The 55,897-nt window shown below is 69.4% G+C and carries 54 protein-coding genes (2 of these 54 only partly in view); 29 read left to right on the top strand and 25 right to left on the bottom strand.

Annotated features, from left to right (window positions below):
* The 4 genes in view from J4H85_RS11245 to J4H85_RS11230 are tightly spaced (each overlapping or abutting the next) and all read right to left on the bottom strand, a layout consistent with a single transcriptional unit that may run on beyond the window.
* Positions 1-1,058 carry the 5' portion of a glycosyltransferase family 2 protein gene (locus J4H85_RS11245; protein ID WP_208239667.1) on the bottom strand. 430 nt of this gene lie to the left of the window's left edge, so 1,058 of the gene's 1,488 nt are visible here — the first part of the coding sequence; the start codon lies at positions 1,056-1,058; the stop codon falls past the left edge of the window.
* A complete protein-coding gene (locus tag J4H85_RS11240) occupies positions 1,055-1,774 on the bottom strand; it encodes a PHP domain-containing protein (protein ID WP_208239666.1) in 720 nt (239 codons plus the stop codon). Before J4H85_RS11240 ends, J4H85_RS11245 begins: the two co-directional genes overlap by 4 nt.
* The gene (locus J4H85_RS11235; RefSeq protein ID WP_208239665.1) at positions 1,771-2,760 is read right to left on the bottom strand and encodes an ATP-grasp domain-containing protein; all 990 of its coding nucleotides are present in this window, start codon (positions 2,758-2,760) and stop codon (positions 1,771-1,773) included. Before J4H85_RS11235 ends, J4H85_RS11240 begins: the two co-directional genes overlap by 4 nt.
* Positions 2,760-3,803 carry a PIG-L deacetylase family protein gene (locus J4H85_RS11230; RefSeq protein ID WP_208239663.1) on the bottom strand — a complete coding sequence of 348 codons (1,044 nt, stop codon included), beginning with the start codon at positions 3,801-3,803 and terminating at the stop codon, positions 2,760-2,762. Before J4H85_RS11230 ends, J4H85_RS11235 begins: the two co-directional genes overlap by 1 nt.
* Before the next feature lie 159 nt (positions 3,804-3,962).
* Here J4H85_RS11230 and J4H85_RS11225 point away from each other — a divergent pair, with 159 nt between their 5' ends.
* The 4 genes from J4H85_RS11225 to J4H85_RS11210 are packed head-to-tail and all read left to right on the top strand — an operon-like array spanning position 3,963 to position 6,619.
* Positions 3,963-4,712: an OBAP family protein gene (locus J4H85_RS11225; protein WP_208239661.1), complete on the top strand. Its 750-nt coding sequence runs from the start codon at positions 3,963-3,965 to the stop codon at positions 4,710-4,712.
* Positions 4,713-4,731: 19 nt separating this feature from the next.
* Complete coding sequence (locus J4H85_RS11220; protein WP_208239659.1) at positions 4,732-5,823, top strand: hypothetical protein; 1,092 nt, start codon at positions 4,732-4,734, stop codon at positions 5,821-5,823.
* Positions 5,824-5,859: 36 nt separating this feature from the next.
* Positions 5,860-6,120, top strand: coding sequence for a hypothetical protein (locus J4H85_RS11215; protein WP_208239656.1), 261 nt, complete (start codon positions 5,860-5,862; stop codon positions 6,118-6,120).
* Positions 6,121-6,124: 4 nt separating this feature from the next.
* A complete protein-coding gene (locus J4H85_RS11210; RefSeq protein WP_208239654.1) occupies positions 6,125-6,619 on the top strand; it encodes a hypothetical protein in 495 nt (164 codons plus the stop codon).
* Positions 6,620-6,634: 15 nt separating this feature from the next.
* On the opposite strand, the gene J4H85_RS11205 is transcribed toward J4H85_RS11210, so the two are convergent.
* Complete coding sequence (locus J4H85_RS11205) at positions 6,635-7,300, bottom strand: FadR/GntR family transcriptional regulator (protein ID WP_208239652.1); 666 nt, start codon at positions 7,298-7,300, stop codon at positions 6,635-6,637.
* A gap of 163 nt (positions 7,301-7,463) precedes the next feature.
* Between J4H85_RS11205 and J4H85_RS11200 the strand changes: the two genes are divergently transcribed.
* Positions 7,464-8,513, top strand: a complete 1,050-nt coding sequence (locus J4H85_RS11200) for an asparaginase domain-containing protein (RefSeq protein WP_208239650.1) — start codon at positions 7,464-7,466, stop codon at positions 8,511-8,513.
* A 24-nt stretch (positions 8,514-8,537) separates the two neighbouring features.
* Here J4H85_RS11200 and ptsP read toward each other — a convergent pair whose 3' ends face one another.
* The 5 genes from ptsP to J4H85_RS11175 form a co-directional block, all read right to left on the bottom strand.
* On the bottom strand, positions 8,538-10,259 hold the full coding sequence (ptsP, locus tag J4H85_RS11195) for a phosphoenolpyruvate--protein phosphotransferase (RefSeq protein WP_307863633.1): 1,722 nt from the start codon (positions 10,257-10,259) through the stop codon (positions 8,538-8,540).
* The gene (locus J4H85_RS11190; RefSeq protein ID WP_208239648.1) at positions 10,256-10,525 is read right to left on the bottom strand and encodes an HPr family phosphocarrier protein; all 270 of its coding nucleotides are present in this window, start codon (positions 10,523-10,525) and stop codon (positions 10,256-10,258) included. Before J4H85_RS11190 ends, ptsP begins: the two co-directional genes overlap by 4 nt.
* Before the next feature lie 75 nt (positions 10,526-10,600).
* On the bottom strand, positions 10,601-12,679 hold the full coding sequence (locus tag J4H85_RS11185) for a PTS fructose transporter subunit IIABC (RefSeq protein ID WP_208239646.1): 2,079 nt from the start codon (positions 12,677-12,679) through the stop codon (positions 10,601-10,603).
* A 48-nt stretch (positions 12,680-12,727) separates the two neighbouring features.
* Entirely contained in the window at positions 12,728-13,675 is a 948-nt protein-coding gene (gene pfkB, locus J4H85_RS11180) for a 1-phosphofructokinase (protein WP_208239644.1), read from the bottom strand.
* Entirely contained in the window at positions 13,672-14,433 is a 762-nt protein-coding gene (locus tag J4H85_RS11175) for a DeoR/GlpR family DNA-binding transcription regulator (protein WP_208239642.1), read from the bottom strand. Before J4H85_RS11175 ends, pfkB begins: the two co-directional genes overlap by 4 nt.
* A gap of 148 nt (positions 14,434-14,581) precedes the next feature.
* On the opposite strand from J4H85_RS11175, the gene J4H85_RS11170 reads away from it, so the two are divergent.
* The 4 genes from J4H85_RS11170 (at position 14,582) to J4H85_RS11155 (ending at position 18,784) form a co-directional block, all read left to right on the top strand.
* Positions 14,582-15,397 carry a DUF1684 domain-containing protein gene (locus J4H85_RS11170; protein ID WP_208239639.1) on the top strand — a complete coding sequence of 272 codons (816 nt, stop codon included), beginning with the start codon at positions 14,582-14,584 and terminating at the stop codon, positions 15,395-15,397.
* A 73-nt stretch (positions 15,398-15,470) separates the two neighbouring features.
* Positions 15,471-16,247 (top strand): ABC transporter ATP-binding protein, encoded by a 777-nt coding sequence (locus J4H85_RS11165; protein WP_208239637.1) that lies wholly within the window; start codon positions 15,471-15,473, stop codon positions 16,245-16,247.
* Positions 16,229-17,821 carry a hypothetical protein gene (locus tag J4H85_RS11160; protein WP_208239635.1) on the top strand — a complete coding sequence of 531 codons (1,593 nt, stop codon included), beginning with the start codon at positions 16,229-16,231 and terminating at the stop codon, positions 17,819-17,821. The genes J4H85_RS11165 and J4H85_RS11160 overlap by 19 nt, the downstream gene beginning before the upstream one ends.
* Positions 17,822-17,887: 66 nt before the next feature.
* A complete protein-coding gene (locus tag J4H85_RS11155) occupies positions 17,888-18,784 on the top strand; it encodes an Lrp/AsnC family transcriptional regulator (RefSeq protein WP_208239633.1) in 897 nt (298 codons plus the stop codon).
* A gap of 6 nt (positions 18,785-18,790) precedes the next feature.
* Here the strand turns inward: J4H85_RS11155 and J4H85_RS11150 are convergent, their stop codons facing one another.
* The 3 genes from J4H85_RS11150 to J4H85_RS11140 are packed head-to-tail and all read right to left on the bottom strand — an operon-like array spanning position 18,791 to position 22,774.
* Positions 18,791-19,783, bottom strand: coding sequence for a C-terminal binding protein (locus J4H85_RS11150; protein ID WP_208239631.1), 993 nt, complete (start codon positions 19,781-19,783; stop codon positions 18,791-18,793).
* On the bottom strand, positions 19,780-21,402 hold the full coding sequence (locus J4H85_RS11145) for a thiamine pyrophosphate-binding protein (RefSeq protein ID WP_208239628.1): 1,623 nt from the start codon (positions 21,400-21,402) through the stop codon (positions 19,780-19,782). Before J4H85_RS11145 ends, J4H85_RS11150 begins: the two co-directional genes overlap by 4 nt.
* Before the next feature lie 13 nt (positions 21,403-21,415).
* On the bottom strand, positions 21,416-22,774 hold the full coding sequence (locus J4H85_RS11140) for an MFS transporter (RefSeq protein ID WP_208239626.1): 1,359 nt from the start codon (positions 22,772-22,774) through the stop codon (positions 21,416-21,418).
* Between the two features lie 299 nt (positions 22,775-23,073).
* Here J4H85_RS11140 and J4H85_RS11135 point away from each other — a divergent pair, with 299 nt between their 5' ends.
* Together J4H85_RS11135 and J4H85_RS11130 are read left to right on the top strand one after the other, a co-directional pair.
* The gene (locus J4H85_RS11135; RefSeq protein WP_208239624.1) at positions 23,074-24,564 is read left to right on the top strand and encodes an AlkA N-terminal domain-containing protein; all 1,491 of its coding nucleotides are present in this window, start codon (positions 23,074-23,076) and stop codon (positions 24,562-24,564) included.
* Entirely contained in the window at positions 24,561-25,070 is a 510-nt protein-coding gene (locus tag J4H85_RS11130; RefSeq protein ID WP_208239622.1) for a methylated-DNA--[protein]-cysteine S-methyltransferase, read from the top strand. Before J4H85_RS11135 ends, J4H85_RS11130 begins: the two co-directional genes overlap by 4 nt.
* Before the next feature lie 19 nt (positions 25,071-25,089).
* On the opposite strand, the gene J4H85_RS11125 is transcribed toward J4H85_RS11130, so the two are convergent.
* Both J4H85_RS11125 and J4H85_RS11120 read right to left on the bottom strand, forming a co-directional pair.
* On the bottom strand, positions 25,090-26,349 hold the full coding sequence (locus tag J4H85_RS11125; protein WP_208239620.1) for a ferrochelatase: 1,260 nt from the start codon (positions 26,347-26,349) through the stop codon (positions 25,090-25,092).
* A 125-nt stretch (positions 26,350-26,474) separates the two neighbouring features.
* The gene (locus J4H85_RS11120; protein WP_208239618.1) at positions 26,475-27,503 is read right to left on the bottom strand and encodes a GTP-binding protein; all 1,029 of its coding nucleotides are present in this window, start codon (positions 27,501-27,503) and stop codon (positions 26,475-26,477) included.
* 70 nt (positions 27,504-27,573) lie between these two features.
* Between J4H85_RS11120 and ykgO the strand changes: the two genes are divergently transcribed.
* Complete coding sequence (gene ykgO / locus J4H85_RS11115; protein WP_053388021.1) at positions 27,574-27,696, top strand: type B 50S ribosomal protein L36; 123 nt, start codon at positions 27,574-27,576, stop codon at positions 27,694-27,696.
* Between the two features lie 33 nt (positions 27,697-27,729).
* Positions 27,730-28,326 (top strand): YdeI/OmpD-associated family protein, encoded by a 597-nt coding sequence (locus J4H85_RS11110; RefSeq protein ID WP_208239616.1) that lies wholly within the window; start codon positions 27,730-27,732, stop codon positions 28,324-28,326.
* Between the two features lie 30 nt (positions 28,327-28,356).
* On the opposite strand, the gene zapE is transcribed toward J4H85_RS11110, so the two are convergent.
* The 4 genes from zapE to J4H85_RS11090 are packed head-to-tail and all read right to left on the bottom strand — an operon-like array spanning position 28,357 to position 33,007.
* Complete coding sequence (gene zapE, locus J4H85_RS11105; RefSeq protein WP_208239613.1) at positions 28,357-29,334, bottom strand: cell division protein ZapE; 978 nt, start codon at positions 29,332-29,334, stop codon at positions 28,357-28,359.
* Positions 29,331-30,119 carry a DeoR/GlpR family DNA-binding transcription regulator gene (locus tag J4H85_RS11100; RefSeq protein WP_307863630.1) on the bottom strand — a complete coding sequence of 263 codons (789 nt, stop codon included), beginning with the start codon at positions 30,117-30,119 and terminating at the stop codon, positions 29,331-29,333. The genes zapE and J4H85_RS11100 overlap by 4 nt, the downstream gene beginning before the upstream one ends.
* A 31-nt stretch (positions 30,120-30,150) precedes the next feature.
* Complete coding sequence (locus J4H85_RS11095) at positions 30,151-31,593, bottom strand: GntP family permease (RefSeq protein WP_208239605.1); 1,443 nt, start codon at positions 31,591-31,593, stop codon at positions 30,151-30,153.
* Positions 31,594-31,636: 43 nt separating this feature from the next.
* A complete protein-coding gene (locus tag J4H85_RS11090; protein WP_208239603.1) occupies positions 31,637-33,007 on the bottom strand; it encodes a homoserine dehydrogenase in 1,371 nt (456 codons plus the stop codon).
* 159 nt (positions 33,008-33,166) lie between these two features.
* Here J4H85_RS11090 and otnK point away from each other — a divergent pair, with 159 nt between their 5' ends.
* The 6 genes from otnK to J4H85_RS11060 all read left to right on the top strand — a co-directional run bounded on the left by otnK (position 33,167) and on the right by J4H85_RS11060 (position 39,151).
* Positions 33,167-34,402 carry a 3-oxo-tetronate kinase gene (otnK, locus tag J4H85_RS11085; RefSeq protein ID WP_208239600.1) on the top strand — a complete coding sequence of 412 codons (1,236 nt, stop codon included), beginning with the start codon at positions 33,167-33,169 and terminating at the stop codon, positions 34,400-34,402.
* Entirely contained in the window at positions 34,399-35,067 is a 669-nt protein-coding gene (locus tag J4H85_RS11080) for a class II aldolase/adducin family protein (protein ID WP_208239598.1), read from the top strand. The genes otnK and J4H85_RS11080 overlap by 4 nt, the downstream gene beginning before the upstream one ends.
* 20 nt (positions 35,068-35,087) lie before the next feature.
* Positions 35,088-36,407, top strand: coding sequence for a glutaminase A (gene glsA, locus J4H85_RS11075; protein ID WP_208239596.1), 1,320 nt, complete (start codon positions 35,088-35,090; stop codon positions 36,405-36,407).
* A 37-nt stretch (positions 36,408-36,444) separates the two neighbouring features.
* Entirely contained in the window at positions 36,445-36,804 is a 360-nt protein-coding gene (locus tag J4H85_RS11070; RefSeq protein ID WP_208239594.1) for a VOC family protein, read from the top strand.
* A gap of 83 nt (positions 36,805-36,887) precedes the next feature.
* The gene (locus J4H85_RS11065; protein ID WP_208239592.1) at positions 36,888-37,670 is read left to right on the top strand and encodes an endo alpha-1,4 polygalactosaminidase; all 783 of its coding nucleotides are present in this window, start codon (positions 36,888-36,890) and stop codon (positions 37,668-37,670) included.
* A 59-nt stretch (positions 37,671-37,729) separates the two neighbouring features.
* Complete coding sequence (locus J4H85_RS11060; protein ID WP_208239590.1) at positions 37,730-39,151, top strand: dihydrolipoyl dehydrogenase family protein; 1,422 nt, start codon at positions 37,730-37,732, stop codon at positions 39,149-39,151.
* Between the two features lie 22 nt (positions 39,152-39,173).
* On the opposite strand, the gene J4H85_RS11055 is transcribed toward J4H85_RS11060, so the two are convergent.
* The gene (locus J4H85_RS11055; RefSeq protein ID WP_208239588.1) at positions 39,174-40,424 is read right to left on the bottom strand and encodes an MFS transporter; all 1,251 of its coding nucleotides are present in this window, start codon (positions 40,422-40,424) and stop codon (positions 39,174-39,176) included.
* A gap of 231 nt (positions 40,425-40,655) precedes the next feature.
* On the opposite strand from J4H85_RS11055, the gene J4H85_RS11050 reads away from it, so the two are divergent.
* Genes J4H85_RS11050 through J4H85_RS11040 form a run of 3 tightly spaced genes read left to right on the top strand, consistent with a single transcriptional unit; the run spans position 40,656 to position 43,074 of the window.
* Positions 40,656-40,907, top strand: a complete 252-nt coding sequence (locus J4H85_RS11050) for a BatC protein (protein WP_208239586.1) — start codon at positions 40,656-40,658, stop codon at positions 40,905-40,907.
* The gene (locus J4H85_RS11045) at positions 40,904-42,130 is read left to right on the top strand and encodes a cupin domain-containing protein (RefSeq protein ID WP_208239584.1); all 1,227 of its coding nucleotides are present in this window, start codon (positions 40,904-40,906) and stop codon (positions 42,128-42,130) included. Before J4H85_RS11050 ends, J4H85_RS11045 begins: the two co-directional genes overlap by 4 nt.
* A gap of 8 nt (positions 42,131-42,138) precedes the next feature.
* A complete protein-coding gene (locus tag J4H85_RS11040; protein ID WP_208239582.1) occupies positions 42,139-43,074 on the top strand; it encodes a sucrase ferredoxin in 936 nt (311 codons plus the stop codon).
* On the opposite strand, the gene J4H85_RS11035 is transcribed toward J4H85_RS11040, so the two are convergent.
* Positions 43,071-43,541 (bottom strand): SRPBCC family protein, encoded by a 471-nt coding sequence (locus J4H85_RS11035; protein ID WP_208239580.1) that lies wholly within the window; start codon positions 43,539-43,541, stop codon positions 43,071-43,073. The genes J4H85_RS11040 and J4H85_RS11035 overlap by 4 nt on opposite strands.
* 88 nt (positions 43,542-43,629) lie before the next feature.
* Here J4H85_RS11035 and J4H85_RS11030 point away from each other — a divergent pair, with 88 nt between their 5' ends.
* The gene (locus J4H85_RS11030; RefSeq protein ID WP_208239573.1) at positions 43,630-44,481 is read left to right on the top strand and encodes an SDR family NAD(P)-dependent oxidoreductase; all 852 of its coding nucleotides are present in this window, start codon (positions 43,630-43,632) and stop codon (positions 44,479-44,481) included.
* A gap of 84 nt (positions 44,482-44,565) precedes the next feature.
* Positions 44,566-45,267 carry an HAD family hydrolase gene (locus tag J4H85_RS11025; RefSeq protein WP_208239568.1) on the top strand — a complete coding sequence of 234 codons (702 nt, stop codon included), beginning with the start codon at positions 44,566-44,568 and terminating at the stop codon, positions 45,265-45,267.
* 38 nt (positions 45,268-45,305) lie between these two features.
* Here J4H85_RS11025 and J4H85_RS11020 read toward each other — a convergent pair whose 3' ends face one another.
* Entirely contained in the window at positions 45,306-46,451 is a 1,146-nt protein-coding gene (locus J4H85_RS11020; RefSeq protein ID WP_208239567.1) for an ROK family transcriptional regulator, read from the bottom strand.
* A gap of 182 nt (positions 46,452-46,633) precedes the next feature.
* Between J4H85_RS11020 and J4H85_RS11015 the strand changes: the two genes are divergently transcribed.
* The 3 genes from J4H85_RS11015 (at position 46,634) to J4H85_RS11005 (ending at position 49,825) form a co-directional block, all read left to right on the top strand.
* Entirely contained in the window at positions 46,634-47,698 is a 1,065-nt protein-coding gene (locus J4H85_RS11015; protein ID WP_307863627.1) for a sugar ABC transporter substrate-binding protein, read from the top strand.
* A gap of 67 nt (positions 47,699-47,765) precedes the next feature.
* Complete coding sequence (locus J4H85_RS11010) at positions 47,766-48,542, top strand: ATP-binding cassette domain-containing protein (RefSeq protein WP_208239562.1); 777 nt, start codon at positions 47,766-47,768, stop codon at positions 48,540-48,542.
* Positions 48,539-49,825: a sugar ABC transporter permease gene (locus J4H85_RS11005; protein ID WP_243893619.1), complete on the top strand. Its 1,287-nt coding sequence runs from the start codon at positions 48,539-48,541 to the stop codon at positions 49,823-49,825. The genes J4H85_RS11010 and J4H85_RS11005 overlap by 4 nt, the downstream gene beginning before the upstream one ends.
* 51 nt (positions 49,826-49,876) lie before the next feature.
* Here the strand turns inward: J4H85_RS11005 and J4H85_RS11000 are convergent, their stop codons facing one another.
* Positions 49,877-51,001, bottom strand: coding sequence for a 3-isopropylmalate dehydrogenase (locus J4H85_RS11000; protein ID WP_208239560.1), 1,125 nt, complete (start codon positions 50,999-51,001; stop codon positions 49,877-49,879).
* A 97-nt stretch (positions 51,002-51,098) separates the two neighbouring features.
* On the opposite strand from J4H85_RS11000, the gene J4H85_RS10995 reads away from it, so the two are divergent.
* Positions 51,099-52,580: an aldehyde dehydrogenase family protein gene (locus tag J4H85_RS10995; protein WP_208239558.1), complete on the top strand. Its 1,482-nt coding sequence runs from the start codon at positions 51,099-51,101 to the stop codon at positions 52,578-52,580.
* Positions 52,581-52,604: 24 nt separating this feature from the next.
* A complete protein-coding gene (locus tag J4H85_RS10990; protein ID WP_208239556.1) occupies positions 52,605-53,405 on the top strand; it encodes an SDR family NAD(P)-dependent oxidoreductase in 801 nt (266 codons plus the stop codon).
* A 12-nt stretch (positions 53,406-53,417) separates the two neighbouring features.
* Here J4H85_RS10990 and J4H85_RS10985 read toward each other — a convergent pair whose 3' ends face one another.
* Both J4H85_RS10985 and J4H85_RS10980 read right to left on the bottom strand, forming a co-directional pair.
* A complete protein-coding gene (locus tag J4H85_RS10985; protein WP_208239554.1) occupies positions 53,418-54,833 on the bottom strand; it encodes an amidase in 1,416 nt (471 codons plus the stop codon).
* Positions 54,834-54,844: 11 nt separating this feature from the next.
* Positions 54,845-55,897: the 3' portion of a dipeptide ABC transporter ATP-binding protein gene (locus J4H85_RS10980; RefSeq protein WP_208239552.1), read on the bottom strand. It continues 789 nt past the right edge of the window; only the last 1,053 of its 1,842 coding nucleotides appear in the window; its start codon lies beyond the right edge, outside the window; the stop codon is at positions 54,845-54,847.

Genomic DNA, 55,897 nt, shown 5'->3' with positions numbered 1-55,897 from the left:
ATCCACATGAACCGGAAGACGGGTTCGGCGAGCTCGCTGTGCAGGATCAAAAGGGTGATGAGTCCGCCTGCCGCGAGCAGCATGAACGCGGGGAGCAACAGGATGCTGAACCAGCTGAGACCGAACGACAGACTCCCGAGGCGGTGCGTCCGGCTCGGCCTGAACCACAGTTTGCGATAGATCGAGGTGAGCTGCACATTGCCGCGCGCCCATCGCAACCGCTGCTTCCAGAGCGCATCGACCGTTCTCGGCTCTTCGGCGAGCACGACGGCGTGCGGTTCGAACACCATGCGTCGCCCGCGCAGCTGCCCCTCGAACGTGGTCATGGTGTCCTCGGCCAGGGTGCCCGTCGGAATGCGGCCGCCGATCGCCTCGAGGTTGGCCCGCGAGTGGAGTTGCGCTCCGCCCGCGAGACAGGCGACCGCTCCTAGCACGTTCTGCGTGCGGCGCGAACCGAGCTGCGACAGCGCGTACTCCATACCGATGAAGCGGGTCAGGTAATTGCGGTCGTGACTGCCCTCGGCGATGTACGCCGTGACGGCGCCCACGCCCGCGTCGGCGAGGTGGCGCGTCATCTTGCGGAGGGAATCGCGTGCGAAGATCACGTCGGCGTCCATGATGAGCACGGCTTCGGCCCACTCATCGGCGAGGATGCGCGAGATACCGTGATTCAGGGTGTGCGCCTTGCCCTCGCCCCCGACCTCGCGACGCAGGTGCACGACGCGGCCGGGGTGCTCGGCCGCGCGCCGCAGCACCTCATCGGGAGTGTGATCCGTCGACGCATCGTCCACGACGTAGATCCGGAGCCGCTCCGCGGGATACTCGAGACTCAGCATCCGCTCGATCGATGCGCCGATGACGAGTCCTTCGTTCCATGCGGGAACGATGACGGCGACATTCGGCGCATACGGTGCCGCGTGCCGGTAGTGGTTCTTCAGGGCGTGGAACGGGAGCACCACGAACTGGAAGAGCGTGTTGAACACCGGGGTCGTCCCGACGAGCACGCACGCGAGCAGAAAGACGACGACGCCGATCTCGAAGCCGGAGAGTTCGTTCATGATCGCTCGTCGGCGTCGTGCAGCAGGGCGCGCACGCGGTCGTAGCGTCCGATATCGGTGGCGACGTGACTGTCGGTCGAAGCGACGAGCGTGACCCCGGCCCGCCTCAGCGCCCGCAGCGTCGGGGGTTCGGGGCATCCCCACTTCTCGTTGACCTCGACGAGCGTATCGGTGCGCGCCGCAGTCGCGGACCACGCGGCGAGGCGCTCGCCGCCGAGGTCGGTCTCGTCGAGCCCGACCTTCGGCAGGATCGAGAAGCAGTGTGCGAGCTGATTGCCCGGGTATCGCTCCATGGCGGCGATGAGCGCCTCCACCAGCGCGTCCAGGGCGTCCTCGCCCGCCCATCCGTCGGCGAGCCGCTCGCGGACGGCCGTGGGACCGAGCGGTCCCTCCGGTGTCGGGAACTGGTGGTCGGCGATGAGGATCCGGTCGATGCCCGCGGGAAGCGGGGGAGCGTCGAGGCGACCCGCCGTGTCGAGGATCTTCGCCTCGACCCCGGTGACGACGGTCAGGCCGTCCGGGACCTCGAGGGCGGAGACCGCGGCGACGAACTCGGGCACCCACGCGGTGCTGATACGCACGTGGTCGACGAGGCGCAGCGTATCGAGGCCGGCCGCGTGCGCCGCTGCCACGTTCTCGGCGAGCGTCGAGACGGCGTCGTCGGAGAACGTCGAGTGGACGTGGTGATCGCCGCGCAGCAGCGCCGTGGTGCTCATGCGTCGTCCAGGTGCCCGGCGTGGGGCGATTCGAGCACGTCGGCGACATCGACGATGACGTCTTCCAGGAATCGCACCGAGGCGATCTCCCGGAAGTCGATGCGGTCGGGAATCGGGCGGCCGAGGAACAGGTCGACGACCAGCGAGGGAACATCGACGCCCGCCGCGATCGTGAGCGGGAGTGCGCCGGGGAAGCGGGGGTTGACCTCGAGCAGCATGGCTCGGCCCGCGCGGTCGCGGCGCAGCTGCACATTGGCGACGCCGACGAGTCCGATGGCGCGAGCCACGGCGGCGGCGGTCTCCTCCAGTTCGGGATCGCGCACCGTGCGTCCGGCGATCGATACCCCCGAGTCGACCCGGGCACGCGTGCGCGGCACGGCGGCCACCACTGATCCGTCGGCATCCGCGATGACGTCGACGGAGTATTCTTCTCCCGGCAGGAGATCCTGCACGATGAGGCCGGCGTCGGTCGGCAGCGCCTCGAGCGCGGCTCGATCGTCCACCCGCCTGATCCCGCGGCTGCCCGCGCCCTGCCTGGGTTTCGCGAAGACCGGGAACTCCCAGTCCACCGCCAGTGCTTCGGGTCCGGCGAGCACGGTGCGGGGTGCGCGGTGCGTGTCGGCGCAGCGCTCGGCGAGGGCGAGTTTGTCGAGCGAGACGGCGAGCGTGTCGGCGGAGGGTGCGGCGAGCACGGCGGGCACGAGTTCGTCGCGGCGGTCGGCGAGCGCCAGCAGCTCGACGTCGACCGTCGAGATCACCAGGTCGAGCGCGTCTTCCGCGACGAAGCGCGCCACCGTGGTGACGAAACCCGGATCTCTGCCCGGCGGCAGCAGGCGTCGCTGCGGTGCGGGCACGAGATAGAGTCCGCTCGCCCAGCCGTCCATGTCGGCGGCGAAGACGGTCACGTCGCCGCGCTGCAGCAGGGACCGGATGACCGCGACACCCGCCGGTCCGCCGGCGCCGGTCACGAGTACGCGTGCAGTCATCAGGTCTCCAGTCGGTGGTGTTCGAACGCGCGGGCCGGTTCTGAGCTTTCGCGCACGACTTCGAGGGGCTCGACCGCGGTGCCGCCGCCGAACCGGGTCCAGTAGCGCGCGGTGGCGCTGACGAAATCGGGGTCGAGGTAGTCGCGGCTCGCGGTCTGCGAGTCGAAGCAGCGCAGCAGGTCCAGCTTGCGCTCCAGGAACCGCTCGATGCGCACGAACTTCGTCGGACGGTAATCGATGGTCGCCGAGGGGCTCTGGTAGCAGGACACGCTGGCGACGCGGCGGGTCGCGACCACGGTGGCCTCGCTCACCGCACGGTGATCCTGATGCCGATCGTGGATCGAGTGGGTGTAGACGATCGTCGGTTCGACTTCCCGGACCACCTCTTCGATCAGACGCACCGTCGGGCCGCCGCTCGGGATCTCGGTATCGATGAGGTCTTTCAGGAACAGCCGGGCGCCGAGCAGCTCCGCTGCGGCGAGCGATTCGTGCTGGCGGCTTTCGGCGTCGCCGCCGCGGGCGCCGCGGGTCAGGGTGAGGATGGTGATCGCGTCTCCGGCCGCGGCGTGCGCGGCGAGGATCCCTCCGGCGCCGAGCTCGACGTCGTCGGGGTGAGCGCCGATCGCGAGCACGACCTCTCGCTGAGATTCGGTCGAGCGGCGGTCGCGATGCTCGGCGGCGAGCCGGGTGACGGTGTCGACGAGTCGCGTCGCGTCGAGCGGTTTCGTCAAGAACTCGTCGGCCTGCGCTCGCAGCGCTGACACCGCGTAGTCGACTGAGACGTGAGCCGTCATCACGACCACCGGAACGTCGCGAGCGCGGACGCGGAGCTGCTCGATCAGTTCGAGCCCGCTGATGCCCGGCATCTCGATGTCGGTGACGACCACGTCGGGCATCCGCGCGGTGACGAGCTCGAGCGCGGTCTCACCGTCTTCAGCGACATCAACGGTGCAACCCGCCCGTCGCTCGAGCAGCATGCGCACGAGGAGCGCGACATCCGGATCATCATCGACGACCAGGACGTGCGGTTCGACTTCCGACATCTGTGGCGTCCTCCTTGCAGTCCGCTCGGATAGACGAGTGGACGAGCCTCATAGGCTTCCCCCAGCCCATTCATGTGAAGTATACGGTGCGCGAGCGATCCCTGGCGGTGAAGATGCAGGGGGGTTTCGTGATGTCGGCACCGACCCGAGGTTGGCCGCATGACACCGCAGCGGACGACGACGATCGGCACGGCCTTCGCACTGGGAGCCGCGGTGGGAGCCGCGGCAGTGGCCGGAAGGACTCTCGCGACTCTGGTGCGCGCAAGCGCCGGACACCCGTGGCGCCACCGCGTGCTCGATCTGGCGTCGAAGGTCCTGCAGCGCAAGTTTCCGGTCGAGGCGATGAGCACCTATCTCGACGGTATTCACATGTATGCCGATGAGACCGGACGTCAGGTGGAGGCGGCGCACTTCTGCACGCACCTCGAGCACGACTTTCATCAGTGCGTCATCTTCGACCGGAATGGCCCGGGGGCGCGCTTGATCGGTATCGAATACATCATCAGTGCGGAGCGGTTCCGCACGCTGCCCACCGAAGAGCATCGGCTCTGGCACAGTCACGACTACGAGGTCACATCGGGGTTGCTCACCGCCCCAGGCGTGCCCGGAGTCGCCGAACGCGCATACTTCCGCGACCTGGTGAGCACCTACGGCAAAACCTTCCATACGTGGGAGGTCGACCGTGACGACTTCCCGTACGGTCTCCCGAAGCTCATGATGGGGTTCACCGCCGATGGGCAAGCGCGCGACGAGTTGATCGCGGCGCGCGATCGTCGCATCGGGGTGTCGACGGAGAAGAATCGGAGACGGCGTCGCCGTATATCCGCACCCGAGGTGGTCCCTGGGGCGAACTCCTGGGAGAGCGGTCGGGTGGTGCAGGTCGGTGCGCGCGAGGTCGATGTCTCGTGATGCGCTTCGGAGGGACGAGGTGAGCGCGCCGTCGGCGTCGGTCGGCCTCATGGTCGATCCCGGCCTGTCGCGACGTACCGCTTTGGCGATCGCCAACGACCTGCGGCATGATCTCGAACAGCACATCGACGCCGCAACCAACTGGAGTATCGACGTCAGCGACGAGACGCTTCCCCTCACCGCCGATGGTGACATCGCGCTCATGGACCGCGCTGCGGAACTCCGCGAGCGCCACGAAGGGGACTACATCGTCTACCTCACCGAGCTGCCGCGTTACCAACGACGGAAGCCGTTGCTGTGCGAGGTCAGCGATGCTCAGGCGGCCGCACTGGTGTCGCTCACCTCACTCGGAGCACTGGGGCTCCGGAGGAAGACCCGAGGCGTGCTGCTCGCCGTGATCGAGACGATGGTGGGCGGTCTCGACCGAATCGATCTCGGGGAGCAGGTCCGTTCGACCGTGCGGGTGCGTGGCGCCAAGCAGGTGAACACGCGCACTCGGAATGACACGGTCGATGTGATTCTCACCGGCGCGGGAAGTCAGATGAGGTTGCTGTCGGGAATGGTCCGCAGCAATCGACCTGGAAGTATGCTTCCCGCGATGTCCGCCGCGGTCACTGCCGCGGTCGCCACCGGCGCATTCGGCATCTCCTACGGCTCGATCTGGAATCTCTCTGAGGCCCTCAGCCCGACGCGTCATCTCATGATCGGTGCGGTCGTCATGTGTGCGCTCAGTTCGTGGCTCATCTACCGGAACGGTCTCTGGAATCGGGCTTCGGCACGGATGCATCCCTGGCGGAGCGGACTGGACAACATCACGACGATCATCATGGTCACTACCAGTGTCGTGCTGATGTATCTGCTCGTCGCGACAGTGCTGTTCTGCGTCAGTCTCGCGGTGATCGATGCGAGCTACCTCGAGGCGGAGATCGGACGCACGGTGAGCCTGGCGGACTACGCCTGGCTGTCCTGGTTGTCGGCATCGCTCGGCGCGATGGCGGGCGCGCTGGGATCCAATTTCGACAGCAATGAGCAGATTCGCGCGGCGACGTTCAGTAAACGGGAATGGGAGCGGAGAAAACTGGATCGCGACGCCTGGCCGAATGCTGACTGATCGCAACTTCCGGGACGCTCCGGGTAGTGTCGTTGCATGAGCACATCATCTGAACTCACCCCGAAGTCGGGACCGCTCTCGTCGATCGCGCAGGATTGGCGAAAGGTGCTCGCGCTCGGCGTCCTCACCGTCGCGACCCTCGGCGTCGCCCTCGTCGCGCTGCGCTTCGCCGGCGCTTTGCTGCGCATGATCGCCGGCCTCGCGCTCGCCATCGGCGGCCTGGCAGGCACGATTCTCGCGCTGCAGCGCTTCGGCGGACGGATCTTCGGCCGCCGCAGGAGCGACCGGAACGCGTAGACCGGTGCGTATCCGAACGCAGTTCGCGGTCGCGTGCTCCGCGAACACCGCGTGGGAGGCGGTCCACTCGCCTGCGGTGGCCGCCGGACTCTATGCGCCGTTGCTCGTGATGAGCCCGGAGTTGCGCTTCCCCGAACGGTTCACCACGGGGGACCGCATCCGCGTGCGGTTGCGACTCTGGGGCGTCGTGCCGCTCGGTTCGCAGCGTATCGTGATCGAGGACTCCGCGGGTGAGGACGGTACCGCGGGCGGGCGCACCATGCACGACGTCGGCAGGCCTCTGACGGGGCCGCTGGCACTGCTCGCCGGGTGGCACCACCGCATCACGATCCTGCCGGTCACGGCGAGAGGGGCGATCTGGCGCGACGAACTCACGATCTCGGGTGCCTTCGCGCCGTTGTGCTGGCCCGTGTTCGCAGTGATGTGGCGCTGGAGACGCGCCAAGCTGGAGCGTCTCGCGCGATCCTGGGAAGCGCGCCCCTCCCGGCTCACACCCTGAACCGCCCGTGAGATCTTAGCGAGAGGCGCGCACCGCCGCCGCGACACCGTCGATGTGGCGTCTCGCGGCGCGCTCCGCCCGGTCGCGGTCCCCGGCCTCGATCGCGGCGAGGATGTCGGCGTGCTCGGCGTCGGAGTCGTGCTGGCGAGCCTGGGTGATGTTCAGGAACTCGGACTGGGGGTCGAGGGCACGGCGCATCGAGGCGCTGATGCTCATCAGCACCGAGTTCCGGCTCGCTTCGGCGACCAGGGTGTGGAAGTCGTGATCCAGCCGCACCCACTCGTGGATCGCGGTCGTGCTGCGCATGCGCGCGAGGAGCTTGCGCATGCGATCCACTTCTTCGGACGTGCGGCGCTCGGCCGCGTGGCCCGCGGTCGGCACTTCGATGTGGATTCGGGCTTCCATGAGATCGTCGGGGTCGTAGCCGCCGAACTCCGCCGCGCCGGTCGGCGTCTTCGACACCACGAAGGTGCCGCTACCGCTCCGGGTCTCGGTGAGACCGAGTGTGGAGCACGCGTGCAGCGCTTCTCGGATCACGGAACGACTGACCGCGAACTGTTTGGCGAGACTGATCTCCCCAGGAAGACGGTCGCCCAGTGTCGTCGATTCATCATCGATGAGATCGCGAATCGCGCGGAATGCCGCCTCGGTCGCGCTCACGCGGTGTACGGGGGAGTGCATCTGAGGCCTTTCTCGGGTGCGTTGCGGTGGCGCGGGAGGGGTTCGACGCGGGTCGCGCGCAGAGTCTCCGAGAACAGACTATTGAGATTTGCATCGAATCCGGTAACCTGTCAGACAGCCGGACAGATCCGTCGGGGGTGCGCCGGAGACGCTGGGAGAACCGTTGCCCGAGATCCAGTCCGGTCGAGGGGAGCCTCGTCTCCTCCTCGTGTACTGCGGTGGAACCTTCGGCATGCGGTCCTCGGACGCGGGTCTCGTGGTCGGCGAGGACCTCGAGTCTGAGCTCACCGCGCTCATGCGTGCTGCGAGCCTGCGGCGAGGTGCTCCGTTCGCGTGGGCGCTCGCCATGCCGGATCGCATCATCGACAGTGCCGCCGCCGACCACGGAACAGCACTCGAGATCGCGGATCTCATTCGTGATCGATGCCGCGAGGCCGAGCAGCAGGAGCGCCCGTTCGACGGCGCGGTCGTCGTGCACGGTACGGACACGCTCGCTCACAGCGCGGCCCAGACTGCCTTCGCGCTCGCCGACCTGACGATTTCGATCGTGTTCACCGGAGCACAGCGTCCGCTCGGCGTCGACGGCACGGATGCCGAGCGCAACTTCATGGATGCGTGCGACGCGGCGCTCGACCGTGTCGGGTCCGGAGTCAGCATCGCCTTCGGCGGCAGGGTGCTCCCCGCAGTGCGTGCGGTGAAGCGCTCGAGTGAACGCGATGACGCATTCGCGGCTCGACGGCCGCTCGAATCGGCGTCGGCTGCGCTGCCGGCCGAGACGCGGGCCGCGATCGCCGGCGCGGCCGGCGCACCGGGGCCACAGGTCGGCATGCTCACCGCCGTCCCGGGGCTGCCGAGCACCCTGATGCGGGCGGCGCTCGAGGCATTCCCCGACGGTCTGGTGCTCGAGTGCTACGGGGCGGGCACCGCGCCGTTCGCCACTTCCGAAACGCTCGCGGTGCTCCGCGATGCTGCCGAGCGCGGCACGCCGATCCTCGCCGTCACCCGCTGCGAGGATGGCGCAGTCGATCTGCCCAGGTACGCGGTCGGCGCCGCGCTGCACGAGATCGGGGTGATCGGCGGTGCCGACCTCACCGCGGAAGCAGCCATCGCGAAGCTCCGGGCACTGCGTCGCGCCGGCTACTCGGGCGAGCGCTTGCGTGCGCTGCTCCAGCGGAATCTGATCGGCGAGCAGCGCGCTCTCGATGCATCCTGATCGAGCTGCTCGTGACCGGGTGCCTCAGAGCAGTTCGGCGACCTCGGGAGCAGCCGCGGCGCGCACAGCCTGGCGCGCGTCTTCGGGGGACTCCGCCGCCAGCGCTTCCTTCGCCAGGACCTCGCACTGCTCCAGGGTATGGCTGCGGAGCGCGAGGCGCACCGCCCGGACCTTACCGGTCGCCATCGAGAGACTCGTCACGCCCAATCCGACCAGCACCAGCGCCAGGAACGGGTCGCCCGCGGACTCGCCGCAGACGCCGAGCGGCTTGCCCGCCTCGCGAGCTCCGGTCGCGGCCGCCGCGATGACGTCGAGCACCGCGGGCTGCCAGGGGTCGAGCAGCTCCGACAGCTCGCCCTCCATACGGTCGGCCGCCATCGTGTACTGCGCGAGGTCGTTCGTTCCGAGGCTGCCGAAATCGACGGATGCGAGCACCTGTGCAGCGCGCAGCGCCGCTCCGGGAACCTCGATCATGACGCCGGATGATGGCAGGCCGTTCGCGCGCACCTGTTCGGCGAACCAGCGCGCCTCCGCTGCGGTGGCGACCATGGGTGCCATCACGCGAACATCGGCTCCGGTCGCCTCGGCCGCGGCGGCGAGGGCTTCGAGCTGCGTCGCGAGGATCTCGGGTCGCGCCTGAGAGAGACGCAGTCCGCGTCGGCCGAGCGCCGGGTTGTCCTCGGCTCCCAGGTCCGCGAACGCCAGCGGCTTATCGGCACCGGCGTCGAGCGTGCGCACGACGACACGGCGGTCGCCGAAGGGCGCGAAGACCTGCCGGTAGATCTCGGTCTGCTCCTCGACCGTCGGCTCCTGATCCGCCGACAGGAAGACGAACTCGGTGCGGAACAGGCCGACGCCCTCGAGGTCTTCGGCTCCGGCGAGTTCGGCGTCGTGCACGCCGCCGATGTTGGCGAGCAGCGCGACGTGGTGCCCGTCGGCCGTCGCACCGGGTCCGGTGACATCGGCGAGGGCTTCCGCGAGACGCGCGCGACGTTCGCGCTGCGCCTCGACGAACGCGGGGTCGGGATTCACCGTCACGGCACCCGACCCGCCGTCGAGCGCGACGGGGGTCCCCGTCGGAATCTCCGTTGCCCCGGCGAGCTGCACGACGGCGGGAATGCCCATCTGCGCGGCGAGGATCGCCGTGTGGCTCGTGAGTCCGCCCGCACGCGTGATGATGCCGAGCACGAGCGACCGGTCGAGCGTCGCCGTCTCCGCCGGCGCGAGGTCTTCGGCGACGACGATGCTCGGTTCGGTGAAGTCGGGCACACCGGGTGCCGGCTCGCCCAGCACCGCGGCGATCGCACGCGATCCGACGTCGCGCAGGTCCGTGACCCGTTCGGCGAAGTACCCGCCGAGCGCCGCGAACTGCTCCGCGAACTCGTCGATGGACTGCGCGATGGCGTTCGCCGGCCCGAGACCGGCGGAAAGGTGCTTCGTAACGGCGCGGTGCAGCGAACGATCGCGGGCGATCATCGCCGTGGCCTTCAAGATGTCGCGTGCCGATGCGTCGGCTTGCGCGGCCTTCGCGTCAAGTGACTCGGCGACCTGCATGAAACCGGCGATCGCCTGCTCCGCAGCGGCTGCGGGGTCGGCTGCCGCCGGTTCGTCTCGCGGGGGTCCGACCGGCGACGCCACCTGCACCACGGGTCCGTAGGCAGAGCCCGGGCTCACCCCGATGCCGTGTCGCTCCTCGGCGGTCTGCCCTCCGCCGGGAACGCCGGTGTCGTCGCCGGCCGAACTCACTGCGCGTCCAGATCCGTGGCGAGCAGCTCCGCCAGTCGATCGAGCACGGCATCCGCGTCGTCGCCCTCGGCCGACAGCACGACCTCTTCGCCGTGCTTGGCGCCGAGCGCCATCACGCCGAGGATGCTGCCGGCGTCGACCGCGGCCTCACCCGGCCTGCCGATTTCGACATCGAGCCCCGAGTCGCCGACGGCTTCGACGAACAGCGAAGCGGGTCGGGCGTGCAGGCCGACGGACGAAGCGATGGTCACGGAACGAGTTGCCATGGTGTCTCCTTGGTTGCGTGGGTCCAGCGTAGCTGGCCGGGCGTTGAACGTGCGAACGTTCGCCGGGTCGGGGTGTCAGACGGTGGCCGGTGCGGCGACCGGAGCCTCCGCGGCCGCCCTCGTCGACGCGCGTCGCGCCGCCATCGCCTTGAGCAGCACGACGAGCGCTGCGGTGATGGCCACGCCGACCGCGAGTGCCGCGACGAAGAGCAGCGGCTGGCCGATGAGCGGCAGGACCCAGATGCCTCCGTGCGGAGCGAGCAGCGTGGATCCGAACAGCATCACGAGGCCGCCGGTCGCCGCCGAACCGATCGTCGAGGCGATGATGATGCGGATCGGGTCGGCCGCCGCGAACGGGATGGCGCCCTCGGAGATGAACGAGGCGCCGAGCAGCCATGCGGCTTTGCCGTTCTCGCGTTCGGGAGCCGAGAACAGCTTCGGGGCGACGGCCGTCGCGAGTGCGAGTGCCAGTGGGGCGACCATGCCGGCCGCCATGACCGCCGCCATGATCTTCAGCTGCGGGGCGTCCATCGCGGTGCCCGCGGCGGACAGCCCGGCGGTGGCGAAGCCGTAGGCGACCTTGTTCACCGGTCCGCCCAGATCGAAGCCCATCATGGCGCCGAGGATCAGGCCGAGCACGAGGACACCGCCGCCGGTGAGACTGTTCAGGCCGTCGTTGAGGCTGGTCATGAGCGCGACGATCGGCCGGCCGAGCACGGTGATGAAGAGACCTGCGGTGACGAGCGACGACAGGAGCGGGATGACCACGACCGGCATGACGCCCCTGACGCCCTTGTGCACCTTCCAACTCGAGATCCAGCGCGCGACGGCACCGGCGAGCAGACCCGTGACGATGCCGCCGAGGAAGCCGGCGTCCATGGTGACGGCGATCGAGCCGCCCACGATGCCGGGCACCAGGCCGGGCCGGTCGGCGATCGCGAACGCGATGTAGCCGGAGAGGATCGGCACGAGGAACCCGAACGAGGCGGACCCGATGACATTGGCGAGCGCCGCCCACGAGGTGAGGCTCGCGGGGTCGAAGTTCTGAGCGATGTTGTACTGGTCGTCGCCCGTGAGGCTGTACTTCACGATCTCGATCGCCCCGTTCTCACCGAGCGCGATCTGCGCGAGCATGAAGGAGAGCGCGATCAGGATGCCGCCGGCGGCGACGAAGGGGATCATGTACGAGACGCCGGTCATGAGCCACTGTCGCAGCCGGGTGCCGAATCCGATTCGCGCGGAGCCGTCATCCTCGGACGCGGATTCAGCACCCGGCGCCGGCTCGGTGCGCGCACGGTCCGGATCCGTCTGCCACGCCACGGCCAGCTCGGCTGCCTGCGCGATGAGCTGCGGACCGTCGGAGATCGCTTTCTTCACGCCGACATCGATGATGGGCTTGCCGGCGAAGCGCGCGCGCTCCTTGACCTCGACGTCGTGGGCGAAGATGACGGCGTCGGCCTCGGAGATCTGCGCCGCGCTGAGCGGAGTCGAACCTGCGGACCCCTGCGTCTCGACCCTGATCTCGTGACCGGCCTCACGCGCGGCGTTCTCGAGCGCCTCGGCGGCCATGTAGGTGTGCGCGATTCCGGTGGGGCAGGAGGTGACCCCGACGAACCGCATCGCGCGCCGATCGGTGGTGACCGGCTGCGGTTCGATGCGTTGCTCGGCGGCGTCGGCGCCCTCGGTGCGCGCGGGGGCCGGCGAGGTGTCGAGCTGCACGTGCTGCTCGACGATGGCGACCACCTCGGCCGGGGTCGCGGCGGCCTGGAGGGCGGCACGGAAGTCGTCGCGCATGAGCGCTCGAGCGAGCTGCGGAAGGACTTGCATGTGCGCGTCGCCGCCGTCTGCGGGGGCGGCGATCAGGAAGACGAGGTGCGCCGGCCCGTCTTTCGCGCCCCAGTCGATGCCGTCGGCGATCCGGCCGAAGACGAGCGAGGCTTCCGAGATGGCGGCGCTGCGGGCGTGGGGGATCGCGATCCCGCCGGGCAGACCGGTCGCCGTCTTCGACTCCCGCTCGCGCACATCGGCCACGAACTGATCGAGATCGGTGCATCGGCCGCTGGCGACCAACTGCGCAGCGAGCGCGCGCGTTGCCTCGTGACGGTCGGAACCGGTGAGGTCGAGCACCACCTGCTCGTCGTTGATGAGTGGCATATCGGGTCCTTTCGATGGGTGAAATCCGTGACGCGGCGCGAAGCCGATTCAGTCGTCGAGGGGGGTGTGGCGGTCGGGCGTGCGCGTGAACTCGACGTGAATGCCGTCGAGGTCGCCTGGCGTCGGTACTTCCGTTCCCGGGAGCCGAACGGCGGCGGCACCCCACCGGACGCCCTGCTCGAGTGCGTCGGCCGCATCGAGGCCCTGGTCGAGACCGGAGAGCAGGCCCGCGAGCATGCAGTCGCCGGCGCCGACCGTCGATACCGGGTCGGTGACGACGGCGCGTGCATGTGCGACCGCTGACTCCGTGACGAGCACCGCCCCGTCTCGGCCGAGACTGACGGCCACGTAGGCGATCCCCAAGCGCACCAGCTCCTGAGCCGTGTCGATGACCGCCCCGAGGGTGTCGAGCGTCCGATCGGTGAGTTCGGCGAGTTCTTCGCGGTTCGGCTTGATGAGTGTCGGTCTCGCGGCAACGGCCGCGCGCATCGGTGCGCCGGAGGAGTCGATGGCGACGAGTGCGCCTCGACTCACCGCGTCGCGCACGAGCCGCGCGTAGAGGTCGATGGGTGCGCCGGGTGGAAGGCTGCCGCAGCCCGCGACCCATGCGCCCGGCGTCGCCCCGGCGAGCGTGGCCGTCATGAGCGACGCGACGTCCGTGTCCTCCAGGTCGGGTCCGGGCTCGTTGAGCTTCGTGGTCGTGCCATCGGGTTCGAGCACGCTGATGTTCATGCGGACGCTTCCGGAGACCTGCACGACGCTCGCCGTGACGTCGGTCTGCGCGAGCAGCGCCTCGAACAGTGCCCCTTCGGGTCCGCCTGACGGCACGACGACCACCGGATCTCCGCCCATCGCGGCGATGGCACGACCGACGTTGACGCCTTTGCCCCCGGGGTCGACGCGAGCGGAAGTTGCGCGGAGCACCTGTCCGCGATCCAGGTCGCGCACGGTGACCGCCCGGTCGACGCTCGGATTCGGGGTGAGTGCGGTGATCATACGGTGACGACTTTCGGTCCGGCCGTACGCAGCGTCTCGGCGACTTCGGCATCGAGACCGGTGTCGGTGATCAACAGGTCGATGTCGTCGAGTGCGGCGAAGCGGTGCAGGTGAGTGGCGGTTGCCTTGCTGGCGTCGGCGACGACCACGGTCGTGCAACAGGCGCGCACCATGGCGCGTTTCGTCGCGGCCTCGGCCTCGTCCGGGGTGGTCAGGCCGCGGGTCGTGTCGAAACCGTTGGTCCCGATGAATCCGACGTCCACGGTCAGTTCGTCGAGTGCCTCGCAGGCCCAGCGGCCGACGGCGGCTCCGGTCGTGGCGCGCACCCTGCCCCCGATCTGGATGAGCGTGATCTCGGGCATCGTCGTGAGGACCGCGCAGATCGCCGGACTGTTGGCGACCACCGTGAAGGGCGTACGCGGAGGGAGCGCCTGGGCGATGGCGAGGGTGCTGGTTCCCGCGTCGAGCAGCAGCGTGCCGCCCTCGGGGAGCTCCTCGAGGGCGCGCTGGGCGATGCGCTGCTTCTCGGCGGCGCGCCGCCCGACACGCTCGTCCATGCCGAGCTCGTGGGTGAGGGCCTCGACGGGGACTGCTCCGCCGTGCATGCGGGTGATGAGGCCGCGTCGCTCGAGCGCCGTGAGGTCGCGGCGGATCGTCTCGGAGGTGACGCTCAGGCGCTCAGCCAGGGCTGCGACTTCGACGCGGCCCTCGGCGCGCGCGGATCCGAGGATCATCTGCTGGCGTTCGGCGGCGTACACACTCACATGATGCCACACAAACGGACATAAGCAAAGCCAAAACAACATTGAGCTGTGCACGCAACGTCGCGTCATTTTCGCCCGATCTTCGCGCGATCGGTGAATGCTGGTCATCACTCCACGTTTTCGATGCGCCCGGGAGGACGACATGCCGCACACCTCTGAACTCACCTTCGCCGACGCGCACAACGCGTGGCACGCGAGTGTGGAAGCGCAGCGCACCGAACCTTTCGGTCCGCTCAGCGCGACTGCGCTGCATTGGATCGGTGCCGAGCCTGAGGAGTTCCCCGATGTTCCGGGCCTCTGGAGCGCGTCGGACGACGGTCGCGTCACCGCGTGGTTCGTCTCTGCAGACGGTGTCACCCTCGACGGCGCAGCCGCGCAGGGCACCGTATCGCTCGGGCCGCTCACCGGAAGCGACGCACGCGTGCTCGAGTGGGGCGATCGCCGCATCGAGGTCGCGGCCCGCGGCGGTCGCATCGCACTGCGGCCACGTGATCCGGGGTCGCCCGTTCGGGTCCGTTACGCGGGGACCGGCACGTTCCCCGCAGACCCCGACTGGGTCGTCACGGCGCGCTACGTGCCGCGCACCCCTGCGACCGTCGAGGTCGATTCCGCCGTACCCGGACGCACGCAGCAGCAGCGCTCTCCCGGTCGCGCCGAATTCACGCTCGGGGAGACCCGGATCGCGCTCACACTCTTCGGAGACGATGCGGCGCCGGCGTTGCAGCTCATCTTCGCCGATGCGACGGGCGCCGACCTCACGTTCCCGGCGGCCCGCTTCGTGCCGGCTGTTCGGGTCGACGCCGAGACCGTGGTGATCGACTTCAATCGCGCCGTGAACCCGCCTTGCGCCTACTCGGCGAGTGCGACCTGCCCGCTGCCGCCACCGGAGAATCGGATCGCCGTGCGCATCGAGGCGGGCGAGTTGCGCCCGGGGCTGCGGAGCCCATCCCGGCCCTGAGCGGCGCTCATCCGCGGCGCGCCCCGGGGACCGCCGCATTGTTCGCACCGAGCCGAAGTGGTGTGATGGAGGTATGACCATGCCAGACGCGTCCCCACCGGTCCTCGCGATCCGCAGCCTCCGCAAGCAGTTCGGCCAGCACGTGGCGGTCGACGATCTCTCGTTCGACGTGCCGGCCGGCACGATGCTCGGGCTGCTCGGACCCAACGGAGCGGGCAAGACCACCACGCTGGCGATGGCGACCGGGCTCCTCCAGCCCGATGCCGGCAGCGCCTGGGTGCTCGGTGCCGATGTCTGGCAGGACCCGGCCGCTGCCAAGGGACGCATGGGGGTACTGCCGGACGGAATTCGCATGTTCGATCGGCTCACGGGTGCCGAGCTGCTGCGCTACAGCGGATTGCTGCGCGGCCTCGGCGAGCCCGAGGTCCGCGATCGCGCGACGGAACTGCTCGATGCACTCGGCCTCGCGGAGGCGGGCAGCACGCTCGTGGTCGACTACTCGGCGGGCATGAAGAAGAAGATCGGTCTCGCCTGCGCCCTGATCCACGCACCGAGGCTGCTGATCCTCGATGAGCCGCTCGAGGCGGTCGACCCGGTGTCGGGACAGACGATCCGCCAGATCCTGCGCGCGTTCGTCGCCGGGGGTGGAACGGTGGTGCTCTCGAGCCACGTCATGGAACTGGTGGAGTCGCTGTGCGACCGCGTCGCGATCCTCGCCGAGGGTCGGCTGCTCGCCCACGGCGACCTCGATGAGGTCCGTGCCGGCGTCAGTCTGCAGCAGCGATTCCTCGACCTCGTCGGATCGCACGACCTGGGGGAGGGGACGCTCGCGTGGTTGCGCTCCTCGTAGGTCTGCGGTGGCGTCAGCTCGGTCATCAGCTGAACCGAAGCCCCTGGTTCATCGTCGGTCTGGTGTTCAGCGGTTTGGTCGCGGTCGGACTCCTCACCGGACTCGCGTTCGGACTCGGCGCGCTGCGTGTGTTCTCGCCCGAACTCGTGGGCCCGATCCTGGTGGTCGTCGGTTCCGTGATCACCGCCGGGTGGTGGATCGGCTCGATCGTGGTGAGCGCCGACGATTCGCTGGCGGCCGACCGGTTCGCGCTGCTCCCCGTCACCGCGCGACGGCTGCTCCCCGGACTGGTGCTCGCCGGCGCGACGACGATCGGCGGGATCGGCACCGCACTCGCGCTGCTGCTCATGCTCGTCGGCTGGTCGGTCGCTCCGGCGGCGCTGCTCGTCGCACTCGTGCTGACCCCGCTCGCGCTCGGTACGTGCGTGCTCGGGGCGCGCGTCGTGAGCGGTCTGCTCGCCGGGTGGCTCGCCAGGCGACGGACTCGCGACTTCGTGCTGACGTTCGGCGTGCTGCTGCTCGCGTCATCCGGCCTGCTGTTCAATCTGCTCGGTTCCCTCGTCGGTCGGCTCGGCGCTCCGGGTGACGCGTTCATCCGGATCGCCGAGGTGCTCGCATGGACGCCAGTCGGGGCCGTGTACGGGGTCTCGTCGGCGGTCGCCGCGGGGGACTGGGGCGTCGGCGTCGGTCGTCTGCTCGTCGCGATCCTCAGCGCCGTCGTGCTGTGGCGCATCGCCGAGCGTTCGCTCTCCCGCCGCCTCATCGACCCCATCGTGAGCAGCGGGGGCGGCCGAGTGCGATCCGGCGGCCTCATCGATCGCGTGCTGCCGGCGACGCCGACCGGTGCGATCGCCGCGCGAACCCTGCGGTATCGTCGGCGCGACCCCCGGCATCTCGTGAATCTCGTCATGCTGTTCGTGTTCCCGCTGCTGATGGTGGCGGTGGTCGCGATGAACAGCCTGAACAGCGGCGGGTGGTCGTTCGGACCGGCCCTCATCCTGCTGCCCGCGATCAACGCGTTCCTGCTCGCGACCGTCATCCAGATGGATCTCGCCTACGACAACAACGCCGTCGCTCTGCACATCGTCTCGGGTGTCAGCGGGGTCGCCGACCGCGCCGGTCGGCTCCTCGGCATGGCGATCCTGGTCGTCCCGCTGCTTGCGATCCTGTGCGTGCTCGCCTGTCTTGTGACGGGCGCCTGGGACCTGCTCCCCGCGAGCATCGGTGCGACGTTCGGGCTCACGCTCGCCGTCGCCGGTGCCTCGTCCGTCGTCGGCGCGGTGCTCCCCGGTCGGGCGCCCCCGCCCGGTGCCAATCCGCTCGGTCGCGGGTCGTCGGGCGGGGCGCAGTCCTTCCTGGCGCTCATCATCGTGACACCCATCGCGCTCGTGCTCGGCGGTCCGGCCTTCGGGTTCGCGATCGCGAGCCTCTGGACCGCGTGGCTCGCGTGGATCAGCCTCGGGTGCGCCCTGGTGCTGGGCATCGCGGCGGTCTGGGCCGGGGTCGTGATCGGCGGGCGAACGCTCGACCGTCGCTGGGCGCGGGTGCTCGCCGAGGTATCGAGCGAAGGGTGACGGGGCCGGCCTCACACGGCGACGATATGCTGTCCTGAACCGAGCGGGCGCGCACGAAGGGGCGACATGGACGATCTGACCGAGCGCATCATCGGGATGCTGCGGCATGACGGTCGGATGGCCTACACCCGTGTGGCTGCGACGCTCGGGGTGAGCCGCGAGATCGTCACCGACCGGGTGCGGGCGCTCATGGAGAGCGGTCGCCTGCGGATCGTCGCGGGCGTGCACCCCGGTGCCGTCGGGCTTCCCGTCTCCGCCCACCTCTCCATCTGGGTCAGCGGTCCGACCCAGTCGGTCATCGACCGACTCGTCGAGTTCGATTCCATGTCGTTCATCTCGGAGGTGACGGGCGCGTTCCAGATCTCGACGGAGACGTGGCTGACCGACACCGGCGCGCTGCGCGAGCAGGTGATCGCGATCCGATCGATCCCGGGTGTCGTCGACGTGCAGGTGCTGATGTTCGACCGAATCCTCAGTAGTTTCTTCGGCGGCACCACGCCGGATCCCGGGGCGATCGCTCTCGATCGGACCGATCTGCAGATCCTCGAGGCCCTGCAGCAGGACGGGCGAGTACCGCTCGGCGAACTCGCGAGCCGAGTGCAGCTCTCACCGAGCGGCACGCGGCTGCGCATGCTGAAACTCATCGATTCGGGGGTCATGAAGATCGGCGCGATCGATCAGCACACGGGGTCGAGCGAAGATCTGCTGCTCGGGTTCGGCATCAAGGTGCTCGACGACGCTCGGGTGATCGCGGCGATCCTGAACTCCGGAGTCGCGGTTGAGTTCTTGGCGCAGACGCTCGGCCGCTACGACCTCAAGGCGACGATCGCGTTCAGCTCGGTCGACCGTTTCCACGGGGTCATGCAGCGTCTCCGCGACGAAGGACTGATCGCGATGTCGGAGACCTGGTTGCACACCCGCATCGTGCTCGAGCAGTACGAGCGGTCCCTCGACGTCGCCTGACGCGGGTCAGCGCGGCTGATTCACCGGGGACTCGGGTGCGTCCGTCTCGTGAAGCGCAACCGCGTTCTGCGCCTGGATCCGCACGTACTCGATCTCGGTGCGCGCCGAGAAATAGGCGATGTGCGGTGTGAGGACGACGTCGTCGCGGCCGACGAGCGGGTGGTCTGCTTCCGGCGGCTCCTGCTCGAGCACGTCGAGCGCCGCACCCGACAGATGACCCCGGTCGAGCGCATCGGCGAGTGCCGCCGCATCGATGAGGCCGCCGCGCGAGACGTTGACGAGCACCGCACCCGCCGGCATTCCGGCGAGGAACTCCGCATCGATCATGCGCTCGGTGTCGGTCGTGAGCGGCAGATGCAGCGACAGCACGTCGCTCTCCGCCCGCACCGCTTCCAGGGATGCGCGCGAGACGCCGAGCCGCTCGAGATCGGCGCGCACCTCAGCGGAGTCGGGCAGGAAAGGATCGAAACCGATCACTCGGCCGAAGAGGGGGCCCGCGAGACGAATGAGTTCGCGCCCGATCTTGCCGAGTCCGACCACGCCGAGCGTGCGTTCGCTCAGCCGGGGCGGGGCGAGACGTGCGCGCTCGTTCCAGGTGCCCGGGGCCGCAGACGCGGTGTAGAACCCCAGCTGACGCACCGAGCTGAGGAGGATCGCCAGAGCGTGCGTCGCGACCTCCTCGGTCGCTGCGCCCGGCACGTTGGTGACCCAGACACCGTGCTCGGTCGCGGCGTCCACGTCGACGTAGTCGAACCCCATCGACATCAACGAGATCAGTCTGAGCTGCGGCAGCGCCGCGATGATCTCGCGCGTGATCTCGGCGTATCCGGGCAGGAGCACGGTGGCGTCGCTCGCTCCCGCGATGATCTCTGCGGCATCGCGCGTACCGAGGATGCGCACCTCGAATCCGTGCGCCTCGAGCAGCTCGATGCCCAGCGAGGGATCGGTGTCGTCGGTGTCGGTGTACACCGCGATGGGCCGCGGGGGAGCGGTGGTCAATTCGCCTCCGAGGTCTCGAACGTCGACTGGTCGATGTGGATCAGCTGCAGCCCGCCGAGGCGTACCGCGTCGGCGACCGCTGTGCGGAGCTCAGAGGCGGTGCCGGCGGCGCGACCGGTGCCGCCGAAGGCGTTCGCGACCGCGACCCAGTCGGGCTGCACGAGATCGACCGCGACGGGCGCGATGCCTGCATCGATCTCGTTCTGCTTGATCTCCTGGTACCCGGCGTTGTCGACGACGATGACGGTCACGTCCTCGCCCTGTTCGACCACCGTGATGAACTCGTTCATCGAGAACATCAGGGCGCCGTCCCCGACCACCACGAACGATGGTCGTGCGGGCTCGGCGATGCGCGCGCCCAGCGCGGCGGGCAATCCGTACCCGAGCGTCGCGTAGGTCGCCATGTACGGGGTCGAATTGGGGGAGGCGACGCGCAACGTGTTCAACAGCCCCCAGTAGGCGATCTGCGACGAATCGGTGGCCACGATCGCGTCGTCGGGGAGTGCGGCGACGATGCTCGTGGCGAGCGCCGAGTTCTCGGCGGAGAGCTCCGCGCACTCGGTCCGGACCGCCGCGAGCGTCTCGGCGACCCCGGCAGCGGCGTCACGGGGAGACCCGTCTCCGAGCGCGGCTCGAATCGCGCGCAGCGTCGCGGCCGCATCACCCACCAGACCGATCGCGGCCGGTTGGTTCTTGTCGATCTGCGATGCGAGCAGGTCGACGCGGATCACCTCGCCGCGGGCCTCGAGGTGCTCGACCCACAGCTCAGCCTCCCCGAGCTTCGATCCGACGATGAGGAGCACGTCGGCATCGCGCGCCCGGTCTCGGGCCGCGGCGAGTCGCAGGTTCGACCCGAGCGACAGCGGGTGCCGTTCGTCGAGCACACCTTTGGCGTTCAACGTGGTGACGACCGGAGCGCCGAGCCGTTCGGCGAGGTCACGCAGTTCGGGCGCCGCGCCGCGCGACCCTCCGCCGGCGAGAATCACGGGATCCTGCGCTGCGCTCAGTAGCCGCGCTGCTCGGCCCACAGCGTCGTCGTCGGCGGGCGGTACCGCCGAGAACGTCCGGGGCGCGATCGCCGAGGGAGCGAGATCGGTCTCGGCCTCGAGCACGTCGAGGGGGACCTCGACGTAGACCGGCCGTGGCCGTGTCGTCGCGAAGAGCTCGAACGCGTCGTGGACCGCCGCGACGGCCTCCTCAGCGGACGCGACGCGACGGCCCCACTCCACGATCGCGGATGCCGCGCTCAGCTGATCCTTCGTCTCGTGGAGGGTGCCGACGTCGGCGAACTCGCTCCCCTGCGCGGGTCCGGGGGCGAGGATGATCATCGGTCGCGACTCGCAGTACGCGGTACCAGCGGCCGAGAGTGCGTTGAGCAAGCCGGGTCCGCTCGTGGTGACGACCACGCCTGGCAGTCCGGTCTGCAGCGACCACCCGTCCGCGCCGTACCCCGCGCCCTGCTCGTGACGGGTCGTCACGGGGCGGATCCCGAGCTCAGCGAGCCCCCGGTAGAACTCGAGGTTGTGCGTCCCCGGGATTCCGAACACCGTGTCGATGCCGTATCCGCGCATCGTCTCCATGACGACCCAGCCGGTCGTGCGCTTCCGCGTGGTCTCCATAGTGGTCGTGAACCTACTTCCCGTCGGGGTGCGTGATGGTGGTCGTGTCGAGACGCGGGGCGAATGATCCGGTCACCGGCGCCTCGTCCGAGTACTGCGGCGCGAAACGCGTGCCGATCACCGCGGCGACCGTCAGGAGACCGAAGAAGCCGACGACCGACCAGAAGTTGTCGCCGGTGACGATCAGCAGCGTGGAGGCGATCGCGGGCGAGAGACCGCCCCAGATCGCCGCGCCGACGCCGTACGACAGCGACATCGAGGTGTATCGCGACTGCGGGCGGAACATCTGCGCCATGATCGCCGAGAGCGGAGCCCACGCACCGCTGAGCGTGACGCGGATGAGGATCACGAAGGTCCAGATGAGTGCGACGTTCTGGTTCTGAATTGCCAGAACCAGCGGGATCATGCAGAAGAACGAGAGGATCGTGCCGAGGTACATGATGACCTTGCGGCCGATCTTGTCGCCGAGGTACGCGATCGGCAGCGTGACGAGCATCTCGACGAACGAGGCGACGGTCATCGCGCCCAGGATGATGGCCGGGTTGAGACCGATTTGCGGGCTGTCCGCGTAGCTCTGCACGAACGTCGTGGCGAGCACGTAGCCGCCGGACGACATCGCGACGATGCAGATGCCCATGACGATGGGGAACCAGTTGTTCTTGAGTGCGAACAGGATCGGCGAGGACTGCTGCTGATCCTCGACCTTCGCCTCGAACACGGGGGTCTCTTCGACGCGGTACCGCACCCAGAAACCGACGCCGATGAGCACGACGCTGAAGAGGAACGGGATGCGCCAGCCCCAGGTGAGCAGCACGTCGTCCCCGAGCGAGGTCAGGATCCAGAACATGCCGGTCGCCATGAGCGCGCCGAGCGGGTTGCCCACCTGGGTGAAGCCCCCGTAGAAGGTCTTCCACTTCGGCGGAGCGCTCTCGACCGACATGAGGCTCGCGCCGCCCCACTCGCCGCCGACCGCGAGGCCCTGGCACATGCGGAAGATGATGAGCAGGATCGGCGCCCAGATGCCGATCACGGCGTACGTCGGCAGCACGCCGACGAGGGTCGTCGCGATGCCCATGAGCAGCAGCGTCATCGTGAGCGCCGGCTTGCGGCCGAGCTTGTCGCCGATGTGCCCGAAGATGACACCGCCGAGGGGGCGCATGAAGAACGCGACCGCGTATGTGCCGAATGAGGCGAGCGTGGCGAGGGCCGGGTCGAGATCGGCCGGGAAGAAGATGCGCGGGAACACGATCGCCGCTGCGGTCGCGTAGACGTAGAAGTCGTACCACTCGATCGAGGTGCCGACGAGCGCGGCGAAGCCGCCCTTCAGCGCGCGTCTATGGGTGTTCGGTGGTGCTGAGGTGGTGGCCGACATGGGGAGCTCCTTTGCTGGGCCAGGGCGTCGTTAGGCGCGAAGCGCGCCACGGACCGACTGTAGGCGAGCGGATCGGACTGCGGAAGTCGTGCGTGTGCGGTGCGCAGGGCCTCGTCCTGCTGATTCGCGCTCCCTGCTTCCAGACCTGCAGCGTGCACGGCACATTCACCGGCTTTCGCTGCTGAGTCGGGCGAGCCGTACAACAGATCGTGCGACTTCAGTTTTTTTCGCGGTTCCGGCCCGACCGTGGTGTCCGATTCCCGCTGATGTGCACCAGGGAGTCGTGACAGGCTAGTCGTATGGCCGAGGCACTCATGACGTTCGACGAGCGCTACCGGGCCGTCGAGGCGCGCGACACCCGCTTCGACGGTCAGTTCGTGACGGGTGTGCGGTCGACCGGCATCTACTGCCGGCCGTCGTGCCCCGCGCGCACGCCGAAACCGGCGAACGTCATCTTCTTCCGCACGAGCGCCGCCGCGCATGAGGCCGGATTTCGGGCCTGCAAACGGTGCCTGCCTGAGGCCGTCCCCGGCTCGCCCGAGTGGAATCTGCGCGGTGACATCGTCAGCCGCGCCATGCGGCTCATCGTCGACGGAACGGTCGAGCGTGAGGGCGTCGGGGGTCTCGCCGCACGACTCGGTTACTCGTCTCGGCACCTCGGCCGATTGCTCGTCGCCGAACTCGGCGCCGGCCCCTTGGCGCTGGCGCGCGCCCACCGCGCGCACACGGCTCGTGCCCTGCTCGTCGGCTCCGACCTGTCGGTCGCCGACATCGCCTTCTCCGCCGGCTTCGGTAGCGTGCGCCAGTGCAACGACACGGTGCGCGAAGTTTTCGGTCTGACGCCGTCAGAGGTGCGGCGTCGGCGCCGCAGCACGGACGCAACACCGGGGTCACTGACGCTTTCGCTGCCGGTGCGAGAGCCCTTCGATGCCGCCGGTCTGCTCGACTGGTTCGCGGCGCGGGCGATTCCCGGGCTCGAGCGGGTCACATCCGAGGGGTACGCTCGGACACTCACCCTCCCTGGCGGTCCCGGGCGGATGGAGGTCTCCCTGGGCGACCGGGTGGGATTCGTCCGACTGCGGGTCACGCTCGCCTCGCTCGCCGACCTCGGTGCGGTCGTCGCCCGAACGAGGCGACTGCTCGACCTCGATGCCGACCCCGTCGCGGTCGACCACGCGCTCACGCGACATGCGGTCCTCGCGCCGATGGTCGCCGCCCGACCGGGAGTGCGAGTGCCTGGCACGATGGATGCGCATGAGACGCTCATGCGCACGATGATCGGCCAACAGGTCTCCGTCGCGGCTGCACGGACCGCGCTCACCCGGCTTGTCGCGTCGCTCGGCGAGCCGCTCCCGACGGTGGTTCCGGCGCACGCGGAACCTGATGCGCCGCGACGCCTGTTCCCCACACCGGCGAAGATCGCCGAGTACGGGCCCGAGGTCCTGCGCGGCCCCCGCGCACGCACGCGCGCTGTCCGTGACGCCGCTGCGGGGCTCGCCGACGGGTCGCTGCATCTCGGTTCGGACGACGACGGCCGTGAGCAGCGCGCGCGTCTGCTCGCGCGCCAGGGGATCGGGCCGTGGACAGCGGATTACGTGCGCATGCGAGTGCTCGGCGACCCCGATGTGCTCCTCACCGGCGATCGTGCGATGCGCGCGGGCGCCGCAGCCGCGGGGCTGCCGACGGGTCGGCGCGAGCTCGCCGCCTGGGCCGAGCGGATCGCCCCCTGGCGCAGCTCACTCACGACCCGACTCTGGAGCGCGACCGCGACTCCCTCAGTGAATCGATGACAGGAGACCCCGTGACCACCGCCACCGTGCAGACCCTCGAAACCCCAGACGGGGCGTTCACCCTCATCGTCGACAGCGGAGCGCGCGTGCTCGCCTCCGGCTGGACGGCCGACGCCGACGCGCTCGTCGTGCGCGTGCACCCCGTGCTGCGGCCGGCCGATCTCGTGCCGGGGCAGACCGCGGCCGGCGCGGCCGTCACCGCGTACTATGCCGGCGATCTCGCGTCAGTCGTGACCGTGCCGGTGCGGCAGCACGGCACTGACCTGCAACTGCAGGGGTGGGCCGAGCTGCGGCGCATCGAGCCGGGGGCGCCCCTGTCGTACGCGGAGTTCGCCGCCCGGCTCGGAAAGCCGTCGGCGGCTCGGGTCGCCGCATCCATCTGCGCCCGCAACGCTCCAGCGCTCTTCGTACCGTGCCACCGCGTGCTGCGGAACGACGGATCCCTCGGCGGTTTCGCCTGGGGAACCCCGGTGAAACACGCGCTTCTCGAGCGCGAGCGCGGGTGACCCCGGCTCGGGGCCGCGCTTAGGGCTGCAGGCCGGCGATCGCCGGCTTGAACCCGAGCCGCGGGTTCTCGCAGCACCCCGGGCGGCACACGTCGAACCAGGGTCCGATAGTCGTCGTATTCGCGCGCTCCCCGACGGGGCGACCCACGACGCGTTCCCGCACGAGGTCGACGAGAGCATCGACGAACGCGGGCTGCACGCCGGGCGTGGGGGTCCGCGTCACCCAGAGTCCGCGAGCGGTCGCCGTCTCGGTGGCCTCGTTGTCGAGGTCCCACATGACTTCCATGTGGTCGCTGACGAAGCCGACCGGCACGATGATGACGGCGGTGCGGTCGGTGAGCCCGTCGATGGCATCGTTGATGTCGGGCTCGAGCCACGGCTGCGACGGCGGCCCCGACCGCGACTGGTACACCAGTTGCCAGGAGATGTTCGGAGCCGCTTCGGCCATCACCTGCTCGGCGACGGCGAGGTGCTGAGCAGCGTAGGCGCCGCCGTCGACATCGGGGAAGAGTCGGGCGCCGGACAGCTCGGCGTCCGCCGATGGGATGCTGTGGGTCGAGAACATCACCTCGATGTCTTCCGGACGATTGCCGGCCTCGATGGCTGCGGCGACGCCGTCGCGGACGCCCTCGGTGAAAGGCTGCACGAATCCGGGGTGCGAGAAGAACTGGCGCACCTTGTCGATCTGCAGATGCTCTTGCAGACCGCTCGCTTCGAGCGCGTCGGCCCAGTCCTCGCGGTACTGCCTGCACGACGAGAACGAGGAGTAGGCGCTGGTCGGAATGGCGATCATGCGGCGCACTCCGTCGGCTGCGGCCTCGCGAAGTGCGTCGTCGAGATACGGCGCCCAGTTGCGGTTGCCCCAGTAGACGGGCAGGTCGATGCCGGCCGCGGCGAGCGCCTTGCGCAGCACGGCGAGAAGTTCACGATTGTGCCCGTTGATCGGACTCACACCGCCGAAGTGGCGGTAGTGGTGCGCGACCTCTTCGAGTCGTTCATCGGGGATCCCGCGGCCCCTGGTGACGTTCCGCAGGAAGGGCAGCACGTCTTCCTGCCCCTCGGGGCCCCCGAATGCCGAGAGGAGCACGGCGTCGTAACGCTGCGGGATCGACGTGTGCTCGGCTCCGGCCTGTGCGGCTCCGGTCGCGTTCGGCACGCGGGCGCCCTCGGCGAAGCACACGCTGGTCGCCGCCGGCGGCTTGATCTCTCGTCGTTCCTGAGGAGCGGCTCGCTCCGGACTCGGAGAGTTCGTGGACGCGCGGTCAGCGGTCGTGCTCATGGCGTGGAGGCCTCCTGTGCCTGTCGTGCACGCGCCGGAACGCGGCGCGGGGGCTGAGGGAAAATGCTCGGTTCCAGTCTAGACCCGCCTCCCTGCGCGGCCGCTCGGGGCGCAGGGGTCGTTCCTCAGTCGCTGCCGTGCTCGGCGGGGGCGCTCCGGGGGAACGGATCGGGGTATCCGGCCCACGCCGCTGGTCCGGCCATGAATTCGTCGTCGGAGAGCGCGACGGCGTCGAGCGCCTGATGGAGGCCGGCCGCATCCAGATCGATTCCGATGCAGGCGAGCGCCTGTCCGGGGTGCGGGAGGTCGGTGTCGCCGGTCGTCTCCGGGAGGTCGAGGTCGAGGTCGGCATCGGGGTCCGCCTCGCGGAATTCAATGGTGCGACCGACGTGATCCCAGTACAGGCCGTGCCGCGGTCGCGTCGCGAAGCGGCAGAACCCGGCAGACCTCACGACGTGACCGTATCGGCCCGCCTCCACGCGGTCGAGGAATGTCTGCAGCCTGCCGGGGTGCAGGGGCCGCATCTGCTCGGTGCGAACCGACGAGACCCGTCGGTCGGTCATGTGCGGGTCTGCATCGCCGTTCAGCGTGCGGACCCAGCCGGCCCGTTGCTGCTCGCGGCGGTACGTGACGGGTTCGATCGCGGCGGTTCCGGGGGACCCGTCGAGGCGCAGGCGCGCGAGCGGGCTCAGATGGCTGATCAGGGCCATGAGCCTGGCCAGGTCGGGAGTGGGAACGGTCTCCCAGTTGACGATGACGATGACCGACGCGAACTCGATCTGGGTGACGGTCAGCAGGGCGCGTGCGGTGCAGTCGAGCATGGCGCCGTTCGCGTCCACCTCGGTGGCGACGAAGTCGTCGGCGGCGAGGTCGTCCAGCAGGTGCAGAGCGTCGGTGACGCACATCACACCGGTCAGGTGCAGCGTTTCCGTCGCAGCCGGGTCGGTGAGCGCGCCGATGATCTCGGTGATCTGCGTCGCAGCGTCGCATTCGATCAGGGCGCGGTCGGTCGCTCCCAGGTCGTCGAGCTGGTCGATGCCGACGCGACTGGCCGAGATCAGGTGCCGTGCACCGGCGCGGGCGAGTTGGTGGGCGAGCCGCCGTCGCTCGGGCCCGCAGACCCCCGTGACCACGATCACATCTGTGCGTTGCATCTCCGCTCCTCTGCTCGGCGATCGTCTGCTACGTTCTTTACTGATAAACGTTATCAATAAGGAGGGTCACATGAAAGTCAGGGCATCGTTGAAGTCGCTGAAGCAGCAGCCGGGTGCACAGGTGGTGCGCCGACGTGGCCGCGTGTATGTGATCAACAAGCAGAATCCGAGATTCAAGGGGCGTCAGGGGTGACGCATCGACGCGGAATCGTGGCATGCTGAGCGCGTGACCGAGCACTCCGTAACCGAACCGCTGATCCTGCGCGATCGCGACGCGTGGCGCGCGTGGCTCGATCATCACGAGGACGACTCCGACGGTGTGTGGCTGCTGCTCGCGAAGCGAGGCGTGACCGATCCCACCGCGCTCGGATACCAGGTGGCCCTGGTCGAGGCGCTCTGCAGCGGATGGATCGACGGTCAGCGACGGTCGCGCGACGAGTCGACGTACCTGCAGCGGTTCACACCGCGCCGGGCGCGATCGGTCTGGTCGCAGCGCAACGTCGAGATCGTGTCGACCTTGATCGCCGAGGGACGGGTGCGAGACCGGGGGCTCGTGGAAGTCGAGCGCGCCCGTGCCGACGGCCGGTGGGAACGCGCCTATGCCGGTCCCGCCACGGCGGAGGTCCCCGCCGAACTCGCGGCAGCGCTCCGCGCCTCACCGCGAGCGCTGCGCGCCTTCGATCGCTTGACCGGCAGTGCACGGTACAGCGTGCTGCACCCCGTCCTCACCGCCGCGACGGAGGCGACACGGGAACGCCGGATCGCGAAGGCGGTCGCCCGTCTCGCAGCGGAGCCGGAATCCGATGACCGACCGGGCGCCTGAGGCGATCCTCGCTGCACGATCGGGCGCCGGTCACGTCAGATCGGTGAGGAGTGACAGCCGGCTGAGGGTGCGTGCGAGATCGACGGGGGGCTCGTCGACGTGCCGCAAGCGACTCCAGTGCGCGGCCGAAACGCCATCGAACGCGACATCGGCGTCGGCGAGGACATCGATGAGCACGCAGAAACGCGCGGCGGTCTGCGGGTCCACCTCGTCGAGGGCCGGAATGCCGGTGACGACGATGCGGCGATGCGCCTCCGCGAGATCGAGGAAATCCCAGGAGCTCCTCGGCGCGATGCAGAGTTCGGCGAACGAGAATGTTGCGGCGTCGCACGCCCTCGGTTCCGCTGCCGTCGCCCGCGCGGTCCAGGTGCTGCTGGAGAAACCGTTCGGTCCACCGGGGCTCGTCGCACGGTAATCGGGTCCCGGGCCCATCTCGATCACGGTGAGATGCTGCTCGATGAGCGCGATGGTCGGCAGGAAGCGGTCGTGGAACTCCGGGTCGGGCAGGAGGGCGCTCGGCGGGTCGTTCGATGTGGCGACGATGAGAATGTCGAGGTTGAGGATCGCATCGAGCGTCCGCGCGAGAAACACGGCGTCCGCGACGTCGTGCACGTGAAACTCGTCGAAGAGCACGGCCTCGTCGCGCGCCAGCATGTCGCTCACGGTTGCTTCGATCGGGCGGCGGTCCGCAACGATGCGCCCGTGCAGCTCGCGGAAGAACGCGTGAAAATGCACGCGTCGCTTCGCCGTGGTCGGAATCGACCGGAAATACGCGTCGGCGAGCATGGTCTTCCCGCGCCCGACGCCGCCCCAGAGGTAGGCGCCGCGGTGGTCCGAGGCGGCGAGTGCTGCCACGGCGCCGCGCTGCTGCGTATCGAGCGTGACATCGCGCCGCTCGACGTCGGCGACGAACGCGCCGCGCGTCCGGGCGGCGAGCGTCGATGCGCGGATCCCGACCGCGAACGGTTCGGCGTCGGTGTCGGAACCGACGACGGGGTCTTCGTTCACGGTTCGCCGGCCTCTTCGAGCCGCACGCCGGCGCTGCGGAGCCGCTGCGACTCCTCGACACCGAGGCCCCAATCGGTGATGACCGCGTCGAACGCGTCGAGCGCGGCGATCCGGTACATGCCGAAGGATCCGAACTTCGAACTCGATGCCATCAGGATCGAGGTGCGCGCCGCGGTGATCGCCGCCTGCTTCACGACCACTTTCGCCTCGGACGGCGTGGTGACGCCGTGGTCGAGGTCCCAGACCGCGGTCGAGATGAAGGCGACATCGATCGCGATCCGGTCGAGCGTGGCCGCCGCGAGCGCGCCCACACTCGACCGGTTGACGCGGTCGACGTGCCCGCCGACGTGGATGATCTCGAGACCGCCGAGTTCCATCGCCTCCATCGCGATCGGAAAGTCGTTGGTGACGACCGTGACGCCGGTGAGCTCGCGCAGGTGCGGGAGCAGTTCCCGCGTGGTGGTCCCGGCGTCGAGATAGACGGCGGTGTGATCCCGTACGCGATCGGCGACGCAGCGCGCCATCGCGAGTTTCTGCTGTCGTTCGACGAGAGACTTCTCTTCGAACGTCGGCTCGCGCGCCACCTGCGAGGCGATGCGCGCGCCGCCGGGCACCGAGACCAGCCGCCCAGCGTCCTCGAGGGCGCCGATGTCCCGACGGACCGTCATGTGCGAGACGCCGAGCAGCTCCGTCAGCTGCGCGACGCTGAGCACCTGATGCGCGCGAAGTTCGCGCAGCAGCACCTCGCGGCGCTGATCCGGGATCATCGAGCGTTCCTCTGGCACGCTGGCCAGCTTAGCCGTCGCCGGAGTCCGGTCACACCACCCCGGTCAGCATGAGCACGTTCAGCACTGCGAAGCCGGTGACGCCCGAGATGAGCGAGGCGACACCGGTCGACCGGATGCCCTGGCCCACGGTCATGTTCGACATCGTCGTGGTGATCCACCAGCCGGATGAGTTCGGATGCTTCATGATCTGCGCGCCGGTGGCACATGCCAGGTAGACCGCGAGCGGATCGAGCCCGAGCGTCGGCAGCAGTGGCTCCATCATCGCCGCTGCGGTCATCACGCCGAGAATGTTGGAGCCGGTGATCGTGCACACCACGGCGGCGACGAGGAACGGGATGATGATCGGCGGCATGTGCGCCGCCTCGATGGCTGCCGCGATGTTCTCGGCGACGCCGGTCTCACGGATGATCAAGGCGAGCGAACCGCCGATACCGGTGAGCGCGAGGAACATCGCCGCCATCCGCAGGCCCTGTTCGACGATGCCGTTGACGACCTTCTTATCGTGCCACTGGCGCCGGAACAGCGGGAGAGCCATGAGGCAGGCGAGGAAGAGCGCGACCGTCGGCGTGCCGATGAAGTCGAGCACGTTCGCCACGAGTGAGTCCCCGAGCAGCGGTGAGACGAACGAGCTGAGCATGATCAGCACGATGGGCGCGAGGATCGGGATCAGCGACTCGGTGAGACCGAGTCCGGCGGTCGGCGTGATGCCGAGTTCGCCCGGTTTGACCGCTTGCGTCTGCCCGGCAGGAGCGGTGTCGACCCGGCGCTCCGACCGCGGGGCGGCGGCGGCACCGGGACCGCGTGTGCCCGCAGTCTCGGCGTCCGACGTGTCGAGGTGCTGGACGTACTCGGCGAGCGGAGCGACCTTCGTGCGGATGGTGAGCAGGTACAGGACGGCCGCGACGATGCCGGGAATGCCGACGGCGAGACCGAAGAGGATCGCCTGACCGAAGTCGACGTCGAGCAGAGCGGCCGAGGCCAGCGGTCCCGGCCCGGGCGGGATGACGGAGGTCATGACGTACGCACCCATGTAGAGGATGGGGCCGAGCACCATCATCGAGCGGCCCGTCCGGGCGGCGATCACGGAGACGATCGGGATCAGCATGACGACGACGGTGTCAGCGACCAGGGGAATGCCGACGATGGTCGACGCGAGCGCGATGCCCCAGGGGATCTTCCGCTTCTTGAAGAGCTGCAGCGCGGAGTCGGTGATGCGCATCGCCGCCCCGCTGAGCTCGAGCATCTTGCCGAGCACGCACCCCCAGATCACGAGCAGACCGACACTGGTGAGCGTGTTGCCGAATCCCTCTTGGACGAGGTCGATCGTGCCCGTGCCCATACCGAGGGCGAGACCCAGCGCGACGACCACGATGAAGAGGGTCGGCACCGGGTGGATCTTGAACTTCGCGATCAGCGTGACGAGCACGGCGATCGCGAGAAAGAACATCAGCAGGATGTAAACGTCAGACATGGTGTGTGCTTCTCGTCTCTGAGATGGTGTGGATGGGAAGGGGTCAGTGCGTCCGCGAGCCCGCGCGTCGCGACTGCTGCCAGGCGTCGAGCAGTGCGGTGGGGCATCCGGTGAGGCGGTCGAGGGTGATGAGCGTGCCCGCCGGGAGGTCCGCGTCGAGCGAGGACATACCCGCGAGGTAGAGCGGAGCGATGTCCGTCGGGGCGTCGTCGATCGCGAGCACCACCGGCGCTACGCCCTCGACGTCGTGATGATGGCCTCCCATGACGAAGGACTCCCCGGCCGAGAACGCGCGGGTGGTGCGTCCGGCGAGCACGGAGACCTGCGTCGGCAGATGCGGGGTGACCGCTCGTCCGTGGCGTACGGCCTCGGTGAGCGTGACCGGGGTCTCGACCCCCATGAGGTGGTAGGGGAGGAAGAGGCATGCGGTGCGACCATCGCGGCTCACCACGTGCCCCTTGCCGCGCAGAATCTCCCAGGTGCGCGGGTCGCCGGTGCGGACGATCGCGAAGACACCTCCCGCGAAGCTGGTCTCACCGGGAAGTCGGAGCGCACTGAACACGTCGAGGTGCCCCGGCTCGGGCAGTATCCCGCCGTGCTCGCGCAGGGCGTAGACGTCGGCGAGTTCGGACGGGCGGACGACGGGGTACAGCATCTCAGGGGCGGCCGACGTGAACCCGGTGTAGTTCGACACGACCGCCATCTCGCACGAGTCCGCGGTGGCGGTGCGCTTCAGCGCGGCGACGGCTTCGGCGCGCGCCGCGAGCGTCGCGGTGAGATCGTCGCCGAGGTGCTGGAGGTCTCCGAATCCTGGTACCGCGATGGTCTCGTCGAGCTGCGTCACCGTTTCGGTCTCGGGGTCGAAGATGAGGTCGTACTCGCTCGACTTGCCGATCGCGATGATATCGAGCCCGTAGGCGCGGAGCCGATCCGTCCACTCGATGAGGTTCGCGGGCTGATCGCCGAGCGCAGGAGTGACGACAGTGCCCTGCGACGCGGCGAGATGCGCGAGGTGCACGCCGGCGAACGAATCGATCTCCTTGCTCACGAGCGTGACGTGGCGTTCGCCCTGCACCGCGTGCGCGGCGGCGTCGAACCCGGCTTCCGGTCGGCCGGTCGCCTCGACGAGGATGTCGTACGAGGCGTGCGGCAGGAGATCGATGCTCGGCACGATGATGATGGCGTCGGGATCCTGCGCCGCGTTCGCGATAGCCTCGGGAGTGTCCGCATCGACAATGCGAGCGGCGGGCACCTGGAGCTCCGTGAGCAGCCCGCGGACCGCTGCGGTATCGATGTCGCAGAGCACTCGCGGCTGGATGCCCGGGGCGCGCTGAGCCAGGAGGGTGCGGCCGTAGTCTCCTGCCGCGCCGGTGAGGGCGTATCGGACGGTGTCAGGTGCGGATCGGTGGGACATGGCGGCTCCAGGGCGGTTGGCGTCGTTGACAAGGCGGGAGTATCGCCGAGGGCGATCACATTACAGTCAAGTTTTTTCACATGAGCGAACATCAATGTAGCATGACGTGTGAACTTTCGCGATGCAGGTGGTATCGCGACACCAACGGAAGGACCACGGATGCTGGAATGGGGCGGAGTCGCCGACGACTTCACAGGCGCCACGGACCTGGCGACCAACTGGCGCGCTCGCGGTCTGCGCGTCGCCGTACTGCTCGGGGTCGACCACTCGCCCGCCGACCTCGACGGTGTCGATGGTGCGGTGATCGCGCTGAAGTCGCGCACGGCGCCGGTGACCGACGCAGTGTCCGCAACGCGTGCAGCCGCGCGGCTGCTGCGGGATGCCGGGGCACCGCGCATCTACGACAAGTACTGCTCGACATTCGATTCCACCGCCGCCGGGAACATCGGGCCCGTGCTCGATGCGCTCGCGACCGATCTCGGAGCCGATCGCACCGTGGTCGTCCCGGCCTTCCCCGACGCTGGCAGAACGGTCTACCAGCGCCGCCTGTTCGTCTTCGACGAGCTCCTCGAGAGCAGCCACATGCGCCACCATCCGCTGACGCCGATGACGCGCTCCGACGTCACGGAGCTCTTGACCGCGCAGTCCGACCGGAGCGTCGGATGGGTCTCCTGGCGTACCGTGCAGGAGGGGGCGGTCGCGATCCGGGCGGCGATCGACGCGGTCCCGGCGCGCAGTCACGTCGTGGTCGATGCCGTATCGAACGCGGATCTCGCAGCCATCGCCGCCGCCACCGCGAACGACGTGCTCGTGAGCGGCGGATCGGGGCTCGCCCTCGGTCTCCCGCTCCGCCATGCGGCCGCCGCACCCATGCCCGTGGTCGAGGGCTTCAGAGCGGTGCTCGCCGGCAGCGCTTCGCACGCGACCCAGGGCCAGGTGGCGCACGCGCGCGAATCGCTTCCCAGCGCACGACTCGACACCGCGGCGCTCACAAGCGACTTCACCGCCGAGATCGATCGACTGACCGCGTGGGCCGCCGCGCAGTGGGCCGACGCACCCCGGCGCCCCGTGCTCGTCTACGCCACCGGCGCACCCGAAGACGTGGGCGACGGCGCGCACGCCGCGCTCATCGAGGCCGCGCACGCCGAGCTCGCCGTGGCATTCACCGCCCGCGGCATGCGGCAGCTGCTGGTCGCCGGTGGCGAGACCTCGGGGAGCGTGATGCAGCGGCTGGGCGTGACCCGGCTCGACCTCGGCGACCCGGTCGCCCCCGGACTGTCCTGGGCTCGGGGGCGCGCCGCGGCGCACGGAGGAGACCCGCTCAACCTACTGCTGAAATCAGGAAACTTCGGCGGTTCCGACCTGTTCACCGCGGCCTGGGAGCACCTGCGGTGAGCGGCGTCATACCGGCGCTGGTGCGGGCGAGCGCCGAACTCACCGCGCTCGGACTGAGCCCGGGCAGTTCGGGCAACGCGAGCGTCCGCGTGGGTGACGTGATGCACATCACGCCCACTGGCGTCTCAATGGGCGAACTCGACGCGGAGGACCTCTCACGTATCTCGCTCGCCGCGGAGGACTGGGGGAGGCAGCTCGACGGGCCACCGCCGTCGAAAGAATACCCGCTCCATCTCGCGATGTACGCCCGTGACCGCGAAGCTGCGTGCGTAGTGCACCTCCACTCGACCGCGTCCGTCGCGGCGTCGTGCCTCGAGGCCTGGACCGAGTGGAGCGCGCTGCCGCCCCTGACGCCCTATTTCGTCATGCGCGTGGGCCAGACCCCGCTCATCCCGTACGCACCTCCGGGCGACGCTGCACAGGCGACCGCCGTGCGGCGCATGACGCAGCCGTTCCGCGGCGCGCTCCTGCAGAATCACGGGCAGATCGTCGCCGCTCCCGATGTCGACACCGCCGTGGCACGCGCCATCGAGGTCGAGGAGACATCGCGACTGCGGGTCACGCTCGCCGAACATCGTCTGACCCGGCTCCTGAGCGCCGCGGAGGCGGGGCACCTGGCGGCGCACTACGGGAGCCCCTGGGGCGGTGCCGGTACGGCGGCCTGAGATCGGCCTACAGTGGTGGCATGCGCTCACCGATCCAGCCGTACCTGCGGAACGTTCTCGACGGCATCGCTGAGCGGAGGGACGGCGCACTGGCCGACTACATCCCCGAGCTCGCGGGGGTCGATCCCGAGCCGTTCGGCGTGGCGATCGCGATGCTCGACGGCCAGACGTACGCGGCGGGCGACGCCGACCTTCCGTTCACGATCCAGTCGGTCGCGAAAGCGTTCACCTACGCGCTCGCGATCCGGGAGCGGGGCCTGGACCAGGTGCTCGAGCACATTGGGATCGAACCGTCGGGCGACGCCTTCAACCGCATCTCCGTCGACGAGCGCGGCCGCCCGGCGAATCCGATGATCAACGCCGGCGCGATCGCCACGTTCGCGCTGGTTCCCGGTGAGACGGCCGCAGAGAAGTTCTCCGCCGTCCTCGGCTTCCTCTCCGCGTGCGCGGGCCGAACGCTCACGGTCGACGAATCGATCTGCGCCTCGGAGTGGGGGGCGGCCTATCGCAATCTCGGGATCGCCAACATCCTCAGAGCCGGCGACGCGCTCGCCGCCGAACCCGCCGTCGCGGTGGAGGGGTACATCCGGCAGAGCTCGGTGCTCGTGACAACACGGGATCTCGCCGTGATGGGGGCGACACTCGCGTCAGGCGGCGTGCAGCCGGTGACGCGCGAGCGGGTCATCGATGAGGAGATCGCCGGGCACGTCCTGTCCGTGATGACGACGTGCGGCATGTACGACGCCGCGGGCGACTGGGTCTCCGCGGTCGGGATCCCGGCCAAGAGCGGTGTCGGCGGCGGCATCGTCGGCGCATCGCCCGGGCGCATCGGTCTCGCCGCGTTCTCGCCGCGTCTCGATCGGCACGGCAACAGCGTCCGTGCGGTAGCGGCGTGCGAGCGACTGTCACGGGACCTCGGGTTGCATCTCATGCGGATTCCGGAGGTCGGGCACTTGGCCGTGCGCGAGGCGATCACGAACACTTCGGTGGAGAACGACATCGGGAATGCGGCGTATTTCCGGCTGCAGGGCACGATCGACTTCGTCGCCGCGGAGACCGTGGTGCGCCGAATGTCGTCCGAGAGCGTCTCAGAGCGCTACGTCGTCGTCGACCTCTCGGAGGTCGTGGAAGCGAAGGCGGTGGCTCTGCTCATGCTGTCCGAAGTCCTCGGCGCGTTCTGCTCCGAGGGGAAATACCTCTACGTGATCGATCCCTCCGGCATCTACAGCGCCGACGATATCGATGCGCACGGTCTCGCCGGACGGGTGCAGCACGTCGCCTCCTGGCAGGAGGGGGAGCGAGTGGCCCGTGAGCGGACCGAACGCGGACTCGAACCGTGAGATGCTCGAACAGCGAGGGGAAGAGGACGGAGCGCACATGATTCGATTGGGAATGGTCACGCTGGATACCACCGATCCGCGGACGATCGCCGAGTGGTGGGCCGAGCGGGTCGGAGGTGCGGTGGTCTTCGACGCGGACGGCTGGTTCTGCATGGTCCGCGCACCCGACCTCCCCGTCGCGCTCGGCTTCCAGAAGACCGACGATCCGACACCGGGGAAGAACCGGATGCACCTTGACCTCGACCGGTCAGCCGACGTCGATCGAGACGCGCTCGTGCGTGAGTGGGTCGCCGCCGGAGCCGAACACCGCGGCACCCGTGGTGATGACTCCTTCTCCTGGGATACGTTCGCCGACCCGGACGGCAACGAGTTCTGCATCGGGGACCCGCACGAGTGAGTGCGAGACGAACCCGAGCGCGGAGCGGACCATGCTGGACCCGCTTCCTTCTGGCCGCGTTCCTGGTCGGAGGGGCGCTGAGCATGACGGCGTGCGCTCCCGGATCCGAATCCGGTGAACCGTCACCCGAGATCACCGCCGGGGCCGCGGCGGAGTTTCCGGCCGGGGCGGCATTCGACTACCAGCTGGGTGCCGCGTACGCGCTGCCCGATGGTGTCACCGTGGTGACGCGCGACCGTACGGCGGAACCCGCCTCGGACGCGTATTCGATCTGCTACCTCAACGGCTTCCAGACGCAACCGGGTGAGATGCACGCGTGGCCGGAGGATGCCATTCTGCGGATCGACGGCGAGGTGCGCACCGACCCCGACTGGCCGGACGAAGCGCTGCTCGACATCGCGACGGAAGCGGGCCGCACGATCGTCATCGACCGCGTATCGACCTGGATCGAGGGGTGCCGCGACGACGGATTCGCAGCGGTGGAGTTCGACAACCTGGACACGTTCACCCGTTCGGATGGAGCGATCAGTCGCGACGATGCCGCCATCGTCGCGACGGCGCTCGTCGCCGCCGCACACGACGCCGGACTCGCCGCAGGGCAGAAGAACGCGGCCGAGCACGCCGCCTGGTTGCGGGACGAGGCCGGATTCGACTTCGCGGTGAGTGAGGAGTGCGCCGCATTCGACGAGTGCGGAACGTACACCGACGTGTACGGAGACGCCGTCATGGACATCGAATACACCGATGCCCTGCCCCGACCCTTCGCGGAGGTGTGCGGCGACGGCGCGACACCGCGGGCGACGATCCTGCGGGATCGAGCGCTCGTGGCCCCGGAAGACCCCGACTACGTCTTCGAGGTGTGCTGACTCGGTCCCGAGGAGGAAGAGCCCCTGTGCAGCGCGGCGCGCATGCGAGAGAATGCAGCATGGCATCGCAGACGCACCCTGAACTCGACTACGACCTGATCGTCATCGGCGGCGGACCCGCTGGTGAGAACGTCGCGGATGGCGCGGCGTCGCGCGGCCTGCGCGTCGCGATCATCGAGTCCGAGCGCGTCGGAGGGGAGTGCTCCTACTGGGCGTGCATGCCGTCGAAGGCTTTGCTGCGCAGTGGTCAGGCGCTCGCCGCGGCCCGTCGCGTCGCGGGCGCCGACGCCGCGGTGACCGGCGCACTCGATGTGCAGGCGGTGCTCGACCGGCGCACCTCGTTCACGAGCGATTGGAATGATGCCGGCCAGGCCGACTGGGTCGCGAACGCGGGCATCGAACTCGTGCGCGGGCACGGTCGGGTGGCCGGTGTCGGCAGGGTCGAGGTCGACGGGCGACCGCTGACGTGCGCCGCGGTCGCGCTGGCGACCGGATCGGTTCCAGTGCTGCCGCCGATCGACGGTCTTGCGGGCGTCGACCCGTGGGGGACCAGGGAAGCCACCTCCGTGGATCGGATCCCGGACAGCCTGATCATCGTCGGCGGTGGCGTCGCCGGAACCGAGATGGCGTTCGCCTTCGCCTCCCTGGGATCGCAGGTCACACTCATCGCGCGCGGCGGCCTGCTCGGGCAGGCGGAGCCGTTCGTCGGCCCCCTGCTCCAGGAGGGGCTCGCGGCGGCCGGAGTCGATGTGCGTACCGGGGTGTCGCCGCAGCACGTCGCCCGCGCAGACGACGGGGTCGTCACGGTGCACCTCTCCGACGGCGCGGATGTGTCCGCGAGCGAGTTGCTCGTTGCGACGGGGCGACGCCCGCATACGGACGGACTCGGTCTCGACGATCTCGGCGTGACCCTGCCGCTGGCCGTCGACGACACGCTGCGCGTCGTAGGAACGGACTGGCTGTACGCCGTCGGCGATGTGAACGGTCGGGCGCTCGTCACTCACCAGGGGAAGTACCAGGCGCGCGCCGCGGGCGCGGCCATCGCGGCCCGTGCGGGGAACGCAGTCGTCGAGGATCGGGCGTGGGGGCGGCACGTGGCGACCGCGGACCACGCGGCGGTTCCGAGCGTCGTCTTCTCCGATCCCGAGGTCGCGAGCGTCGGGGTGACGGAGGCCGACGCTCGCGCGGCCGGCACCGCAGTGCGCACCGTGGAGGCGGACCTCGGATCCGTCGCCGGAGCGGCGCTGCATGCTGACGGCTACACCGGGCGCGCGAAACTCGTGATCGATGCCGAGCGCAACACCCTCATCGGTGCGACCTTCGTCGGTCAGGACGTCGCCGAGCTGCTGCACTCGGCGACGATCGCGATCGTCGGCGAGGTGCCGGTCGACCGGCTCTGGCACGCGGTGCCCGCGTACCCCACGGTCAGCGAGGTGTGGCTGCGGCTGCTCGAGGCCGACGCCGCGGCGGATGCGGGGTAGCTCGCTCGGACGCGCGGCGTGCTTATTCGGCCGGGACTCGAATTCCGACCGTGTCCAGAGATCTCCGCTTGTCGTGACGGGTGACCATCACGCTGACGAGCGCGAGGACCAGTCCGATGACGGCGAGCGCGACGCCGACCCACCCCGGAGCGAGGTAGCCGAAGCCCGCGGCGATGACCGCTCCGCCGAGTGCGGCGCCGAGTCCGTTGCCGATGTTGAACGCGGCGTGATTCACGGCCGCGCCGAGCAGTGCGGCGCGATCGGCGATCCGGATCAACCGCGCTTGAATCGACGGGATGAGCATCGACTGGGTGATGCCGATGAGGAACACCGTGACGAACAGTCCGACCGGCGTCGGCGCCAACCAGGTGTAGAGGATGAGCGAGACGATGAAGGTGGAGAACCCGACGACGATCGTCTTGGTGAGGTCGCGGTCGCTCGCCCAGCCGCCGATGAGGTTGCCGAGGGTCATGCCGATGCCCATGACGGCGAGCACCCACGGGATCGATGCGGTCGAGAGGCCGGCCACCTCGGTGGACACCTCGGCGATGTACGAGTACACCGCGAAGAAGCCGCCGAACCCGATCGATCCCACCGCGATCATGATCCAGGTGCGCGGGTTGCGGAACGCGCGCAACTCGGCGCGCGCGTGACGGGTCGGGTCGCCCGGGGTGCGGGGCAGCGCGAGCACCGTGAGCGCGAGCGTCACCGCGAAGATCACCGCGACGAGCACGTACGCCCACCTCCAGCCCAGGTGCTGGCCGAGCCAGGTGGCGAGGGGTACGCCCACGACGTTCGCCACGGTGAGCCCCGAGATCGCGAGCGCGACGCCTTTGCCCTGGTTTCCGGGACCCATGATGCGCGCGGCGATGAGGGAGGCGACGCCGAAGTAGGCGCCGTGCGGCAGCGCGGCGATGAACCGGAACGCTGCGAGCCAGCCGAACGTCGGCGCGAGGGCCGAGGCGATCGTGCCGACGATGAAGAGGACGAGCAGCAGGAACGTGAGTTTCGCGTGCGAAGCGCGGGCGCCGAGCGCGGCGAAGACCGGCGCCCCCACGACCACGCCCAGCGCGTACATCGTGATGAGGATCCCGGCCCGCGCGATCTCGGTCGTCGGGGAGGCGGCGTATCCGGGCAGCAGGTCTTGAGCGATGTCGGGGAGCAGGCCCATCGAGGCGAACTCGGTGACGCCGATGCCGAAGCCGCCGAGTGCGAGCGCGAAGAGGGCGATCGTGCGGCGGGCAGGGGTGAGCACGGGAGTGGGCGCAGTCATGGGGCGACCTTTCGGGGTGGGAGTCGGGCGGCAGGCTCCGTTGCTCAAAGGACTAGTGTAAACCCGTGCGGCCGGTCGGTTCGAGTCGAGGCGGCACTGGCGAGTGCGCGGTTCGAGCCTCGCGCAACCCCTTCTGCGCGGCGGGATGCGCTCACTAGACTCGGCAACGGGTGAGCGTGACGGGATCTCCCCGTCGCAGATGGGCTCGCCGGCAGAGTTCGAGGAGGAATCATGAGCGGAACCGATCACGATACGAATGGTCTCGAGGGTCCGGCCGACGGCGGCGCCGCGGGCGAGCCGGGTGTGCACGACGGGGGAGCCGATGGCGGCGCCGAGGGTCCTGCGGACGGCGGCGCGGCGGGCACGCCCGGTGTGCACGACGGGGGAGCCGATGGCGGGGCCGAGGGGCCGGCAGACGGCGGCGCCGCGGGTGAGCCCGGTGTTCATGACGGCGGAGCCGACGGCGGCGCGGATCGCTCTTGAGCGCTGCTGGCCACGCTCGTGAGGACTCCGGTGCCCGAGAGGGGACCGGAGTCCTCGCGTCGCGTCTCATCGATATCGATCGGAAACGTTTCGGCGAGGAGTACTGGGCTCGACGAGCGCTCCTCACCCGGGGCGCCTCGGACTTCTCCGATATCTTCTCGGCGGACGCGGTCGATGAACTCGTCTCGCGGCGCGGGCTCCGCTCGCCGTTCCTCCGGGTCGCGAAAGACGGAGCGACGCTCCCGACCGCATCGTTCACCTCGGGTGCCGGTGTCGGAGCGACCATCTCGGACCAGCTCGACGACACCGCGCTCTGGCGGCAGTTCGACGACGGGGCGACGCTGGTCCTCCAAGCGCTGCAGCGCACGTGGGATCCGATCGGCCGGCTCGTCTCGACGCTGAACGACGAGCTCGGCAGTCCGGTGCAGGCGAACGCCTACATCACGCCCCCGCAGAACCAGGGGTTCGACGATCACTACGACGTGCACGACGTCTTCGTGCTGCAGATCAGCGGAACGAAGCGCTGGGTCATCCATGAACCCGTCTTCCCCGATCCGCTGCGCGATCAGCCCTGGACCGACCGACGCGAGCAGGTGAGCGCGGCCGCGGCGACGGAGCCCGCGATCGACGCCGTGCTCGAGCCGGGCGATGTCCTCTATCTGCCGCGCGGGTGGCTGCACGCCGCGCAGGCGCAGGGCGAGGTCTCGATCCACGTCACCCTCGGGATCCACAATCGGACGGCGTACGCCGTCGCCGAGGAGATCACGGCGTCTCTGCTGCGGGAGCTGCGCGACGACCCTGAACTGAGACGGAGTCTGCCGCTGGGACAGCGCGGTCCGGATCCGGCGACGATCGCCGCGATCACAGCCCGAATGCGCGAGGCGCTCGACGAGGTGGATCCCGGTCCCGGCCTGCACCGCATCCGCCGCACCGAGGCGAGACCCGCGCCGCTCGGTCCACTCGCGCAGCGACGCTTCACCAGTGAACTGCACCCCGAGTCGATCGTGCGGCTGCGCGGCGGGCTCGAAGCCCGGTTCGTCGGTGACCGCCTGATGACCCGAGTCGGGTGGATGGACTTCAGCGACGACGATCGTGAGGTCGTCCGCCGTCTGGTCGATCGCGAACCCGCAGACCGCTCGGACTCGGTGCGCGCCGAGGCTCTCGGCGTCGAGCTGGCGAAGCGCCTGCTCCGGGCCGGGGTGCTGGTACCCGGCGACAACTGAGGTCTCGGGTGTCCGATTCCGCGCCGTTCTTCTGCGCCGCCGTCGCCGAGCGGCGCGGCGATTCGCTCGCGGGAACCGCTCCGCGCGGAACGACCTGGGTGCTCGTCGAGTACCGGGGCGCTTGGCCGGCGAACGGATTCGACGGCATCCGGATCGACCCGGACGTGCACGACGAGGTATTCGCGGCGGCGCGGTCGCTCCGCGCCCGCATCCTGCTGGTGCGGCGGTTCGGGCGACGGCGTGCGGGGGGTCTCGGCCAGTGGGCGGTGCTCCACCGGACCCCGTCGGGGGAGTCGCGTCAGCGGTGGGGCGTCTGGCAGGTCGACAGCGATCTCAGGGCCGCGGCAGAGGTGCTGCGCAGCATTGCGGACGCCGGCGATCACGGGGTGGCACCGCTGGGGGACGAGGATCGGCCCGCGACGGTGCTGGTGTGCGCCCACGGGCAGCACGACGTGTGCTGTTCGGTGCGCGGCAGGCCGGTGGCGGAGGCCCTCAGCACGGCGTGGCCCACTCGCGTCTGGGAGTGCACGCACGTCGGCGGTGACCGTTTCGCTCCGAACGTCGTCGTCATACCGGACGGCGTGGCGTACGGCAGGCTGACGCCCGACACTGCCCTGGCCACGCTGCGTCAGCACTTCTCCGGGCGGATCGCGGCCGACCACCTGCGGGGGTACACCGATCTCGCCCCCGTCGCGCAGGCGGCGATCGCGGCGCTGCTGCACGCCGAAGGGCCTGCGGGGCGCGACGATTACGCCGTGATCTCGCAGGACCGCGGCGAGCGGGCCTGGCGTCTGACGCTGCGAGGACCACTGCCGGAGCGGCACCTGCACGACGTCGAGGTCGTCGCCGAGCAGGCACCGCCGCGGCGGCTCACCTGCCGCGGCAGTGAACCCGCAGCCGCGCTCGAGTGCACGGCGAAGCTGGTCGGGCCCGCTCGGTCTTAAGCGTCGGCGACCGCTGCGGCGAGCTGATTGAGGGACTGCTCCAGCTGCTCCTCGGACACGAGGGGGAACATCGGAAGCAGCTTCGCATCGGTCACCTTCGACCAGTCGTAGGTCAGCGTGACCTCGGTGCTGCCCGAATCGACCGAGTTCAGTTCATAGAGCCACTCCCAGCCCTCCGGCTCGTTCGGGTTCTTCGACTGCGCGGGCTGCCAGCCCACCATCTTGTTCTCGGCGAGCGCCGTGACGTGGTTGTGCATCTGGTAGTCGCCGCCCATCGCCTCGGCGTGCATGTTCATGACGAACACGTCGCCGACGTGCTGCAGACGCTGCGACTTCTCGTCCGCGCGCACCATACCCGAGCCATCGAACTCGGCGTGCCTGGCCGGCAGGGTGAGGATGTTGAAGAGGTCCTTCGTCGGTGCGTCGATGGTGCGGGTGACAACGATCTTGTTCTCGTGAGTAGTCATACGGCCAGCTTGCCCGACGAGATCCGTGCCGTCACCCCCTTGTTCGATACGGGCGAAATCGGTACGGAGGGACCGGTACGATGAGCGCATGAGCGAGCAGCCGACAGTGGTCATCACGGGGGCGAGCGACGGCATCGGCGCGAGCGCAGCCCGAATCCTGACGCAGACGGAGGCCAGGGTCGTCATGGTCGGTCGCTCGCCCGACAAGACGCGACGGGCCGCGGAGTCGGCGGGTACCCCGCACGTGCACGTCGCCGACTTCTCGCGTCTGGATGACGTGCGCCGACTGGCGGACGAGCTGGCCTCGTACGACGCGATCGACGTGCTCGCGCACAATGCCGGCGGGGTGTTCAGCGGGCCGTCGATCACTGCGGATGGGCACGAGCTCACCCTCCAGGTGAACCACCTCGCGCCCATGCTGCTCACGCGACTGCTGCTCGATCGCCTGCTCGCATCCCGCGCCACGGTCGTGCACACCGCGAGCGTGGCCTCGCGCGTGTTCGCACGGGTCGACTTCGACGACTTCGACAGCGCACGCCGATTCCGGGCGAATCGCGCGTACGGGAATGCGAAGCTCGCGAACGTCGTCTCGGCGCGCACGCTCGCCGAACGCTACACCGCGGCCGGCCTGTCGGCCTACTCCTTCCACCCGGGAGTCGTCGCGACGAACTTCTCAGCCGAGAGCTCTTCCGTGCTGCGCTGGGCGTACGGGCCCCTCATGCGACGCTTCTTGAGCTCGGCCGCAGAAGGCGGAGCCACCCTGGCGCAGTTCGCGGATCCCGCTGTAGTGCATCGCTGGGAGTCGGGCGGGTACTTCCTGCCGAACGGTGCTCCGGGTCGCACGCACCGGGCTGCGGCTGACCGCGGGTTCCGGGAGCGGCACTGGGCCCGCACGAACGAGCTGCTGGGCGTCGACTGGCCGACCGCCTCGGTCGACTGATCCCGGCCACGCGCCGTTCACCTCCCGTTCGCGTGAGCGGCGTAGCGTCACCCCTGACCGAATCGCCGTCAGAGGGAGGATGACATGTCCCGGATCCCGACGCTCACGCGACCGCGCCGCACCGTTCGCGGCGCCCATATCGCGCGGCTCATCGCCGATGCCGATGCGCTGCTCATCGACTTCAACGGAACGCTCTCCGACGACGAAGAACTCATCCGAGAACTCGTGTCGGGCATCGCGTTCGAGCGACTCGGCGTTCATCTCGAGCGCGAGCGCTACTTCGATTGGTTCCTCGGGCGCACGGAGGAGAGCATGTTCCAGGAGCTCTCCGGAGACGCCGATCCCCGGCGCATCGGTGAGCTGGTCGCGCTCTTCAACCGACGCTACCTCTCAGCGGTGTACCACGAGCGTCGCATCAGCGCCGAGGCGGAGGCGTTCGTGCGCGCGGCGCACGCCGCCGGGACGCCGATCGCGGTCGTGACCGCGGCGAGCAAGACGGTCGCCGTGCCGGCGTTGAGTCAGATCGAGTTGCTCGACGCGATCGATGTCGTCGTCGCGCTCGAGGACGTGGAGCGTGCGAAGCCCGATCCGGCATGCTACGTTCGGGCGCTCGAACTCCTCGGCGTCGACGCGGAACGCGCAGTCGCGTTCGAGGATTCGCCGACCGGGTTCGCGTCGGCGCGCGGCGCCGGTCTTCCGGTGGTCGGCGTCGGCCGGGGGTCGTCGCTCAGCGAGATCGCGACCTACGCGGTGGATGCGCTGAGTCCGCGCCTCCTCCAGATCTGAACCGCTGCCGCGCGGAGGCACTCCACGAACCGCGCGCGTCAGACGTCGACCGCCTCGAGAGCCATGAGCACGGCGCCGATCGCGGCCGACCGGTCGGCGAGACCGGCTTGCACGACGGCGGTGTTCGTTGCGATCGACTCGAGCGCGTGACGCCTGAGGCCCTCGCGCACGCCGTCGAGCAGCAGGTCGCCGGCCTCAGCGAGGTCGCCGCCGACGACGATGGCCTCGGGGCCGAGTATCTGGGCGAGCGAGGCGGCTGCACGACCGAGGTGCCGTCCGGCGTCTTCGATGAGTCGGCGGGCGCCGACATCACCGTTCGTCGCCCGTTCGACGAACGCGGAGACCGTGAGGTCGGGAGCGATGGTGCGGTACTGACGCACGAGCGAGGCACCTCCGGCGTACGACTCGAGGCACCCGCGGCTGCCGCACCGGCAGAGCGGTCCGTCCTCGTGCATGGTGAGGTGCCCGAGTTCTCCCGCGGTGGCGATGCCGCCGCGGAAGATCTGCCCGTCGAGGACGATGCCCGCCCCGATGCCCGAAGACACCTTGATGAAGGCGACGCTGGAGTACTCGCGGCCCGCTCCCACCGCGTACTCGGCGAGTGCGCCGAGATTCGCGTCGTTGTCGACGATCGTCGGCACGCCGAAGCGCTGCTGCACGGCCTCGCGCGCGTGCACGCCGACCCATCCGGGCAGGATCGACCCGGAGTCGATGACGCCGTCGGCGCCGATCGGCGCCGGGAGTCCGACGCCCATGGCGTGCAGCGTGAGTCCGGGGTCGGCGTGTGCGCGAAGGTCCTCGAGCAGGGTGCTCGCGAGTCGCAGACCGTCGTCGGAGTCGTGATCGTCGGCGATGGGGGACGTCGTGCTCGCGGTGATGGTGCCGCCGAGGTCGGCGAGGGAGACGCGCACGTGCGAGTGTCCGAAGTCGATGCCGCCGACCAGACCGGCGCCGGGGTTGATGCGCAGCACGGCTCCGCGCCGCCCGGCACCTGCGGCGACCGTGATGAGGCCGGCGGCCTCGAGTTCGCGCACGTTGGACGAGACGGTCGCCGGCGCGAGCGAGGTGTGCCTGGCGACGTCGGCCTGACTGGTCTCGGACGCGGGGCCGAACGACCGGAGCGCGTCGAAGACGAGTTTGCGGTTGCGGTCTCGAAGCGCGGCCGAACTGTGTGGACTCGTCATGTCCGTACTGTCGCGCAGTTTCTCTTTGGCGTCAAGGGCTAAACATAAAACTCGCTGATTCGCGAACTTTTAGTTGTTTTGTCTTCAACCCTTGACGGCAAGGTGCGATCGGCGCACACTGTGGTTCGAGCCCGTACGCGATTCGACTGCGGGCGGTCACTGACTCAATGGGGAGGAAACCCGTGAACCGCATATCCCGCACCGCAGCACTCGGATTGGTCACACTCATCTCGGCCGCTGGCCTCACGGCGTGCGCGGCGAATTCCGCCGATGACGCCTCCGGCGACGGCGAGGGCGGCAAGACGATCGCGCTGCTGCTGCCCGAGACGAAGACCACCCGGTACGAGGCCTTCGACAAGCCGCTCTTCGAAGCCAAGGTGAAAGAGCTCTGCGACGACTGCACCGTCAACTATCTGAACGCCGATCAGGACGCCTCGAAGCAGCAGCAGCAGGCGCAGTCGGCCATCACCGACGGCGCGTCCGTGCTGGTGCTCGATCCGGTCGACGGCAAGTCGGCCGAGGGCATCGTGAAGTCGTCCCAGTCGTCTGACGTCCCGGTGGTCGCGTACGACCGCTTCATCACCGGAGCCGACTACTACATCTCGTTCAACAATGAACGCGTCGGCGAACTGCAGGGCGAAGCGCTCGTCGACGCTACCGGCGACTCCGGCGACATTCTGATGCTCAACGGTGCCCCGACCGATCCGAACGCCGCGCAGTTCAAGCAGGGCGCCCACAATGTCATCGATGAGAGCAAGCTCACCGTCGTGGCCGAGTACGACAACCCCGATTGGAGCCCGGACAACGCGCAGCAGTTCACGAGCAGCCAGCTGAACAACATCGATCCGGACGATCTGGCGGGTGTGTATGCCGCGAACGACGGTCAGGCCGGCGGCGTCTTCGCCGCCTTGAAAGCCGCAGGCGTGAGCGAGTACCCGCCGATCACCGGTCAGGACGCGGAACTCGCCGGGATCCAGCGCATCATCGCCGGTGAGCAGTACATGACGGTGTACAAACCGATCAAGACCGAAGCCGAGCAGGCGGCCCAGCTCGCGGTCGATCTGCTGAACGGGGAGACTCCGAGCGACACCACCGACTTCCAGGACGTGCCGTCCTACATCCTCGACCCGATCGCCGTGATGCAGGACAACGTGAAGGACACGGTTGTGAAAGACGAGTTCTACACCGTCGACCAGATCTGCACCGACCAGTACGCGGACGCCTGCGCATCCGCGGGCCTGAGCTGATCGGCAGGGGCGGGTGCGCCGTCACCCGCCCCGCGCCACCATCACCATCTGCGAAGCGAGGAATGCGATGACGACACCCCCTCCCGTGCTCACCCTCTCGGCGATCGGGAAACGATTCGGCGCCGTGCAGGCGCTCACGGACGTCCATCTGAACGTGTCACCCGGTGAGGTCGTGGCACTCGTCGGCGACAACGGCGCCGGCAAGTCGACGCTCGTCAAGATCATGTCGGGGGTGTACCAGCCCGATGAGGGCGAGATCATCTTCGATGGCACGCCGGTCACGATCAACGGCCCGCGCCAGGCGAAGGAGCTCGGCATCGCCACCGTGTTCCAGGATCTCGCGCTCGCCGACAACCTCGACGTCGTCGCGAACCTCTTCCTCGGGCAGGAGGAGACGGTGGGCGGGGTGCTCGACGAGGTCGAGATGGAGGCCCGCAGCTGGCAGCTGCTGCGTCAGCTGAGTGCCAAGATCCCCTCTGTGCGCATCCCGATCGCGTCGCTCTCGGGCGGCCAGCGGCAGACGGTGGCCATCGCGCGCAGTCTGGTGGGCAACCCGAAGGTGGTCATGCTCGATGAGCCGACGGCGGCGCTCGGCGTCGCGCAGACCGCCGAGGTGCTGAACCTCGTGGAGCGTCTGCGCGAGAACGGTCTGGGCGTGGTGATCATCACCCACAACATGGCCGACGTGCAGGCCGTGGCCGACCGGATCATCGTGCTGCGTCTCGGCAAGAACGCGGCGGAGATGACGATCGAGGAGGCGACGACCGAGCATCTCGTCGCCGCCATCACCGGCGCGTCGGACAACGTCGTCGCGCAGCGCGCCGCAAAGGAGAAGCACGCATGAGTCAGCAGCCGGAAACCATGAGCACGAACACGGTGAACAGTACGGCGCTCCCGCCCACCGTCTTCGCCGACCGGAGCGATGAACGCCTCGTCGAGGACTCGTCCCCCGCAGAACTGCTGCGCGGTTTCATCCGCCGCATGCGGTCGGGAGACCTCGGCATGGTCCCGGTCCTCGTCGGGCTGGTCGTCATCTGGGCCATCTTCTACTTCTTGAATCCCAGGTTCCTCTCGTCGAGGAACCTGGTGGAATTGAGCCTCGATTCGGCGACGATCGGCATGATCTCGGTGGGTATCGTCCTCGTCCTGCTGCTCGGCGAGATCGACCTCTCGGTCGGCTCGGTGAGCGGTGTCGGCGGCGCCATTCTCGCCGTACTGTTCGTCTATCAGGGCTGGCCGCTGCTCGTGGCGCTGCTGGCGGCGCTCGTCTGCGGCCTGCTCATCGGTTCGATCTACGGACTGCTCTACACCCGGTTCGGGGTCCCGAGCTTCGTGATCTCGCTCGCCGGTCTGCTCGCATTCCTGGGCGTGCAACTCTGGGTCCTCGGCTCGAACGGCACCGTCAACCTGCCGGGCGACTCCTGGATCATCGACTTCGCGAACTTCTGGTTCCTGCCCGACTGGGCGTCGTACGCGCTCGCCGTGCTCGCCGGCCTGCTCTACTTCGGTCTGCGCATGCTCACGATCCGGAAGCGGCGCTCGAGCGGCCTGTCGGCGCCATCGACGCTGTCGATCGGGATCCGCGCGCTGCTGCTCACCGCGGCGATCGGGGGCTTGGCGTACTACCTCAACATCGACCGCGGCATCGGGTACATGCCGCTGCTGTGGGTCGCCATCATCGTGATCATGGACCAGGTGCTCCGGCGCACGACCTGGGGTCGGCACGTGTACGCGGTCGGCGGCAACGAGGAGGCGGCGCGACGCGCGGGCATCGCCGTCAACCGCGTCTACCTCAGCGTGTTCGCGCTGTGCTCGATGTTCGCGGTGTTCGGGGGCGTGCTCGCGGCGGGTCGCCTGCAATCCGTGGCCCAGTCGAGTGGCGGCACCGACACGAACCTCATGGCGATCGCCGCCGCGGTCATCGGCGGCGTCAGCCTCTTCGGAGGCCGCGGCTCGGTGTACGCCGCGCTGCTCGGCATGCTGGTGCTGCAGTCGATCACCAGCGGCCTGAACCTCATCGGCGTGGCCGCCGAGGTCAGGTACATCGTGACGGGCGCGGTGCTCGTGCTCGCGGTGACGATCGACTCGCTGTCGCGGAGAGCGCGGCGCAGCAGCGGCAGATTCTGAACGTCGGGGAGGGGACGGACGTGATCCGCCTCCTCCCCGAATCGTTCGGCGTCAGGGCCGGGCGAGCTCGGCGAGCGTGGTGAGCACCGAGTCGGGCACCAGCGCCGTGTCCGCCGCACCGTCGCGCACGATCGCGGCGATCCGCGCACCCACCTCATCGGTGGTGAGTCCCATGCCGGGGCCCGAAAGTGCCGGCAGCTCTCCGAGCACCTGTACGGTGGCGGCCTCGACCGCGGCGGCTGCGGCACCCTCTCCGAGGTGCCCGAGCATGAGCGCGAGCGAGAGGATCGCCCCCGACGGGTTCGCCCCACCGGTACCGGCGATATCCGGTGCCGAACCGTGGATGGCCTCGAACATGCTGGGCGCGCTGCCGTCGAGATTGAGGTTCGCGCTCGTGGCGACGCCGAGACCGCCCTGAATGACGGCTCCGAGGTCGGTGATGATGTCGCCGAACAGGTTGTCGGTGACGACGACGTCGAAGCGCTCGGGCGTGAGCGGAAGGTGGAAGCACATCGCGTCGACGTGGACGTAGTCGACCTCGACCTCGGGATAGTCGGCGCCGATATCGGCGACGACCTGCTGCCACAGCCGGCCGGCTGCGACGAGGATGTTGGTCTTGTGGCAGAGCGTGAGCTTGCGGCGACGACGCGAGGCCAGGCGGAATGCGAACTCCACGACCCGTGCGATCCCTGCCCGCGTGTTGATGGACTCCTGCATCGCGACGGCGTGCTCGGTACCGGCGTGCACCGTCGACCCCTGGCCGACGTAGGCCCCCTCGGTGTTCTCGCGCACGATGACGAGGTCGCAGCGATCCGGGGTCAGGCCGCTGATGGGGGTGCTCACCCCGGGGTAGAGGCGCACCGGCCGCACGTTCGCCGCCTGCGCGAATCGCTGCCGCATCTCGAGGATGAATCCGCGCTCGAGGATTCCCGGCGCCACACGGGGGTCGCCCATGGAGCCGAACAGGATCGCGTCGTGGCGCTGCAGCTCGTCGCGCACCTCGGCGAAGAGCTCTCCGGTCGCGAGGTACTGGGAAGCGCCCGCCGAGATCGCCGTCCGCGATGTCGTGAAGCCGAACCGAGCCTCTGCGGCATCGAGTACTGCGAGCGCGCACCCGACGACCTCGGGGCCGATCCCGTCTCCGGGCAGTACGGCGATCTCGTAGTTCTGGGTCATGGGTCCTCCTGCGTTGGTCTCACGTCGATCATCCCGTATATTGAATGGTAAGGCCACTCGGATCGAGGGGCGAGCACCCACAGGAAGCTGTCACACCATGCCCACGCCCGTCTCGACCCCACCGCTCATCGCCGAGCCGAGGGCACTGCCCATCGGCGAGTCCTGGCGCCACGTCGAGGTCACCGCGTCCGTCACCTTCCCCTTCGACGGGTCGATCGTCGCCGAGGCGCCGATCGGCACCGTGGGCGACGCGTCGGACGCCCTCGCCGCCGCAGACGGAGTCCGATCGGAGATGGCGAACCTGACGACGTCCGAGCGCAAATCGGTACTCGCGGCGATCACCGCGCGCGTCCGCCGCGACGCCGCGCGTCTCGAGGACCTGCTCGTGCTCGAGACCGGAAAGCCGCGTCGGGACTGTCGCGTGGAGGTGGCGCGCACCATCGTGGCCCTCGAAGCGACCGTCGAAGAGGTCTCGCGCATCGGCGGGGAGACCGTGCCGCTCGACCTCCAAGAGCTCGGACGCGGCATGATCGGGTACTACACGCGCCGGCCCGCCGGCGTCGTCGTCGGCATCGCGGGCTTCAATTATCCGCTGCTGCTCGCCGTACACAAGCTCGCTCCGGCGCTCGCGGCAGGGTGCCCCGTCATCATCAAGCCGGCGCCGCAGACCCCGCTGACGACGATCGAGCTGCTCGCCATCACACGAGACGCGTTGGCCGAGCACGGGGTGAGCCGGGCGGCGGCGCAGCTCGTCAACGGAAGCGCTGACGTCGGCGCGACGCTCGTGCGCGACGCTCGTGCGCGGGTGGTCTCGTTCACCGGCTCTGCCGCGGTCGGCCATCTGATCGCCCAGCAGGCCGCGCCCCGCAAGGTCGTGCTCGAGCTCGGATCGAACACCGGTTTCATCGTCGCGGCGGATGCGGACATCGAAGCCGCGGTCGACGCGGTGCTGCGCGGCGGGTTCTACGCGAACGGCCAGGCGTGCATCTCGGTGCAGCGCGTGGTACTCGCGCGGCCGATCGCGGATCGTTTCACCCGCCGTCTGATCGCGCGGATCGACGAGCTCGTGGTCGGCGACCCGCGCGACGCCGACACGCACGTGGCCCCCGTGATCGACGCCGCGTCGGGGGAGCGCATCCGAGAGATGATCACCCGCGCCGAAACCGCAGGGGCGACACTCCTCACCCCGCCGCTGACCGGCGACGACCCGGCGCTCATCCGCCCGACCGTGCTCGGCGATGTTCCGAGCGAGGTCGACCTCTGGGCCGAGGAGATCTTCGGACCGGTCGTCTGCCTCGCGACCGTCGATGACGTCGACGCGGCGATCGACGTCGTGAACGCGTCCCGATACGGCCTTCAGGCCGCGATCTTCACCGCGTCGCTCGAGCAGGCGTTCGCGGCGATCGAGCGGCTCGAGGTCGGCGGCGTGGTCGTCAACGAGATCCCCGGCTTCCGCTCCGACATCATGCCCTACGGCGGGGTGAAGGACTCCGGTGTCGGCCGCGAGGGCCCCCGGTTCGCCATCGAGGAGTGCACCGTGACTCGCATGGCGATGATCCGTCCCCGCGCACGCAGCTGACCCCCCCCGATCAGGAGAACCCAGATGAGCAACACCACCGCACCGGATTACGCCGGCCTCTTCCGACTCGACGGCCGCACCGTCGTCGTCATCGGAGCCGGGAGCGGGATCGGCAGGGAAGCCGCGCAGGCGCTCGCCGCGCAGGGCGCGCACGTCGTCGTCGCCGACTTCTCGGTCGCCGGCGCCGATGAGACCGTCTCGCTGATCTCGGCGGGCGGCGGTTCGGCTGAGGCGACCCAACTCGATGTGCTCGATGATGCGGCGGTCGATGCCGCGGTCGAGCGCTTCGGACACGCGCACGCGCTCGTCTTCACCGCGGCCACCAACGTGCGCAAGCGCATGGAGGACTACTCGCTCGACGAGTTCGATCGCGTGGTGAACCTGAACCTGCGCGCGTCGTTCCAGCTCATCCGTCGCTTCGGTGCGCGTTTCGCCGAGAACGGCGGCGGTTCCATCGTCGGCTTCGCCTCGATCCGCGCGCAGGTCGTCGAGCCGGGCCAGGGGGTCTACGCCGCGACCAAGGCCGGCCTGGTGCAGCTCGCGAAGACCGCGGCGGCCGAGTTCGGGTCGCGGGGCGTCCGTGTCAACGTGATCGCACCCGGTGTCGTCGAGACGCCGCTCACGGCGCAGATCTCGGCCGACGCCGAGTGGTACGACGCCTACGCGCAGAAGGCGGCGCTCGGGCGCTGGGCGCAGCCCCAGGAGTTGGCGGGCGCCGTCGTCTTCCTCACCTCGGAGGCGTCCTCGTTCGTGACGGGGTCGACGCTCATGGTGGACGGCGGTTGGACCGCCATCGACGGCCGGTACACCCCGCCCGCGTCGTAGCGAGCGGACGCCTCAGGCTCGCCCGAGGGCGGTCCAGTCGACCCTCGCGGCGTCGCCCCGCACGGACTCGAACCACGCGGCGACCCGCATGAGGCGGTCGTCGGTGCCGATGCGCGATGCGATCTGCAGCCCCACGGTGCGTCCGTCGGCCTGCCGTCCGGCGCCGATGGAGACCGCCGGCTGGCCCGACATGTTGTACGGCACCGTGAACGAGATGTGACCCATCGTCTGCAGCGGGTCGGTGATCGGCATGGGATCCTCTGCGGGGAACGCCGCGACCGGGGTGACGGGGGAGAGGACGAGGTCGAACGGATCGGTCGCCGCTCGAGTGAGGCGCGCCATCTCATCGATGCGATTCCGGTTGCGCACGGTCTGTGCGGCGCTGACGTGCTCGCCTGCGGCGCACCACTCCGCGATGAACGGCAGCACTGCTGCGCGCTCCGCCTCGCCGAGCGCAGCGTAATCGACGAACGAACGGGTACGCCAGAAGTCGACCAGTCCGTCGAGCACCTCGGGCGGGACGAACGGGTCGAGGGGTTCGACACTCGCGCCGGCTGCGGCGAACCGCTGGATCGCGCGCTCGATGACCGCCAGGGTTTCCGGCTCCACGGGCAGGCCGGAACCGGCATCGAGCTGCACGCCGACGCGCATGCCCGTCGGCGGGAGGGGGTCCGTCGACCAGTCCATCGGTGCGTACGGCCGCGTGAGGTAATCGCGCGGGTCGGGGCGCGCCACGATCGACATGAGGCGGATCGTGTCGGCGGCGGTCCGGGTCAGCGGTCCGGCCGCGCGACCGGCGTACGGCACATCGAGGGGGATAAGCCCCTCGCTCGGCTTCAGCGCCGTGAGTCCCTGCCACGATCCCGGGAGGCGAATCGACCCGCCGATGTCGGTGCCGATGTGGAACGGTCCGTAGCCGGCCGCCGCGGCCGTGCCGGCCCCAGCGCTCGATCCGCCCGAGGTGAGCGCGGGGTCGATCGCGCCGCGTGTGATGCCGTGGAGGCTCGAGACCCCTGAGGAGAGCATGCCCCAGTCGGGCATGGTGGTGGACCCGACGATGACGACGCCCGCCTCGAGCAGACGATCGGTCGTCGGCGCGTTGCGGTCGGCGATCGGCGGGTGGGGGACCGCGGTGCCTGCGGGTTTCGGCTGACCGGCGCGGGCGATGTTCTCCTTCACCGTCGCGGGTACCCCGTCGAACGGGCCGCGCGACGCCCCCGCCCGCCAGCGCTCGGTGGAGGCCGCGGCGTCGCGGCGCACCTGTTCCGGGTCGAACAGGTACAGGGCGTTGAGTTCGGGTTCGCGCTCCGTGACGCGCGCGATGACGTCTTCGGCGACCTCGGTCGGGGTCAGCGTTCCGGCCGCGAATCGCTGCGCCAGCGTCGCAGCGTCGAGGTCCGCGGGGCGTGAGGCTGCGTCGAACTGCATGGTGAGGTCCTCTATTCTGGAGTGCGTGCCGATGCGCCGGCGTCGGGGGTGCCGGCCAGTTCGTGACGCAGGGTGAGCGACGAGGCGATGAGCTTCTCGGTGTACGGGTGCTGCGGGTTCCGGTAGATGGTCTCGGTGTCGCCGGCCTCGATGATGGCGCCCGACTGCATGACGATGACGGAGTCGCACAGGTGACGCACGACGTTGAGATCGTGCGAGACGAAGACGAGGGTCAATCCGTATTCGTCGACCAGGTCGGCGAGCAGGTTCAGCACCTGCGCGCGCACCGAGACGTCGAGGGCGCTGACCGGCTCGTCGGCGACCACGACCTTCGGACGGCAGATGAGCGCGCGGGCGATCGAGATCCGCTGCCGCTGTCCGCCCGAGAACTCGTGCGGGAACCGGCTCGCCGCCGATGCGGGGAGGCCGACGGCGTCGAGCATCTCCGCGACCATGCGCCGCCGATCGGCGGCGGTTTCATCGCGTCCGGGCACCAGCAGCGGCTCGGAGATGATCTGCGCGACCGTCATGCGCGGGTCGAGCGAGCCCATCGGATCCTGGAACACGATCTGCAGATTCTGACGGAGGTCGCGCAGCTGGGACTCGCGAGCCCCTGCCACTTCGTTGCCCGCGACGATCGCGCTGCCCGAGGTGGGTTGGTCGAGCCCGGCGAGAATGCGGAGCAGGGTCGATTTGCCCGATCCCGATTCGCCCACGACGCCCAGTCGCCCGCCCTCGGGAACCTCGAAGGAGATGCCCGTGAGAGCGCGCACCTGCGCGGCGGGTGCGAACAGGCTGGTCTTTCCGCGGGAGTAGGTCCGCACGAGATCGGTGACGCGCATGACCGGTGCACGATCGTCGCCGTTCGCGGTACGCGGAGCGCGCCCGCTCGTCGTGCCGGTGCCGGCCGCGGGCGCGAGGGCGGTCTGCGCCGCGGCCTCGGGGTCCGCCTCGGATGCGCCCGCGGCCTCGACCGTCGGCGGCACGTACGCGCGCGCCGTCGCGACCGTGAACAGACGGCCGCGCTCATCCACGGCATCGAGGTCCGATGCGGCCAGGAGGCC

Source organism: Leucobacter tardus, from assembly GCF_017583045.1.
GTDB classification, from domain to species: domain Bacteria; phylum Actinomycetota; class Actinomycetes; order Actinomycetales; family Microbacteriaceae; genus Leucobacter; species Leucobacter tardus.
This window is presented reverse-complemented; position numbering and strand designations above follow the sequence as displayed.

What these genes read in the sequence shown, in the direction of transcription:
- J4H85_RS11240 (WP_208239666.1), bottom strand. Translation starts at nt 1,774, where the DNA reads ATGAGCACCACGGCGCTGCTGCGCGGCGATCACCACGTCCACTCGACG.
- J4H85_RS11235 (WP_208239665.1), bottom strand. Translation starts at nt 2,760, where the DNA reads ATGACTGCACGCGTACTCGTGACCGGCGCCGGCGGACCGGCGGGTGTC.
- J4H85_RS11230 (WP_208239663.1), bottom strand. Translation starts at nt 3,803, where the DNA reads ATGTCGGAAGTCGAACCGCACGTCCTGGTCGTCGATGATGATCCGGAT.
- J4H85_RS11225 (WP_208239661.1), top strand. Translation starts at nt 3,963, where the DNA reads ATGACACCGCAGCGGACGACGACGATCGGCACGGCCTTCGCACTGGGA.
- J4H85_RS11215 (WP_208239656.1), top strand. Translation starts at nt 5,860, where the DNA reads ATGAGCACATCATCTGAACTCACCCCGAAGTCGGGACCGCTCTCGTCG.
- J4H85_RS11205 (WP_208239652.1), bottom strand. Translation starts at nt 7,300, where the DNA reads ATGCACTCCCCCGTACACCGCGTGAGCGCGACCGAGGCGGCATTCCGC.
- J4H85_RS11190 (WP_208239648.1), bottom strand. Translation starts at nt 10,525, where the DNA reads ATGGCAACTCGTTCCGTGACCATCGCTTCGTCCGTCGGCCTGCACGCC.
- J4H85_RS11185 (WP_208239646.1), bottom strand. Translation starts at nt 12,679, where the DNA reads ATGCCACTCATCAACGACGAGCAGGTGGTGCTCGACCTCACCGGTTCC.
- pfkB (WP_208239644.1), bottom strand. Translation starts at nt 13,675, where the DNA reads ATGATCACCGCACTCACCCCGAATCCGAGCGTCGACCGGGCGGTCACC.
- J4H85_RS11170 (WP_208239639.1), top strand. Translation starts at nt 14,582, where the DNA reads ATGCCGCACACCTCTGAACTCACCTTCGCCGACGCGCACAACGCGTGG.
- J4H85_RS11165 (WP_208239637.1), top strand. Translation starts at nt 15,471, where the DNA reads ATGACCATGCCAGACGCGTCCCCACCGGTCCTCGCGATCCGCAGCCTC.
- J4H85_RS11155 (WP_208239633.1), top strand. Translation starts at nt 17,888, where the DNA reads ATGGACGATCTGACCGAGCGCATCATCGGGATGCTGCGGCATGACGGT.
- J4H85_RS11145 (WP_208239628.1), bottom strand. Translation starts at nt 21,402, where the DNA reads ATGGAGACCACGCGGAAGCGCACGACCGGCTGGGTCGTCATGGAGACG.
- J4H85_RS11140 (WP_208239626.1), bottom strand. Translation starts at nt 22,774, where the DNA reads ATGTCGGCCACCACCTCAGCACCACCGAACACCCATAGACGCGCGCTG.
- J4H85_RS11135 (WP_208239624.1), top strand. Translation starts at nt 23,074, where the DNA reads ATGGCCGAGGCACTCATGACGTTCGACGAGCGCTACCGGGCCGTCGAG.
- J4H85_RS11130 (WP_208239622.1), top strand. Translation starts at nt 24,561, where the DNA reads ATGACAGGAGACCCCGTGACCACCGCCACCGTGCAGACCCTCGAAACC.
- J4H85_RS11125 (WP_208239620.1), bottom strand. Translation starts at nt 26,349, where the DNA reads ATGAGCACGACCGCTGACCGCGCGTCCACGAACTCTCCGAGTCCGGAG.
- J4H85_RS11120 (WP_208239618.1), bottom strand. Translation starts at nt 27,503, where the DNA reads ATGCAACGCACAGATGTGATCGTGGTCACGGGGGTCTGCGGGCCCGAG.
- ykgO (WP_053388021.1), top strand. Translation starts at nt 27,574, where the DNA reads ATGAAAGTCAGGGCATCGTTGAAGTCGCTGAAGCAGCAGCCGGGTGCA.
- J4H85_RS11095 (WP_208239605.1), bottom strand. Translation starts at nt 31,593, where the DNA reads ATGTCTGACGTTTACATCCTGCTGATGTTCTTTCTCGCGATCGCCGTG.
- J4H85_RS11090 (WP_208239603.1), bottom strand. Translation starts at nt 33,007, where the DNA reads ATGTCCCACCGATCCGCACCTGACACCGTCCGATACGCCCTCACCGGC.
- otnK (WP_208239600.1), top strand. Translation starts at nt 33,167, where the DNA reads ATGCTGGAATGGGGCGGAGTCGCCGACGACTTCACAGGCGCCACGGAC.
- glsA (WP_208239596.1), top strand. Translation starts at nt 35,088, where the DNA reads ATGCGCTCACCGATCCAGCCGTACCTGCGGAACGTTCTCGACGGCATC.
- J4H85_RS11070 (WP_208239594.1), top strand. Translation starts at nt 36,445, where the DNA reads ATGATTCGATTGGGAATGGTCACGCTGGATACCACCGATCCGCGGACG.
- J4H85_RS11065 (WP_208239592.1), top strand. Translation starts at nt 36,888, where the DNA reads ATGACGGCGTGCGCTCCCGGATCCGAATCCGGTGAACCGTCACCCGAG.
- J4H85_RS11060 (WP_208239590.1), top strand. Translation starts at nt 37,730, where the DNA reads ATGGCATCGCAGACGCACCCTGAACTCGACTACGACCTGATCGTCATC.
- J4H85_RS11055 (WP_208239588.1), bottom strand. Translation starts at nt 40,424, where the DNA reads ATGACTGCGCCCACTCCCGTGCTCACCCCTGCCCGCCGCACGATCGCC.
- J4H85_RS11050 (WP_208239586.1), top strand. Translation starts at nt 40,656, where the DNA reads ATGAGCGGAACCGATCACGATACGAATGGTCTCGAGGGTCCGGCCGAC.
- J4H85_RS11035 (WP_208239580.1), bottom strand. Translation starts at nt 43,541, where the DNA reads ATGACTACTCACGAGAACAAGATCGTTGTCACCCGCACCATCGACGCA.
- J4H85_RS11030 (WP_208239573.1), top strand. Translation starts at nt 43,630, where the DNA reads ATGAGCGAGCAGCCGACAGTGGTCATCACGGGGGCGAGCGACGGCATC.
- J4H85_RS11025 (WP_208239568.1), top strand. Translation starts at nt 44,566, where the DNA reads ATGTCCCGGATCCCGACGCTCACGCGACCGCGCCGCACCGTTCGCGGC.
- J4H85_RS11020 (WP_208239567.1), bottom strand. Translation starts at nt 46,451, where the DNA reads ATGACGAGTCCACACAGTTCGGCCGCGCTTCGAGACCGCAACCGCAAA.
- J4H85_RS11010 (WP_208239562.1), top strand. Translation starts at nt 47,766, where the DNA reads ATGACGACACCCCCTCCCGTGCTCACCCTCTCGGCGATCGGGAAACGA.
- J4H85_RS11005 (WP_243893619.1), top strand. Translation starts at nt 48,539, where the DNA reads ATGAGTCAGCAGCCGGAAACCATGAGCACGAACACGGTGAACAGTACG.
- J4H85_RS11000 (WP_208239560.1), bottom strand. Translation starts at nt 51,001, where the DNA reads ATGACCCAGAACTACGAGATCGCCGTACTGCCCGGAGACGGGATCGGC.
- J4H85_RS10995 (WP_208239558.1), top strand. Translation starts at nt 51,099, where the DNA reads ATGCCCACGCCCGTCTCGACCCCACCGCTCATCGCCGAGCCGAGGGCA.
- J4H85_RS10990 (WP_208239556.1), top strand. Translation starts at nt 52,605, where the DNA reads ATGAGCAACACCACCGCACCGGATTACGCCGGCCTCTTCCGACTCGAC.
- J4H85_RS10985 (WP_208239554.1), bottom strand. Translation starts at nt 54,833, where the DNA reads ATGCAGTTCGACGCAGCCTCACGCCCCGCGGACCTCGACGCTGCGACG.